Below are 56,456 nucleotides of genomic sequence, written 5' to 3'. Positions count from 1 at the left end.
CAACGCGAAAATCATTTCGGTATTGGCGCCGAACAGACCTCCCTGTCCATGCACATGCCCATGTTCGCCTTTCTCGCCCGGCTCGTGACGATGCCCCGGCTCGCCGTGCACCGCAGACGTCGGCGTTGTCGAATCTTCAAGCCGCTTCACCCCTGCACCCGAAAGCGACTTGAGGAGGGCCTGCTCCGTGACCGCCTGGCGGTCGAAATCCACGTGAACCAATCCCATCGCGCTGGCCTCTGCATCCAGCACGCCCGGCAACCCGCGCAGCAGCTCGGTTACCGTCCTGGCGCGCCGCGCATGGCCGATGCCCTCGGTCTGCCATAGCACGTGCGCGAAGCGTTCTGTGATCTGCGCACCTGCTGCCTGCACGATCTCGCGGATGCGGCCCAGAGGCAGCAACTCGGGATCATGGTGGATACACAACTGCGCCGGCGCATCGTCTTGCGCCGTTCGTACATGCACCTTGTCGATGCCTTCACGGCCCTGCAGGTCGTCGATCAGGCGTCGAACGATGGCGTCCTGCGCATCCGCGATCTGCGGCAGTACCAAGGGAATGTCGAGGCGCAATTTGCTGGTCATATTGTGTTGGTCGCATTAGGACGGCATAACTTGAGAAAGGACTCGACCCCAACGTATTAGGAAGCCCGTGTAATTTAGCTTCATAGCGTCTCCCGCGTTCAAGGGTCGAAGCGGCATCTGTTCAAGAGTTCTGCCTTGTTCGGTTGAACCACAAGCCACCCGCGATCAAGATCAATGTCAGCACCTGTAGCGCTAGGCCCTGCGCTGTCGGATAGATGCCCAATAGCGGCAGTGAAAAAAATCGAACGGAAGTTGAGTCAAGCATGCCGGCTTCCTGTAGAGCTGCGACGCCGTTGCCCACGAATACGACTGCCAGCAAAGCGAGAAAAGCGGAAGTCGCCGCAAAAAACGGCCCGATTGGCAAGCGCACGCTGTAGCGCAGGATGGCCCCGCCAATCAGCACTAAAAGAAGCGTGGCTCCTGCGACGCCCCACAACACCGCGCCGTGGCTTTCAGCTCCCGCCTGGACCCACAATGTCTCGTAGAACAGGATTACCTCAAACAACTCGCGGTACACCGCAAGGAAGGAGATACCGGCCATCGCCCATAGCGTTCGTTTGTTGAGCGCCACATCGACCTGCTCGCGGATGAAGCGATTCCAGGCCTGTGCGTTCGATCTGCTATGCAACCACCATCCCACGTACAACAGCATTGCCGCTGCCAGCAGCGCCGTGATGCCCTCGGTGAGTTCTCGATTCGCTCCCGAGATGCTTATCACATAGCGCGCCACACTCCAGGTGACAGCCGCAAGTGCCACTGCCCCAATCCAGCCCGCGTGGATATACGGCAAGGCATCGCGCCGTCCGGTCTTCACGACTAAGGCGATGATGGCCGCCAGCACAAGGATCGCTTCTAACCCCTCGCGTACCAGAATCAAGAGAGAACTCACGAACGCTGTCGACCACGACAAACCACTGCCGGAGAGCGCGTCGTCGGCGCGGTCGAGGAGTGCCTTGGTCTTTTCGACCTGGGCAGCCACGGCCTCGGGCGGCTGGCCGTCTCCGATGGCAGCGCGCAACGTCATCATTTCCCGCTCCACCTCGCCGCGCAGAGGAGCGTTCACGGTGTCAAGCGCCGATTCGACAAGCTCAAAGCCTTCGAGATAAGCGGCGATTGCAAGCCGCCGCGCATATTCTCGGTCGCCGCGCGCATACGCCTTCGCAGCCTCGTCGAGTTTGGTGCGCGAGACCGCCAGGGGCGCCGGCGCGGCTAACTGTAGTGCCTGTGGTTGATGGGTCAGGTAAGCGCGTACAGCGTCCAGCGACGAGCCGGCCTTTCCCTGTTCGCTGGGCGTCTTCGTGACCAGGGTGGACAGGGCATCGAACGCCTGCTGACTTTGCCCTTGGCGCCATGCGGCCTCACCTTGGGCGATGATCTCGGGGCTAGCTCGCAGGCCGCCCACAAAGAAGGCCAACGCCCAACGGTCGGCTTCGGAAAATTCATTGAAGGCGCGCATCGGCGTGCCACCCACGCCAAGCGTGATCGTGTTGTACAGACCATAGAGACTCCGCTGACGCATGCGCGCCTCGTCGTGGAAGTTGCTGGGCGGAGGGAGCATGTCCTTGGCCAATGGCCCATCTCCGCGGCCCTGCGCGCCGTGGCATGTGGTGCACTGCTGGGCAAACAGCCTCGCGCCCCGCGTCAAGTCGGGTGCTTGTCGTGGCGCCACGCTGAGCTGCCAAGCCTGGATCACCCCGGCGCGCAGTCGCGCGGCTAGGGCAGCGACCTCGCTGCCTGGTGCCTTAGCCCCGATGCGCTCAATCAGCTCGCGAGCTTGCCGCAGCAGCGCAGGCTGTTCGGTCACAGCGGGCAACTGATCAAGTAGCGTCGCGATCTGTGTTGCGAACTCCTGTTGCTCCGCATATTCCTCGGCGTTGAGAACCTTGCCGTCCTGCACGAACTCGGGGTAGTCCACGCCAACGTAGTCAAGCATGTGGACGACGGTTTGTGCCTTCTCATCATCGGCCGGGGCGGCTGCGGCGAGACCATGCAGGCTCATCGCAATCAGCAGGGCGATGAACCACCGTGGTAGGGGGTTTGAAAAGCAAGAACGCATGGGTACCTCGTCTTTCCGGGCGCCTGGTGCCCGTCCTTGTTAAAAGGTCGCGTCTAGAATACCATACCCCCCTATGCTAACTAAAGTCTCGACACCATGAGTCACACCGTCAAGGAAAAGCCGAAGCTTCTCGCCCGAGCCCGTCGCATAAAGGGACAGCTTGAGGGCATCGAGCGCGCCCTGGAAGCAGAACTGGGATGCGCCGACGTCCTGCACCAGATCGTGGCGGCTCGGGGTGCGTTGACCGGCTTGATGCGCGAAGTGATCGAGGGGCACATCCACTCGCACATCGCTAACCCCCAAGACCCCGGCGACGGCACGCGCGAGCAAGGCGCGGCCGAGTTGATCGCGATTCTTCGCAGCTACATGAAGTGAATTCCAGTCGTGCCTGTCGCGCGCAAACCCTCTTAGGACTCTACGATGAATACATCTCCGCATAATGTGCCGCATGGGCACGATAGGCTCACCAAGCAGAGCCACGAGGATCACGATCACGATCATGAGCACGAGGCTCACGATCACGAGCATCCCTTCGACTGGAAAGAGGCACTGCGTATCTGCCTTGTCGCGGTCGCTGCCGCTGCGGTCTGGTTCAAGTGGTGGGAACCCTATCCGGCGATCAGCGTGATCGGCGTCATCGGTCTGGCGATTGGCGGCTGGCCGATCCTCAAGGAAGCACTAGAGAACGCGCTAGCCCGTCGCATGACGATGGAGCTTTCGATGACTATCGCCATCGTCGCCGCAGCCGCGATCGGTGAGTTCTTCACTGCACTGGTGATCACGCTGTTCGTGCTGATTGCGGAGGTGCTGGAAGGCTTGACGGTCGGCCGTGGGCGCAAGGCGATCAGGGACCTGCTGGAGTTCTTGCCGCGCGAGGTGTCGGTGCGCAGGACGGGCGCCATCAAGACTGTCGCGGCCGAGGAACTGTCGGTGGGCGACGTGATTTTGGTTTCTCCCGGCGGCCGCCTTCCCGTCGATGGCGTCGTCGTCTCCGGCCACTCGTTCACCGACGAATCGCGCATTACCGGCGAATCGATGCCGGTTGAGAAGACCGAAGGCTCGCGCGTCTATGCCGGCGCGATCAACCAGTCGGGGGCACTGGAGATTCGCGCCGAACGCATCGGCCGAGATACGAGCTACGGCCGCATCATCGAGGCCGTGGAGCGCGCCGAGCGCTCGCGGGCGCCCGTGCAGCGGATGGCGGACCGGCTCGCCGGCTATCTGGTGTATTTCGCGCTGGGCGCTGCCGTGCTGACCTGGCTCATCACGCGCGACATGCGCGCGACCATCTCGGTGATCATTGTTGCCGGCGCGTGCGGCATCGCTGCCGGAACGCCGTTGGCGATCCTGGGCGGCATCGGCCGTTCAGCGCGACTGGGGGCCATCATCAAAGGCGGCGTCCATCTCGAAACACTGGGCAAGGTCGATACCGTTGTGCTCGACAAGACCGGCACGCTGACATACGGCCGGCCTGAGATCCAGTCCGTTTCGCCCGTGGAGGGCGTGTCGGCCGAGGAGCTACTCGATGCTGCGGCTACCGCCGAGATCCGCTCGGAGCATCCGCTTGGCAAGGCCATCCTGAGCCGCGTGAAAGCCGAAGGGCGTGAAGTTCGGGAGCCGGAGCACTTCGGCTATACGCCAGGTCGGGGCATCTCGGCGCGGCTGGGCGATGCCACGATCCTCGTCGGCAACCGCGCCTGGATGGCCGACAACGGTATCCACATGCCGCCGACTCGTGATCTCGGGGCGTGCACCGAGGTCGTGGTCGCGAGGGACGGACAACTTCTTGGCACCATCGACATCGCCGACACGATCAGGCCCGAGGCGAAGCGGGCCATCTCTGCGCTGGAGGCCATGGGCGTGCGGACGGTTCTGCTGACAGGCGACAACCATCAGGTCGCAACCGCCGTGGCCACCGAACTCGGCTTGAAGAACGTCGAAGCCGAATTGCTGCCCGAGGACAAGCTAGCCCGACTGGCCGACATGGTGAAAAAAGGGTGGACGGTGGCAATGGTCGGCGACGGCGTGAACGATGCGCCTGCGCTCGCTGAGGCGAGCGTTGGCGTTGCGATGGGGTCAGGCACCGATGTGGCACAGGAGAGTTCCGACATCGTGCTGCTGGGCAATGACCTGGCGTGCTTTGTGGACACGATGAAGGTGGCGCGCCGCACGCGCTCCATCATCTGGCAGAACTTTGTGGGCACGATCGGCATCGATCTGTTGGGCATTGCGCTGGCCGCGTTCGGATTGCTGGGCCCCCTGTTGGCCGCCTTCATTCACGTAGCCTCGGAGCTGACGTTCATCCTGAACTCGGCACGTCTGTTGCCGCAGGCACGGCGCAAGTCGCTCCCCTCGGCGGGCGGTGTTTCAGCGGAAGGGCCTGCCGACGTTGCCGCTGCTGGCCGCCACTGAGGCAATACGATGACAACTGCCTCCGCATCGGTCACCTGGGTTGGCGTCAGGGTGGCCTTGGGACGGGTGCGGTGTGCTCAGCACCGGGCTGGTGTCATTGCATTGGCTTCTGCGAGGCAGCAGTTCTAGCGCTGCCTCGTCGTAGTCCCCGATCTCCCGCCATGAACGCCTCCAGCATTGCGGGAGCGTAATCAGCTTGAACTCGATCAGCGTGAAAGCTGGATCTCCAGCACGAAGAAGCACGACACCACGACCAGCCACGCAAGGAGCAAATAAAAGGGGGGCAAAGCCCCCCTGGCAAAGTCAGATCACGTTCGGCGAAAGACATAACGCTATGCGCGTGGCCAGCCTTGATGCAGATCGTCCACGATCAGAGGATGGTGGTGCCGATTGGAGCCTGAATGTTCGCGCAGATGCGGATGATCCGGCGGTAGATCCGGGTGGTCGTGGGCGATATCGGACGGATCGCCCGCAGGCCATAGTCTTAGCGCAAGCACTACGCCGGCAAAGCCAATCAATGACATGACGATGAAGGTTGACTGTAGCCCGAAGGTAGCGCCGAAGCGCCCCGCCAACGGGTAGCAGATCAGCCAGCAGGCATGTGACAGCGCAAACTGCGCAGCAAATAGTGCAGGCCGATCCTCGGCATGGGCGGAACGGCGCAAAAGCCGACCGGAAGGCGTTTGCGCCACGCTGTAGCCGAAACCGATCACCAGCCAAAGCGGCAACAGCAGCACATAAGACGGAATCAGCGCTCCGACGGCCGTACCGATAACCAGCACCGCCGCTCCCGTGACCATGACAGGCCGATCCGCCAATTTGTTGAGCAGACCAGGCAGTGCAAATGCGGCGATCATCGAACCGCCCCCGAACGCTGCCAGCGCCCAAGCCACTTCCGCTTCACCAAGGCCGAAGCGCGCCTTCACGATGACCACCGTATTCACGATCACCATAGCGCCCGCTGCTGACACGGCGAGGTTGACTGCCAGTAGTCCCCGCAGCCGCGGCGTTGCAAGATAGAGGCGAGTGCCCCGCGTGGTGCGCTCCCAGATGCCGCGACGTGGGCCAGGTGTGGACGCGGGCAACACCACACTGACCACCAGCGCGGCCGAGACAAGAAAGCCAAACACCGTCCCGGCAAACAGGTTATGAAAACTGATGACGGTCAGCAGCGCAGCCGCCAGCATCGGGGAAACCAGGCTTTCAAGGTCGTATGCCAGCCGCGAGAGCGACAGCGCCTTCGTGTACTCCTCTTCGTCAGGCAGGATGTCTGGGATCGTCGCCTGAAAGGTCGGTGTGAATCCAGCGGAGGCTGCCTGCAACACGAAGATCAGCAGATAGATTTGCCAGACCTCGGTGACGAAAGGCAGACAGAGAGCCACGGCGGCTCGAACCAGGTCGAGGGCGACCAGCAGCGATCTACGCGGCAGGCGGTCAGCGAACGCCTGAGCGATCGGTGCGATGCCGACGTAAGCAAGCATCTTGATAGCCAGCGCCGTACCTAGCACGGCTCCGGCGTCCGCGCCCGCCAGGTCATAGGCGAGCAGGCCCAGCGCCACAGTCATGAGGCCGGTGCCGACGAGCGCGATCACCTGCGCGGCGAACAGGTGGCGATAGGTGCGGTTCTTAAGGACAGCGAGCATCAGTCGGCCTCAAAGGAGTTTGGCGAGTGCCTTCATTTCAGGCAGGGCGGAAGCTGCATCATGGTCAAGGCAATGATCGATGTGGTCGTGGATCAGCGCACGCTTTGCTGCCGTCACCGCGCTTTCTACCGCCGAGAGCTGGCGGGCAACATCGAGGCAAGGTTCCTCCGCCTCGATCATGCCGATGACATGCCGAAGGTGGCCTTCGGCACGCTTGAGCCGCTTCACCAGGTCGGGATGGCTGGTGTGTTTGTGTGATTCCATCATGTGAGAATTATATCCCCCCTGGGGGGATGCGTCTAACGACAACCGTGCCCTGTCACAGACGGAGCCAAGCGACAGCGCAGCAAAAAAAGCGCGCCGCCCTTGACGGGACGACGCACCAAGGTCAGCGCAGCGCGACTACCTCACCGCCGGCGCCGTCGTCGACTGCAATTGGTCGATCACACCTGGTTCTACGAACGCGCACAGTGGCTCGTCCTGCTGACCTGTCTCAGTCATGCTTGCGAAAGATATGGATTGTTCGGAGGCACCTCGGTGAACAACAGTGTGGGTTCTTTCAATAGATACCCGTGAAGGCGGCGAGACTTCCGTGGCCCAATAACTTCGCACGTCCAAATGTTCAGCCCGCTGGCCTGCTTCTTGTGCAGTCCCAGCTTCTCAAAACGCTTCTGCACCCATTGCCAATCTGACTGGTTTTCCTGCTTGGCCAGCGCACTCACCTGCGGGTGCTCCTGCGCATACCGCTGGAACACTCCGGGGCTGACCAGGTACGCGGTATCGCTCACGGTATGCACGAGCGCCTTTGCGTCGTTGATGATGAGCCGGCGGGAGGCGATGCCTTGTTGCAGCCATGCCATGAAATGCTCGGCGGACGGCTGCTCCGCCGAAGGCGTTGGCGTAGGTACAGGTGACGAACGCAGCGCAGCCGCCAAGGTTGGCGCGGGCGCTTCGAGGCATGCGGAAGGTTTCTCGCCCAAGGCGGCTTCCACATCCTGCCGCGGGGCCGGCGACTCGCCCATCCCCACCATCGTCAGCATGTCTTCCATCACATCGGGCACGAGCTGGGGCGAAGCAACCGGCGCTGTGCTAGCAGCTTCTTCCCGTGGCAGTGCCTCTTGGCTTGCCGGGGCGGCCTTCGCGTCAGCCGTGGCAAGGTGGGGCGGCGCATCGGCCTCCTTGTCCGCGGGGGCCGTGTCAGTCGCCACCGTCCCGGCGAACGGCGCCGGCCGCTCGCCAGGCTCCCAAATCAGCGCAGGCGCCAGTCGCAACAGGGTGAACGAGTGGGACCAGCCGGTCGCACTGATCACGGTCGCGCGCCAGATCGCCTTGCCATCGGACGTCGGCTGCAACATGCCGTGGTCCTGGAGCACGTTGAACACCGCGGTGTTGTTCGCGGGGATGCCATCGACCCCCTGGGACAGCAGGTGCGCGCGCAGCTTGTCCGATACCGTCTTGCTCACCAGCCACAGCGCGTCCTCGGTGAGCCAGCCATCGGAGGCTTCGGGCTGGTTCAGTTTCAGCTCTTCCTTGAGCAGGTAGCGCAGCCCGTTGACCAGCTTGCGTTGTAGCGAGTGCTTGGGCGCGGCCATGGCGCGCGCGGGGTCGCCGCCCAGCTCCTGGGCGACGGAGGCGCGGTCGGCCTGCACGACCAACTCGCCCAGCACCCCGGCGTGCTCGTACTGTCCGGCCAGGACGTAGAGCAGCGGCGCCCACAGGGACGGATAGCCGCTGAGCCAGTCCAGCAGATCGCGATCGAGCAATTGCCGGTAGAGCAAGCCTGTCGCGGCGCTATGGAGCCGGTACTCGCGGTCGTCGCGGTAGCGGAAGCGGTACGGTTGGCGCAGCGGGCCGTGCCACGGGTGCCAGGTGCTGCCATCGGCCAGTTCGACGTGCAGATCGACCGCCACCTTGCCGATGTCATGGAGCAATGCGGCATAGGCGACGGCCGCAGTCCATGCTTCGGCCTGCGCCGCCTGGTCTTCGGGACTGGCGCCGATGGGCAGCAGATGGGACTGCCGCAGCTTCAGGCTGTAGGCGACGATTTCGAGGCCATGGTCGAGCATGCCGCCCGGGTAGGCGTGGTGGTGCGCTTCGGAGGCCGGGAAAGCCTGGACCAGCTCGGCGTAGCGCTCCAGTGGAGTGCGGTACAGGCTGGCGAACTGCCTGCGCGAGAGCGACGTGCGCTGCCAGATGTGTTCCAGCAGCTTCTGCCGGCGCGGGGTGGCCAGCAGCGATGCGGCCGACTCCGGCCGCATCAACCCTTTCGGGAGGTCGGTGGCGGGGGCTGGCGACGGCGCGGCAGCGACCGGGGGCCGTTTTCGCTGGAACAGGGAGAGCATGTCGGTGTCCTGATGGCGGGCCGGGCGGGAGGCCTTTTGGCCTTTTCGGGGTAGGGCCTTTCCCCTTGCACCCCATTCCCTTGCCGTTTCGACCCTTTGGCCTTTAACCGTTTCGGTATAGCGGGGCTTGGGCTGCGGCTCCAGCGTCAATGGGGAACCCGCATTAATGGATTGGACGGCGACCCGGCACTGGCCGCGGCCTATGCTCCCAAGACGCTACCCCGCCAGGTAGGCTTTCACTCAGGCGACAAAGTTGACAAAAGCGACAAGGGCGACTAGAGTGAATCCTGTCTCAAACCTACCTGGGAGCTGACCATGCCCACTGCGATCGAATTCATTGCCGACCGGCTGCCGCGCGTCACGGTGGACGATGTGCGACGCTTCGCCGATACCGTCGAAATCCGGGATGCCCCGGCTTTCGCGGCCGAGTTGCAGGCGTTCATCCACGAGCGCGTCGAGGCGGTGACGCTGCCTGCCAACCTGGAAGGTGAAACGGTGGCGCAGGCCTTGCAGCGCAAGGCGGCCGCGCTGCGCGCCGACACGCGCTGGGCACCGGCTGAAACCGACGTCCAGAGAGGCCGCGCCGTGCTGCTGGAAGCCTTCAACCAGCCGGACAACCTGCCGCCTGCCGAGTTCGCCAAGCTGGCGGACAAGTCGCGCCAGCAAATCTACAAGGACATCCTCGCCCGTCGGCTGCTGGCGCTGAACGTGGGGCCGCGCGGCCAGAAGCTGCCCGACTGGCAGCTCGACCCGGTGAAGCAGCAGTTGACCCAAACCGTGCTCCAGGAGGTCGAGGGCATCGACCACTGGACGATCTACCGCGCGCTGTCTGAACCGCTCGAAGGCTTGGGCGGTCGCTCGCCGGTGGATGCGGTGACGCATGGCACGATCGATGACGTGGCCGAGGCCGTGTTCAACGTGCTGGGCGTGCAGGTGCATTGAAGCGAGATCGCCATGAGCCACGAGCTGCCTTCGTTCCTGATCGATGCCGGTGAACTGCTCCAGCATGTGAGCCGCGTCGTCTATCGGGGCAGCCCGCTGTACTATGGCCGCAGCAGCACGAATCGCTACGATGACCCGGCAGGGGCCTATGGCGTGCTCTACCTGGGGCGCGACCTGCCCACGGCGCTGATGGAGTCGGTGTTTCACAAGCACCAGTGGCTTTAAGACACGAAGCGCTCCATTGCCATGAAGGAAATCCAGGCCCGGATGGTGCGCGCAGTAGGCGTGCTGGACGACGTGCTTCTGGCCGATCTCACGGCGCCGGGCGTCATGGCGGGCTACTTCGGCCTGAACCTGGAGCAGTTGGCCAGCCGCGACTACACGCACACGCAGCAGGTGTCCGCCCAGGTGCATGCGATGCGCGGAAACGACGGCCAGCCCCTGTTTGACGGGGTGCTCTACCCGTCGCGCAACAACTACCCCGCCAAGAGCATCGCCTTGTTCGAGCGTGCGGGAGCCAAGGTCAGCGTTGTCGAGGACATCGACCTGGTTGACCATGTGGACTGGCCGCAGTTCGTTGCCACCTACCGCATCGGCGTGGAACCCGATCCCGGCCCGGTGGAGCCGGAGGACGAAGCGTCCTGAAGCAGCAAGAAAGCGCATTGAAGCCTCAAACCGAATGAATTGGAGCAAACTGGAATAGGCATTCCTCAACAGCAGGAGACGACCATGAACACGACGACCCGCACCAGCACCGCAGAACGCCTCGGCCGCGCCTTTGGCCGTGGATGGCGTGCCTATGCGCGCGGCGAACGGCGGGCGTCGAACTGGTTGGTATCCAAGGGTGTGCCGCGAGCAGGCGCTGTCGCGCTCGTGTGGGTGGTCAAGCTGGTCGCGCTCGGGGCGTTGCTGTACAGCACCTTCTGGCTGGCTCTGCTGCTGGTATGCGTCATGGTTGTTGCCTGGATGGCCCGTAACGCTGACCTGGGCGAGGAGTTGCCCGAGCCAGAATGGCGAAATGGACAGGCCGGGTTCGGCCTGTACACCTACGACGGTTTTCGCATTGATCCTCATGTCGAGGACGATTAGCAGTGATCACTTCTTCGACACTGCATTGATCGCGATACTTCCTCCCTTCCCACCGGCAGCCTTGGCATCTCCGGTGGCACCAGCGAGGCCTTGCAGCACGTTACCGGCGCGAACGCCCGCCCAAGCCAAAGCCATGATCCAGAAGGTAGGTAGCACGATGAACATCGTCCCCGTGATGAACATCAGTAGCATGTCGCCGAAGGCGTTGTTCAGCCCCACCAGCGGGTCGAAGTTGGTGTGCGGCCGGTTCCAGCCGAAGCCCCAGCCATAAAGCGCGTCCAGAATCGTCGAATCGATCCAGCGTGCGAGCTGGAACCAGAAATCCGTAAAAAACAATGCGAATTGCACGACGCTGACGGTGACGACCGTCTTCAGGTCGTAGGTGCCCACGACCAGCACCAGCGGGATGCAGATGACCAGTGCCATCTTCAGCAAGGCGAGCACCATGGGCAGGGATTGGCGCACGACATCCATGGCGGGAAACGCGGCAATCGCGCCGACTGCCATCCCGACGTCGCCCGTGGCGCGCGTCACGATGTTCGGCAGGGTCTTGTCGATCTGGCCGCCGTAGTCCGTATAGACGCTGCCCTGGTTCAGTTTCTGCTGCCGGGGTGACGCGATGGCGCGGATCACCGAATCGTCCACCTCGGCACGGCTCAGGAACCCAGCCCAGCCCGCCAGGCGGTTGAGCAGGCTCGGGTCCACCTGACCCAGCAGGCGTGCCCGCAGGCCGTTGCTGCCCTCTGACCACCACTGCCTGCAGGTCGGGTAGCCGCCACCATTGGCAACCTGCGCGAGGCCTGCATCGCGGGTGTCGTCGTAGGGCCATGCCTCGCGCGCCGTGCTGGAGCGGTAGCTGTCGTAGTAGCCACCCGTGTCCGTGAAAAAGCGCGAGCCGATCCAGGTCACGTCGTGCATCTGCTGCTCATCGAGATCCGGGCGCTGCATGAACAATTTGGCCCGCGCAGGCCCATAGCAATCCCGCGAGAAGTCCGCGACCTCCTGAGCGAGTACCGGGTCGTCAATGCGGGTCGCGTCGATCTCCATCCTCATCTGCCGCAGGTCCGTACCGCACGGGATCGCAGCCACCGAGGCGCTCGTGACCGCGCGCGAGAGCGCGTGCATGAAGGCCCACCAGACCGGCACCTTCGCCGACTGGTTGTTGATGGTGCTGAAGGACTGCGACCAGCCGGTATCCGTGGGCTGCGGTACGCTGACCTGGCATTGCGCCGAGCGCGAGCTGTCGTACTGGATGGTGTTGAGGTCCACGTCGATGAACGGGATGCCGGCGAACATTACCACCACGATGGCGACGAACACCCGGTTCTCGATGCGGGCGGCACTCAGCACGCCTTTGTTGCCCTCGTCGGCACCTTCCGCGCGGGCCTTCAGCCACTCCTGCACGATGATGGCGACGAAAGGCAGCGCGAATACCCCGCTGGACACCAGCACCGCCCAGATGCCGTTGTTGACGATCCAGGACACGAGGGTCAGGTAGTACTCCAGGTAGTCGGTCGTAAAAAGCGTCATGGCACCAATCTCCCCTCAGCCCTGCATCAGCAGGCTGATTTCCAGCGCCACGATGGCGACGCCGCCGGCGATCTCGCTGCGCACCAGACGGCGCCGTGCCTGGGCGTCGTCGCCCTCGCGCGCCAGGAGCCGGCGGCGCATCCACATCCATCCGCAGGCCGTCGCGCCGTACAAGCACAGCCGCCATACCAGGAAGTAGCCCGACGCGGCCGCCAGCCACTGCTCCCAGCCGGCCACGCTGCCGACGAGATAGATGCCGACGATGTTGGCGCCCACGGCAGCGGCAACGAGTACCGCCGTCCACAGCAGCGTCTTCGCCGCGCGCCGGCTGAACAGCCAGCGCGGCCGCAGCCAACTGGAACTCACCGGGGTCATGGGTTGCCTCCCGGATTGCCCCTCTGGAGCCGGTCGAGGCGGTCGGGAACCGGATCGCCCTCGTAGATGCCGCGCGAGCCCGCCGCACGCGTGCCGTGGCGCTGGATGATGGCCATCGGCGAGTTGTTCGCCAACTCGCGCCGCAACTCCAGTTCGGTCTTGAGGTTGCGGATCTCCTGGTCGAGCGTGTCGCTCTCGTGGTTCACCGCATCGACCGCCAACTGGTTCGCCGCCACGTTGGGTTCCTTCTTCCCGGTCAACAGGGTCCGCTGGAGCAGCAATGCCTTCTCCAAGACGGACGACAGTGCGACCTCCGACGCCAGGCGGCGTGCCAGCAGGTCCTGATCCGGTTCGTCGCGCAGCGCCTCGATGACGCCGCGCGTGATGGGCAGCGACGCGCTGCCGGCCGCGCGCAGGTTCTCGAACGTGGTGTTGCGCGTCCCCGAGATCAGCTCCTGAAGGGCTTCCAGCTTCGTCTCGTATTCCTCCTGGATCAGCGGCGTCAGCCCGACCCCGGGCACCGTCTCGGTCTTTGTGCAGGAATCGCAGGTGCGCTGCTCCTGTTCCCCGAGCACCCGCGTCGCCCATTCAACCGCTTGCTGGGGCGACGTCCAGGTCTGGCAGGACAGGCTTGCGCAACTGGCTGGCGCGATGGACGACGTGTCCGTCACGCCGCGGCCGTTGACAAGGTTGTAGCCGGCGCGGGTCACGTCACCGACCACCCGGATCGCACGCTGGCCCGCGCCGCCGGCATTGCTGCCGCCCACCCAGGGCACGCCGTCGTTGCCGCGCCGCGTCTCGGCCTGTTCGATCGCCGACACGGCGTCAGTGCTCGACACCGCGTCGCGCAGCGCCATGCCCTCAGCCATCTGGCTCCAGCCCAACTGGCCACCTGCCATGTCGGCCATCTTCTCGGCCATGGCGCGGCACGCCAGCTTGGAGCGGTCGAAGTCCAGCCGTGCCTGCAGCACGCCATTGGTGAGCAGGTTGTAGAGGCCGGGATCGGCCCGCTGGATGATCAGTGCGGGAAGCGACGCCACGGCGCTTGTGGCGCTCTGGATCACGTTGCTCATGATCTGCTGAAAGCCGTTGGTGATGCCGTTGAGCTGGTTGCGCAACGTCGTCTGGATGCTCATGTCGCCGCAGATCAGGTTGCTGTTCCAGCCAACGCCGACACCGATCGAGCGCATGCCGGCCGCACGCCCCATCGACACCGCGCTGCCGCCGCCGATCGAATACATCACCTCGTCGCCGAGGATGGGGCCGCTGGTCTGGAATCCAGCCTGCGCCCATGCGAGGCCGCAGCCCAAGGTGAGCGCCCCGGCCAGCGCTGTCGGACGCAGCAGACGACGAGCTTGGGCGGGGAGGTTCATCAGTTCTGGACGTTTCATTGCCGTACCCTCAATAGAAATCGACGCTGCCGAGGAACACCTGGCCGCGGCGTTCGCAGCACGCATAGGGCCGCCACAACGCCCAGGCGTAGTCGCCTTGTTGGGCCTGTGTCAGGAAGCCGCTGCGTGGGAAGACCGTGCAGGAGGAAGACAGGACGGGCGTGAGTTCCTGCCACTTGCCTGTCGAGGCATCGCCTTCCATCAGCGCGCCGGCCGGCCAGTAGCCGGGCCGCGAGTTGGCGAGCAGCGGCTGATAGACGTGGATCTGCCCGCGGCGCGTGACGACATCACCCGCACGCTGGGCGACGACTGCACCGGCCTTGTGGTCGTCGGTCTGGTGCAGGAAGCCGCCACGCGGATACACATTGCCCCAGAGGTTCATCGTGGTACGTGCGCCGACCTCGCGCAGCCCCGGAATCAGCGCTTCCGGGTAGGCCATCTCGGGCACGTTGTAGCGCCAGGCCAGCGTGTCCAAGGTGCTGAGCAAGTACGGCATGAACGCCGTACCCGCGCCCTCGCAGAAGTAGCCCGACGATGAGACAAACTGGTTGAACACCTCGACACCAGGGTGGCCGATCACGTCGGCGTTCTTGAACTTGGCGAGGTTGTTTTCGTGGTCCTCGTTCGTCGTCCCGTCGCCGCCCGCCTGGGCAGACGGGTTGGGCGTGCTCATCGCCCGGACTTCGACCCAGGGGTTTTCGCCGGTGTTCGAGTACGACGACACCACCGCATCGGGGATGTAGTGGCGCACCTTGATGGATGTGCGCACCGTGCAGCCGGTCCAGGTGCAGTAGAGCCAGTAGCAGATGCCGACGACGCGGTATTCGAGGCAGTCGGGCGACGCCACCGAGCCGACGATGGTGGCGGTGTTGAGGGCGTAGCTGCCGGTGGCACTGAGCAGCAGCACGGACGCCACGCCAGCGCGCAGGCGGCGCATCAGGTCGAATGCTCGGATCATGGCTGAGGCCTCCGGTGCTGTTCGATGCGCGCGACGGCGCGGGCCACGTCCGGCTCGCCATAGACCACGTAGCGCTGGTCCACCACGACGGCCGGGAGGCTGGTGATGCCCAGGCTCCAAGCGTCTGTGACGCCCTGGTACGCGGAAGCGAGGCGGCGCTGGAGGTCGGTGCCGCCGCTGGACAGCCGGCGCTTGACGATGGCCGTCGCCTGCTCGGGGTCGTTGGGCAGCTCCGCTGAAAGCTCCGCTTCAATCCGGTGGGGCTCGTCCAGCTCGATCAGCCGCTCGCCACCCATGGTCTTGAACGGGTGGCGGCTGTCGGTGACGACCACCACGTCTGCGGCGAAGGCGGCCGGGCTGAAAACGGCCAGCGCGGCCGGCAGCGCAACGGCCAGGCCGAGAGTTCGCCAGCCTGACGCGAACCTGGAAAGAGATGCTGGCATGTCGCGCGCCCTTGAAGTTGATCAGAGCAGTAGTCAAACGCGAAGCCGATGCGGCCCCAACAAACAATGCGCATCGCGCACCGCCCGCATACCTGCTTGTCTCGCGCCCATGAAAAAGCGGAGGCCGAAGCCTCCGCGTGGATCAAGGAGCCGATGCCGTTGCTACAGCAGGCCGGATTCCGCGAACGAGTACGGCGTGCCTTGGCCGACGATGAGGTGATCCAGCACCCTCACGTCGATCAGCGACAACGCAGCCCTCAGCGTTTGGGTCAACGCGCGGTCCGCGCTTGACGGCTCCGTGCAGCCCGAAGGGTGTTGGTGCGAAAGAATGACCGCGGCGGCGTTCAGTTCCAAGGCGCGCTGCAGGATCGGGCGCGCATGCACCGTGGTCGAATGGACCGTGCCCTTGAACATCGGTTCGTAGGCCAGCACTTCGTGCATGCTGTTGAGGAACACGATGGCGAAGACTTCGTTGGGCTCGGCTGCCAGCTTCAGGTTCAAGTAGTCCTTGACGGCGGCGGGCCGTTCGAGGGATGGCCCCTTCTTGAAGACACGCTGCTCCAGCAGCGCGATGGCTTGCCGGATGATCCAGTCATCGGATTGGGACGCTGGTGCAAAACGTGGCTCCACGCAGGAGTCATTGGCGACGAGAGACATGGGCAAACCTCCAGAATGTGAACGGAGGGCGCCCCCCCTGGGAGGGCAAGCCCTCCTGGGGATGGAAATAGCGGAACAAGGTGCATCCACCACCGCGCAGCGGTGATTGTCCGCAGCCAGGATGCGAAGCGAACGGGTCGCGGTCAGCGTGGCAAGCCGCGCCGTAGCCTCCAAGACCGAGGGCTACCTGGGCATGTCGCCGACAGCGTCGGCAGGCATTTCGGATGTGGGGGTGGCGGGCGAGGCCGCCACGTCACTGGTCGGGTCCTCGGCTGCCAGCATGTCCATGGCCGAGAGCAAGGCATCGCCCTCGATCGGCCCCTGCAGCAGGATGGCCTGACCCGTCTGGCGATCGAGCAGCCGCAGCGACGGCGTGGCGTTCACGCCGCTCTTGGTGGCTTCCGCGGCCTGGGCGCGGATGAGCGCATCGGCCCGCTCGCTCGCCAGGCACTGCTCGACGGCCGGCGTCGATTCGGGGTAGCGCAGGCCATCGGGCAGGCCCTGGCCATCGCTGCGCGTGTGGGCATAGACCCACTCGACGGCTTGCCAGAACGCGGCATGTCCGCCCGCTTCGGCGGCGCACTCGACCAGGCGCGCCTCGGCCGACGCGGCGGGCTCGTGCGCGGCCAGCGGCTGGTGGTGCCATTGCAGTGCCACGTCGGTGTTGTTGCCGACCCAGCGCTTGAGCTGCGGGAAGTACTCCCGGCAGAACGGACATTCCAGGTCGGCATAAAGCGTCAGCGTGAAGCGGCCTTCGGCGTTGCCCATCTGCCAGGGCGGCCCGGCGACCTGGGCCGTGCTGACCGGCGTGGACGGCTGCGGCGAGGATTCGTCGGGCGACCGGGACACGCCCCAGATCAGCAGCAGCGCGACCAGTGCAGCGGCCAAGGCCCAAGGCCAGCGGGGCCGCACGTGGCGGCGACGGAACGCTTGGACCTGCATCGGGATGGAAGGACGTTTCTGCTCCATGGCACTCTCCGGCTTACGACAGTTCCAAGGCCGGCGACTCGATGCCGCGCGCTTGGTCGATCCTCTCGGCGACCCGGAAGGCGGCTTCGAGTTCGGTGCAGCCGTACTGCTGCATGAGCTGGTATCGCTCGGCCTTCTCTTCGGGTTCGGTCTGCGCGAGCGCGAGGTACAGGCTCGGCGGCACGGCGCGGAACAGCACTTCCATGCTCTTGGAGAGGATGACGCCCTCGGTGAATTTCCCCGCTTCTTTGCGTGCCGACAGCATCAGCGCCTTCTGCGCGGGCGAAAGTTCGCGGAACCGCGCGATCTTCTCGACCTCATCGGGGGGCATGCTGAGACAGATCCACCACTCGATCATGTTGAGCATGGGCTCTGCAGCGCGCGGCAGATCGTCGATATTTTGTGTAGCCAGCCAGTACCAGGCCCCGAGCTTGCGCCACATTTTTGTGATCTTGACCACGTAGGGCGCAAGCAATGGATTTTTGGTGATGATGTGTCCTTCGTCTGTGACGTTGACGATAGGCCGGCCCAGGTACTGGTCTCGTTCGGCGATGTTGTTCACCGTGCTGATCAGGCTGATGTATGCGATGGAGAGCTGCGCGTTGTAGCCCTCCCGCGCGTAGGTCGCCAGATCGACCAGGGTGATGTCTGCCTCGGGCCACGGAGAGCCATCGCGGTCGAACATCTCGCCGTCGGTGCCTTGGCAGAACATGTCCATCGCGTCCGCCATCTCCATCAGCCGCACGCGGCGCATCTCGGGTAGCGTCGGGTCCTGGCCCCGAGCGCGCAGCGCGTTGCGCACGTCGCGCGTGAGCACCGTGCGCTTCTCGGCCACGCAGTGCTCGGCGGCGTCGAGGATGCACTGGCGGATCAGCGAGCGGTCTGCGCGCGTCATCCGGGCTTCTTCCTTGTCCTCGCCTCCGGTGATCATCAGCCGTGCCGTGATCTCCAGTTCGCCGAGCACGTCGCGCTGCTCGTCCGCCTCCATGGCCGAAGCATCCGGCGGCAGGTCCTCGTCCAGCGCATCGGCATCGAGGGTCTGCACGTCGCTCGGCGTTTCGATCAGCCGGCGCGCATCGGCGAATGGCGCGAGGCTGATGCCCGAGCCAGGAGCCAGCTTGACGCGGTTCACGGTCAGGCCCAGGCGCCGGGCGAAGTCTGCGAACAGGCCGAAGGAGTTCCCGGCCTCCACGATGAACAGCCGCGGCCGGTAGATGGCCGTGACCTGGTTCAAGAGGTTGTTGAGGGTCGCTGACTTGCCCGAGCCGGTAGGGCCGAACAGGAACAGATGGGCGTTCATCTGCCGGTCCAGGCGGTTGAGCGGGTCGAAGGTGATCGGCCCGCCACCGCGATTGAACATCGTGATGCCGGGGTGCCCCGTGCCCTGGGCACGGCCCCACACCGGCGCCAGGTTCGCCGCGTGCTGGGCAAACATCAGTTGGGTGTACCACTTGCGCCGGTCCTGGCCGGGGTTGTAGCAGCACGGCAGCCAGCGCAGGTAGCTGTTGAGCGGCGCCACCTCGTCGTCCTCGCGCACCGGCTGCAAGCCGGCGTTGAGCATCACGTTCGCCAGGTCCAGGCCGCGCCGGTCTAGCTCGGCTTCGTCACGCCCCCGCAAGTAGAACGCCAGCGTCCCGCGGTAGAGCTTGTGCGCGCTGCCGATCAGCGAGCGAGCTTCCTGCACGTCCTTGAGCGTCTGTTCCGACGCCAGCGTCTCGCCCACGGCCTTCTTCGCCAGGTGGTTGAGATCCGCTTCCAGCACATCCTGCGGCGTGGCGACCATGGTAAGACACATCAAGGTGTCTTCTGGCATCTGGTCGAACAGCGTGTTGATGGCATCGCCTTTGCGGGTCTCACCGGTCAGGTGTCCGGTGCCAGGCGGCATGCGCAAACGGTCGGTGATCAGAACCCGGTGCGGCATGCCGTCGAAGTACCAGGTGCCGTGCGCCACGTCGGAGCGCGGCTGGCCGAAGAACAGGCGTTGGCTGAAATCCCGCCCGCTCGCCAGCTCGATTTCGCCGTCCTCGGCCTCGTCGGGGTAGCGCGCCAGCGCGTAGAAGCGCTCCCGGTCCTCTGCACTCGGCCCGAGCATCGCGGGGCGCGGATTGAACCAGCGCAGCAGCCAGTCGTGGACGTCGGCTGCGACCATGCGCCGTGCCTGGATGCCGGCGTTCGCCAGGCCGCCGCACAGGCGGTCGCAAACGATGTTCAGCATCTGCTCGGGCGTCTGGCCGCGGCGGCTTGCCTGCCCGGTGGCACGGCGATAGATCACCATGCGCACCCGCCGCGTCTGGCCGCGCCAGCGCAGCCGCGTGACCACCGTGTCCTCGAACAGGCCGCCCGGCTTGGCGACCGCGCGCAGGTGGTGGCCGAAGAAGCGCAGGTAGAACTCGGTGAACGCGGTATCGCGGGCGCGCGGCTGCACGTAGTCGCGCAGGGTCTGCATGTACTGGTCGAAGCTGGGCTCGTCCTGGGCGTAGAGCTGGAGCACCCAGGGGTTTTCGTCCAGCTCATCGAATGAGTCCTGGAGCGCGTTCTCCAAGGCGTCGCGGGCATGCGCGAGCCAGCCGGGTTCCCGGCCCTCGGTGCCCAGCGGCACCAGCTCGTAGAAGGCAGCGACCGACTGCCCATCCTCCAGCAGCATGGACTTCGACTGCGGCAGGAACTCCACCCAAGGCAGCAGTTCCGCGAACGACGGTGCGACGTCGTACAGCGCCTGCTCGTCGGCTACCGTCGCCGGCCTGCGGCCCTGGACCGCTGCACCGGGTTCGGGGACGCCGGCCTGGCGCAAGGCCTCGACGTGGCGCTGCCAGCCGTCCGGCTTCTCTTCGTCGCCGGTGCCGGATGCGGCCAGCTTCGGCCAGGGAAGTTTCCAGCGCATCAATAGTCCTCCAGCCGTTCACCGGGCATGGCGTACTGCACGCGCTGGTACAGCGGGAAGACCGTCGTGTAGCCCGGAACCGGCACGGGGTCCGTGCCCGCCAGGTGCGGGTACACGTACATGACGAGATCGGGATTGGGCAGGCGCTGGAACTGGCGATAGACCTCGCTCTGCGCCGTGCGCGTGTAGCGCATCTGCTCGGCGGGCGCGGCCTGCACATTGGCGTCGGTCAGCGGCCGGCGCAGGCTCTGGCGCGCGTCGAGCAACTGCCGGCGGGCGACCTGGCCGGTGCCACTGCCGCCGCCACCCGTTTCCTGCTGCCAGACGTCCATCATGGTGCGGTCGCTATGGGTCAGCAGCTCTTCCTTGCTGGTGGCGCAGCCGCCGAGCACGACGACGGCGAGGGCCAGCGCGAGGCCCTTAATCGAGTTCGAGCGCATGGCTTTCTCCTGCACGGTGATCGACGCGCCTGCCTTCGGGGTCGTGATCGATGGCGAGCGGCTTTTCGAGGTGGACGGCGACCTTGGCGCCAGGCTGCACATACACGGCGGCGAAGGCCTGGCCATAGAGCTTGTTGACCCAGGCCGACATGTCCCGCACGCCGCCCGCGAGGATCTGGCCGACTGCTTCCTGGCCGCTGATGCCCACGGTGCCGATGGCGCCGTCCGGGCCGACGTAGGACATGCGGCCGCTGTCGCTTTCGATGAGCGAGGCCACGCCGGCGCCGGCCGCGGTGATCAGGGCCTGGGAGCCGAGGTACTGCTGGGCGTTGCTGCGCCGCTCGCCGCTGACGCAGGGGATGCCGTGCGGGTCGCTGATCCAGCCCAGGCCGTCGCGCTGCTGGTTGTTCTGCTGATTGCCTTCGCGGTCTTCGGGGATCGTGCGGATCGTGCCGTCGTGGAAGACGAAGGTGATGCTCCGCACCTGACCGCGCACGCATGAAAGCGTCCAGTCGCCCGAGGCGGTTCCGCTGAACACGGCACCGGCCACGTCGGGAATGTCGATGCCATTGGCCGTGAGGTTGTCCGGCCCGACCAGCACCTTGAAGGGGTACGGATCGTTCACCGTCCCGTCGATCGGCACGCGGCCGATCAGCGCCGTCATCGCGACCGACCCCATCAGTGTCGAGTTGGTCGGCACGGTATAGACCGGCTTGGCGCTCTTGACGCCTGCCGTACGTGCGCCGGCGTTCGCCACGGTTTCCGCGGTGGTTTCCAGCGTGCTTTGCGCCGGGCCGAAGCTCGTCGGGAAGCTCATGCCGCTGCCCGCGCCACGACCGTTGTTGCGGCCCTCGGCCTTCTTCGCATCATCCGGTTCGACCCAGCGCATGCCGCCTTCCATGCCGGCCTCGTCGCCATCGCGCAGCCCCAGGCCCACGGGCAGATCGGCATGGCCGCCGCCGCGCCCGCCGATGCTGTCCAGACGCCGCTGCAGGTCGGCGAGCAGCCCTTCGGTCTGCTGGCGCGCACTGGCCGCCTGTTCCTGGTCGCGGCGCAGGTTCGAGCGCTCGGATTCGAGGGCCGAATTGATGCGCTGATCGATGGAGTTCTCGCGCTGGCGCAGCCGCTGGTTTTCCTCGCGCTGCGACTTGTTGTCGGTCAGCGCGGTCTGAAGCTCGGTGCGCAACTGCTTCACTTGGGCGACGAGCGTTGCCACGGTATCGCGGGGGGTATCGCCTTCGATGCCCAACGCCTTCATTTCCTCCGGCGTGAGCTTGGAGCCGGCATCCGCGGCGGGCGGTGCCGACGTGCTTCCGCCGGAGAACAGCCGGATGGCAACGAACAGCACCAGCAAGGCGACCGGGATCATCAGCCACTTGAGCAAGCCGTTACTGCGCATGGCGGGTCTCCTTGCCGTCGCCGGCTTCAGCTTCCGGCTGTGGCAGGTGCGCAGCCGGGTCGAAGCGGTGGATCGCCGGCAGCACTGACTGCGCCAGGCCGCGCCCGCGCGTCACCAGGTACAGGACGGTCGTGTCCTCGGGCGTCCCGCGGGGGCCGAGCGCTTCGTGCTGGAAGGTGGCGGTGAGGAAATCGCCTTGCAGAACGCGCGGGTCGAGCGTGACCCAGCCGCTGCTGCTGTTGATCAGACGCACGGCGGTGACCCACTGGTCTTCCAGACGCCACGACGCGAGCGCGACCGCGCGCACCGGCAGCGTCGGGATCAGCGTGCCGAGGTCGAGGTCGCGGCGCAGGTTCACCCGCATGACGCCGGGCAGCGGCTCCACGGTGCGCAGGGGCGCGTAGAGGTTCTGCGCAGCGAAGCGCGTCAGGACGACCGGAATCGGCGTCTCGCGCCGCGCAGCCCGAGCGACTGCCTGGCCCTGGGCGCGCGCCGGGGCCTCATCGGCACCGCCTGCCTGATCGCCATAGCGCGTCAGGGTGCTGCTGCCCTCGACGATGCGCACCGGCTCCAGCTCGGCTTCGCCGTCCTTGGGCGGCTCGGCCGCGATGTCGAGCAGGATCAGCGCGCCCGTGTCGGCGTCCTGCAATTGCAGCCGTGTGGGCTCGATCGGCTCGCTGGCCCGCAGGTACACCGCGCCACCCGCGCTCTGCACGCGCAGGCGTTCGCCCACGCCCGCAGGCACGCCCACGCGGACGTTCCGGTCGATGAACACGATGCGCTCCTGGCCGACCTTCAGCGGCACCGCCAGCGGCATGCGCTCCCAGCGCAGAATCTCCACAGCATGGGAGACGGGTGCCGCGGCCGCGGCCAGCAGCCCCAGCAGCACGAGTACAGGATGCTTCATGGGGTGTTTCCTCCTTGGGGCGCTTGCGGAGACAGGCCGCCAGGCGCCGGGCGCGTCGGCTCCGGGGCGCTGATGCGCTGGGGCGCACCGTCGTAGCAGTCCAGCGCCAGGCCGAACGGGTTGCGGGCGGGATCGACGTCCACCCGCGTGACCTTCACCGGGTAGCGCACGAGCGCGCGCTTGACCTGCTCGGCGCCGTAGTACTCGTCGGCGGTGATGTCGAGCGTCACCACCCAGTCGCGGTCAGAGACCACGCGCACGCGCGCCGTGGGGTCGTCGCCGTAGCCGCGGCCGGGGATTTCATAAATCCCGCGCACGCGCTGGCGCAGTTCGCCCGTGCTGCGGCGGTAGTCGTAGTCCGCGCGCAGGAAGGCCTGGCAGGACGGGGTGAGATACGGCGAGAGCGTATGGAGGTTGCGCGGGTAGTCCTCTTCGCCGTTCGTCGGCCAGCGATTGAGGGTCTGGAACACGTAGAACGTGAACGCATAGACCGATTCGGGCGGCACTTCCCACCACTTGCGGGTACTGCCGGAGCGCAGGTCGGGCGGGACGTGGATGGTCAGGTCGCGCGGCGCGCTCCACCATCCACCGCCCATGACTAGGGCGACGATGACAAGCGCGCCAGCACCCAGGCGAAGCGTCTTGATGTGCGCCTGCAGGTGGGTGATCTCGTTCTTGAAGCGGCTCATCGTGTCCCCCTTGAGGCAGACCTTCGGGTGGTCCAGAAGCCGGAGCGCGAGATCAGCACGTGGCCGCTCACCCAGCCCGCCATCAGCGGATGGCGCGTGGCGATGCGCCATTGCAGTTGCCGGTACAGCCAGGTGTCGGGACGCCCGCGCTTGAGCCGGCGCAGGATGCCGCCGCCGATGAAGACGCCCAGGGCCACACCCAGGACGACGAACGTCGGCGCGATGGCGATCGTGCGGAACGCCCAGGACAGCGGCGCGCCGACCAGCAGGCCGGCGGCGCCGGACAGGCCGCAGCAGATCCACAGCTCGTCGGCGGTCAGGCCGCGCACAACAACGGGATGGCGGTTGAGCCGGTGCGGAAGGAACGTGACCGTCCCGTCCGCACGGACGTGCTGCTGCTCGGACATACCGGCCTCGCCTTACAGGATGCCGGTGGCTTCGGTGAGCAACCAGATGCCGATCACGAGCAGCACGGCACCGATCGCGACGGTGAGGCCGAACTGGCCCCAGGTCTTGCGGCCGGTGTGGATTTCCGCGTAGGTCCCGTAGGCGTGGTAGCAGACGCCGATAAACATCGACGCCACGACCAGGAGCGCCACGAGCATGATGATGTCGTAGCCGTAGTTCCTGATCGTTTCCATGATGCCGTTGCCGGTGCCGCGGGTCGGGTTCTCCAACTGCGGCAAGCCTTGCGCAAACGACAGCGCGGGCAGCGCGGCGGCGCCCAGTGCCACAGCGGCGCGCTGGGCAAGACGGGAATGGAGGATGCGGTTTTGCATGGTCGTGCCTTTCAGGTCAGGAGAGGAGGAAGAAGCTCAGGACGAGGTACATCGCGACGAAGCGGATGCAGACTCCGAGGAACTGGCGTTGGTTGAGGCGGCTCTCGGACCACCCCACGTAGGCCGTTCGGATGGCCCAGACGCCCCACACGAGCAGGACCGCGAACACGACGCCGACCAGGACGGTCGCCATCGCCGAAGGTGCGATGCCGCTGTTGGCTTGAAATGCCGAGACCTGGGCGCCGTTCATTGCTTGGCTTCCGTAGTCGTCGGCGATGGCGAGGCGGCCCGCTCGGTGCGGTAGTCGCCGGCCAGTTCGGAGGGGTCGCGCGGCTGGGCACGCGACGGTGTGAGATGGGCCTGGATGCCGGCGCGCACGCGCGCCAGGTCAGCCAGCAGCCGCGGGTAATCGAAGTGGTAGCGCTCGCCCGGCTGGATGGGGGCACGCGCGGCGCTGTCGGCTACGGTGCGCTCCAGCGCATCGAGCTGGCGCAGCGCGGCGACCAGCTCCTGGCGCTGTGCGGGGGACTCGGCCAACGCCATCGGGGACTGACCCAGCAGCAGGGCCGTCACGAGAAAAATGGGCACGCCGCGATGCGCGGCGCGCTGCCAGACCGGAGCCAACATCGCGCCATTCCTGTGTGATCAGCAATGGCTTGATCGTGGAGATCAGGGCGACTTCATGCTGCAAACAATAGGAACTGCGCGGTAACCGGGTTATCGAGAGCTTCGAAACTCGCCAACTGAATAGTGGCCTGCAACAAGTGTTCGTTAGTAGAATTGAGCAGACTTGGCAAACTAAGGCTATGAAAGACCAACCGAGAAGGTTTGCAGATGACTGATGCCGAAAACGAAATCCTCACACTTGAAGAGGTGGCGGTTTACCTCAAAGCAGGAAAAAGGACGGTCTATCGCCTGGCTCAAAAGGGAGAGATTCCCGCGTTCAAGCTGGGGGGAACCTGGCGCTTCTGTCGTTCTGATCTTGAGCGCTGGATTGCCGAAAGCACCAACAAGCAGAAGCCGGGGGCTTGAGTGAGTTTTTGCCACACTTGCCACCACATCAAGTCCGGGACAGGACAAGGGGAGAATCACCGTTGACGACGCAGCAACCTTTGACGCCGTATCAAAGCCAGTACGTCGCGTGGCTGCTCACCCGTCGCGCGGCGGGCGACACCGTTGAATCGCTGGCCTCGACACTGGTCGATTCGCAGGTCGATCTCAACCCGCATCAGGTTGACGCCGCCCTTTTTGCCTGCCGCAACCCGCTTTCGCGTGGCGTCATACTGGCCGACGAAGTGGGTCTTGGCAAAACCATCGAGGCAGGCTTGGTGATTTCACAGCGCTGGGCGGAGAGACGGCGCAAGGTGCTCATCATCGTCCCGGCCAACCTGCGCAAGCAGTGGCATCAGGAACTGCAGGACAAGTTCAGTCTGCAGGGGCTAATCCTCGAAGCCAAGAGTTACAACGCGGCCCGCAAACAGGGGCAGCAGGCCCCCTTTCTGTCGGAATCCGGCCCGATCATCTGCTCCTATCAGTTCGCCAAGGCCAAGGCCAAAGATATCAAGGAAATCGAGTGGGACTTGGTCGTCTTGGACGAGGCCCATCGCCTGCGCAACGTCTACAAGACCAGCAACGTCATCGCCAAGACGCTCAAGGACGCAATGGCGCACGTCCATTCCAAGGTGCTGCTCACGGCCACACCCTTGCAGAACTCGCTGGTGGAACTCTATGGTCTCGTCAGCATTATCGATGATCGTGTATTCGGCGACCTTGACAGCTTCCGCGCGCAATTCACCTCCAGCGGGCGCGATCAAGCCTTCGGAGCATTGCGCGAACGGCTGGCCACCGTCTGCAAACGCACCCTGCGCAAGCAGGTGCAGCCTTACGTCTCCTACACGGCGCGCAAGGCCATCGTGCAGGAATTCACCCCGTCAAACGAGGAGCAGGAACTGTCCCGCCTCGTCGCCGACTACCTGCGCCGCCCCAACCTGCAAGCGCTGCCGCAAAGCCAGCGGCAACTGATCTCCCTCGTCTTGTGGAAGCTGCTCGCGTCCAGCACGCACGCCATTGCGGGCGCGCTGGAAACGATGGCCAAGCGCCTGCAAGGCGTGCTCGATGCATCGCCGGTGGTCGATCTGACGGACGAGCTGGACGAGGACTACGAGTCGCTCGATGAGGTTGCTGACGAAAGCGGCGCAGAGGATTTCGCCGACGGCGAGGACGACCCGGCAGCGGATGCGGCCGGGCCTAGCCAAGAGGAGCGCACCGCCATCTCCAACGAGATCGACGAGCTGCGCCACTTCAAAACGCTGGCCACCAGTATCCGCGACAACGCCAAAGGCAAGGCGCTACTCACGGCCTTGGACAAAGCATTCGCCGAACTGAATCGGCTGGGCGCGGCCAAGAAGGCCATCATCTTCACCGAATCCAGGCGCACGCAGGATTACCTACTGAGCCTGCTGGCGGACACGTCCTACGGCGACGGCATCGTCCTCTTCAACGGCACCAACAGCGACGCCCGCGCGCAGGCCATCTACAAGGACTGGCTCAAACGCCACGAAGGCACTGACCACATCACCGGCTCCAAGACCGCCGACACGCGCGCCGCACTGGTCGAGCACTTCAAGGAACGCGGCACGGTGATGATTGCCACCGAAGCGGGCGCGGAAGGCATCAACCTGCAGTTCTGCTCACTGGTCATCAACTACGACCTGCCGTGGAACCCGCAGCGCATTGAGCAGCGCATTGGGCGCTGCCACCGCTATGGGCAGAAGCACGACGTGGTAGTGGTCAACTTCGTGGATCGCAGCAACGAGGCCGACGCCCGCGTGTACGAACTGCTGGAGCAGAAATTCCAACTGTTCGACGGCGTGTTCGGGGCCAGCGATGAAGTGCTGGGCACGATTGGCTCCGGCGTGGACTTTGAACGCCGCATCGCTGACATCTATCAGAACTGCCGCAACCCGAGCGAAATCAAGGCCAGCTTCGAACAGCTCCAACTCGACCTCTCCGGCGAGATCAGCGAAGCGATGGTCAAGACCCGACAGATTTTGCTGGAGAACTTCGATGAGGAAGTGCAGGACAAACTCCGCGTCCGCGCCGAGGACAGCCGCAGCGCCCGCAGCCGCTTCGAGCGGATGCTGATGGACTTGAGTCGGGCAGAGTTGGGCGATTGCGCCAGCTTCGATGACGACGGCTTTCACCTGTGGCGCGCGCCGGATGGCATCGAAGGCAGCAGCATTGAAGGCATCGAACTGGGGCGCTACGAACTGCCACGCCGCTCCGGTGACGCGCACCTGTACCGCATCAATCATCCGCTGGCGCTGTGGATCGCGCAGCAGGCCAAGACCCGCACGCTCGATGGGGCCAAGCTGGTGTTCGATTATGAAGGCTATGGCAGCAAGGTCAGCACCCTGGAGCCGTATCGCGGCAAGGCTGGTTGGCTCACGCTCAAGCTGCTTGTCGTCGAAGCCCTGGGCAATCAGGAGCAGCATCTCTTGGTTGCAGCCACCACTACTGACGGCGTGTCGCTGGACGAAGAAGACCCGGAGAAGCTGCTGCGCCTGCCCGCGACCACGCAGGCAGCGAGCCTGTTCAATAACGCAGGCGACGCCACGCTGGTAGCCAACGTGGCAACCCGCAAGACGGAGCTGCTGCGCGACATCAACCAACGCAACCTTGGCTACTTCGAGCAGGAAGTGCAGAAGTTGGACGCCTGGGCCGATGACCTGAAACTCGGCCTTGAGCAAGAAATCAAGGAGATCGACCGCGAGATCAAGGAAGTTCGCCGCACGGCAGCCACCTCGCCCACGCTGGAAGAAAAACTGTCATGGCAGAAGAAGCAGCGCGAACTGGAAGGCAAGCGCAGCAAGCTGCGGCGGGAACTGTTCAATCGGCAGGATGAGGTCGAAGCGCAGCGCAACGACTTGATCAGTCAGTTGGAGGTGCAGCTCCATCAACGGGTGGAAGAGCGCACGCTGTTCACTATCGAGTGGGGGCTGACATGATTACAAAAAGAGATATTTCTCGGGGTGCAATTTGGCGGCAGTGGGATCTGCATGTCCATACACCAGCATCGTTTCATTGGTCGGGAGATAGGTTCGATGTCGATCTCTCTTCTGCAAAGAGCAAGAAGCTGGTCGATGAAATGATCGAAGCCATGAACAAGGCAGAACCGGCTGTGTTCGCGATCATGGATTACTGGACCTTTGACGGCTGGCTTGCACTACGAAAGCGCCTCAAGGACGAGGACGCCCCCGTCCTGAAAAAAACCGTCCTTCCAGGGATCGAACTTCGGCTTGCCGCGCCAATGAAGGGGCGACTGAATGCACACGTACTGTTCTCGAACGAGGTCGATGAACAGGTGCTCAGGGATTTCATATCTGCCTTGCGCATTGAGTTAGTGGACAGGCCACTTTCCGAGCCTGCGTTGAGAGAGCTTGCCAGGAAGGTCGGCGAGGACAAGTTGAAGCATCACGGCTTCAAAAAGGCCGATGTAGATGCTTCCGACGAGAAGGCTCTGCTTGCTGGGGCGGTGATTGCGGAGATCAACGCTGACTCATACAGGGAAGCGATTCGGAAGGTCCCGAACGAGCACGCGATTGGCCTTATGCCGTTTGATACGAATGACGGACTGGCCGAGGTTGGGTGGCAAGAGCACTACGCCTATGCCATGAACCTCTTTCAAACTTCTCCGATCTTCGAGACACGAGACACCGACCTGCGTGGCGCATTTGTTGGCGAGCAGACAGCCGGCAACGCCAAGTGGTTCAAGAATTTTCAAGCAGGTCTGAATAATATTCCGCGCTTGGCAGTCTCAGGAAGCGACGCCCACTGCTTCGTTGGAACACCTGGCGACAACAACAAGCGGGGCTATGGCGACTTCCCCTCCGGGAAAAGGACGTGGATCAAAGCCGACCCGACGTTCCACGGCCTCAAGCAAGCCATTCTTGAGCCAGCGAAACGCTCCTTCATTGGTGACAAGCCGCCCAAGGTTCAAGAAGTCGAGTCCAACAAGACCTTCTACATCGAGTCGATCGAGATCACCAAAACAGGGGACAAGGCTGGCGTTGGGCGGTGGCTGCATGGCTGTGACATCCTGCTGAACCCCGATCTTGTCGCCGTTATTGGGAACAAGGGAAGTGGCAAGAGTGCATTGGCGGATGTCATCGCGACGCTCGGCAACTCCAAGCAGTCCAAGCACTTCAGCTTCTTGAAGAGGGATCGCTTTTGGGGCAAGACCGGCGAGCCCGCTCGCCACTTCACCGGAACGCTAACCTGGCGAGACGAAAGCACCGAGTCCAGGCCGTTGAATGAGTCACCTTCAGAGGAGAAGGCCGAGCTTGTTCGCTACATCCCGCAGGGCTATTTCGAAGAGCTTTGCAATGAGCACGTATCGGGTAAGTCGAACGCATTTGAGAAAGAGCTGAGGTCAGTGATCTTCTCCCATGCGAGCGAAGAAATGAGGCTTGGCGCACTCGACTTCGATCAGTTGACCGAGCAGCAGGAGCAATCGCTCAGGAACCGATTGGGTGAATACCGCAAGGAACTGACATCGACCAACGCAACCATCGTTCGCATCGAGGAGCAGCTTCAACCCATTGAACTGAAAAAACTCACTGATCTGCTCCTGCTGAAGAGCAAGCAGATCGAGGAACACGACAAGCTGAAGCCTGCGGAGGTTGCGGTGCCGACCGAAGCTATGAGCCCCGAGCAGAAACAAGCGGCTGAAGGCTTGGCGGCAGCAAGTCAACAGGTGGACGCTGCCAGAAAGCGCAGCCAAGAGATCGCTGGCGAGACCACTGAACTGGCCAAACGTCAAAAGGCCATAGGAAATATTCGTGAGCAGTTGAGATTGCTGCAACGTGCTTTCGATCAAGCCGAAAAAACCGTCTCCGACGATCTCAATCTTCTTGGCTTCGCTTGGTCCGATCTTGCCGCCATCGACATCAAGACCGCCGTTCTGGAAGAAAAATCGACCGAGTTGGCGACGAAGCAAGGCGAGATAAAGATCGAGGCTGAAAAACTGGCGGAAGTCCTCAATTCCGCCACTGCAACCCAGCAAGGTTTCACCGCAAAGTTGAACGCGCCGCAACAGCAATATGAGGCCTACCAGCGCCAGCTTGCGGAATGGAACACGAAGCGCGACGAACTCATCGGCTCAATCACCGACCCTGAGACCAAGGTCGGCTTGGAAACCAGAATCGAGCAGATCGAGGAGCTTCCGCAGCAGCTCAAGGTTTTGGAAGCGAGGCGTTTGCAGTTGTCCGGGGAAATCTTCGATACCCTCGATGCACAGCGGCGTGCACGTGCGGAACTGTTCAAGCCGGTGCAAGACCTGATTCAGAAAAATGTCCTGATACGCGAGGACTACAGGCTGCAGTTCCAGGCAACGCTGGCGGCATCCGCCGACGCCATCGCCGACCAGTTGTTTGCTCTGATCAAGCAGACCGCAGGTGACTTTCGCGGGCAGGACGAAGCACCGGCGACCATCAGAAGATTGTTCGATGGCCATGACCTGAACAGCAAGGATGGGGCGCTAGCCTTCATTGCCTCCTTGCAGGAGAAGGTTTTGGCAGCGGCGAAGGCCTCCGGCTCGGATGCCGGGATATTCAGTTTGCTGAAGAAGGGGCAGCCGGCCGCGGCCGTCTATGACCTCATCTTTGGCTTGAACTTCCTTGAGCCTCGCTACTCGCTCCTCTTCCAGGACACGCAGATCGAGCAACTGTCCCCTGGTCAACGTGGCGCGCTCTTGCTGATCTTCTACTTGCTGGTGGACAAGGGAAAAACCCCCATCATTCTTGATCAGCCGGAAGAGAATCTTGACAACGAGACGGTGTTCCGTCTGCTCGTTCCCGTTCTCTCCGAAGCCAAAAAGCAGCGGCAGATCATCATGGTCACGCACAACCCCAATTTGGCGGTTGTGTGCGACGCCGAACAAATCATCCACGCAAGATTCGACCGCGCATCGGACTCCACTATCCGCTACGAATCGGGAGCCATCGAGAACACGGGGCTGAACGAAGCTGTCGTGACCATCTTGGAGGGGACGAAACCCGCATTCGAGAACCGCTACGGGAAGTACCACTGACATGGCGGCCCTTGAACCACAGCACATGACCGTCCTGAAGAAGATTCTGGCGGAGCGCTTCGTGCCGTTCCTTCCGCCCCTCCTGGGTGCGGCGAAGCCGGAGGATCAGGCTGCCAAGCAGCTCTCGCGTGCCTTCAGCGCCTTCGCCCTGAACAAGCTGCTCAACATCACGCCAAAGGACGCCGCCGCTTCCGTGGTGGACGATTTCAACGACAAGGGGCTGGATGCGATCCACTACCACGCCCCCACGGAAACGCTCTACCTCCTGCAAACCAAGCTGAAGGAATCCGAGCAGTTCAAGCAGGATGAAGCACAATCGTTCTGCACCGGCATCCGGCTGCTGCTGAAGCAGGATTTCACCGGGTTCAATGGGAACGTCCACAACCGCAAGGCCGAGATCGAAGGCGCGCTCGATGCGTGCAGTCGCATCAAACTGGTCGTGCCCTACACTGGGGACGGTGTGTCGCAGTCGGCCATCGATGCGCTGCAAGTGCTGCTGGACGACGATGATCTCGACGAAGAGCGGCTCGACAAGCAGGTGGACTACTACGCGGCAGTCGACATCACCCGCGACCTGCTGGCGGAGCAAGCCTATCCGCCGGTTCATACCGACATCGCCTTGCAGAAGCACGCGAAGGTCGAGAACCCGCGCACGACGTACTACGGCATCGCCCGTTTGACCGACCTGGTCGCGCTGCACAAGGACAAGGGCAAGGCGCTGTACGAGCGCAACATCCGCTACTTCCTCGGCAGCAGCCGATCCGACGTCAACAAGGCCATCAAGACGACCCTGCGCGACGATCCCGGCAGCTTCTTCTACCTCAACAACGGCGTGACGGCGGTCTGCGACGAGATTGAGTTGAAGGGAAAGAACCCCAGCAGTGGGTTCCGGAAGTTCAAGGTTCGTGGCCTGTCGATCATCAACGGCGCGCAGACGGTCGCGTCCGCCGCCGAGTTCGTGGCCCAGCATCCAGGCAGCAACATCGACGATGCCAAGGTGATGCTCACCTTGATCAAGGCCCCGGCGGACGGCCCGTTCGGTAAGCGCGTCACCAAGGCGCGCAACCACCAGAACCCAGTGCAGACAGCGAACTTCGCTTCGCTGGACGAAAACCAGGAGCGGTTGCGGCAAGAAATCGCGCATCTCGGCTTCGCCTACCACTACCGTCCGGAAGCCTCGGCCACCGGCCTCCAGGCTGTTTCGCTCGACGAGGCGCTGCGCGCGCTCGCCTCGCGCCAGGACGATCCGCGCTACGCGGTCTGGCTCAAAAGCGAACCGGCGCGGCTGGCCAATCCGGAATCCGCCGAATACCAGGCGCTGTTCCCGGCCACCCTGACCGGCGTGGCCCTGCTCAACGCCGTGCTGTGCCACCGGGCCATCCGCACGCTGGTGGTCGACTACGAGCAGAAGGCGGCGGCGCGCAGCCAAGAAAAGCTGATCTACCGCCACGCCACTCATGTCATCACGGCTGTGATGATGAAGCGCCTGCGCCAACGCATCGGCGCGGCGACGGTCATGGACGCCGCAGCAATTCCCGGCTTGATCAGCCAGCCGCTCGACGAGTTGCGGCAGCAGACCTTCGACCTCGGGCGGCAACGCCTGCTCGGCGAGGGGCCACTGGCCTACTTCCGCAATCAGGGCAGCGTCGCCTCGTTCATGGCCGACCTGATGGAAACGCATTTCGCGCTGACCGCCGATCCAACGCTACCCACTCTGCGCAATATCGATACTGCGGCGGATGCCTATCCGCGCAAGCGCCTGCTCGACTACTTGTCGGGCAAGGCCCCCCAACTATGAGAGCGATGCCATGAGCAAGCAAAAACTAGAACTGACATGGATCGGCAAGGAAAAGCGCCCCAAGCTGGAGCCGCGCATTCTGCTCGAAGACCCGGACAAGTCGTACCACGCCCAGCATCGCGTTACAGAGAACGATATCTTCGATAACAGGCTGATCTTCGGAGATAACCTGCTGGCGCTGAAGGCTCTCGAGCAAGATTTCTCGGGGAAGGTGAAGTGCGTGTTCATTGACCCGCCTTACAACACAGGCAGCGCGTTCAAGCAGTACGACGATGGATTAGAACACTCCATTTGGCTGGGGCTGATGCGCGACCGGCTGGAGATCATTCGGCGATTGCTAGCAGATGATGGTTCGCTGTGGATCACTATTGACGACAACGAAGCGCAATACCTGAAGGTGCTGTGCGATGAGGTGTTTGGACGAGCTTGTTTCGTCACGACGTTTATCTGGAAAAAGGTAGATAGCCCGAACGATAACAAAGTACCAATCACGCCAGATCACGAGTATTTGTTGTGTTTTACGAAAACTCCTGGATCTCGCCCATTCAGACAGAAATACGATGATTCGATATTGGCGGCGTACCGTAAGCCAGATGCCGAATCTGACAGACCGTATCGCGACCGTCTCTTGAAAAAGAACGGCAAGAATAGCCTTCGCTCTGACCGTCCGTCGATGTTCTTTCCATTAACCGCTCCTGACGGAACGGAAGTACTGCCGATTCACGATGATGGCAGGGAGGCACGATGGGCAATGGGGAAAACCTCTGTTGAGGATTTGATTGAAAAAAACGAGTTGATTTGGAAAAAGCGCGAAACCGGCTGGATTCCGTATACCCGAGAGTTTGCACCGGATAGTCCATCGCGGCCTTATCCAACGATATGGAATGACCTCGACACAACACGGCAAACCAAGGCGCATCAAAAGACATTGTTTGGAGAAGATGTTTTTGATACTCCAAAGCCAGAAGACATGCTGAAGCGCATTTTTGATATGTCTACTAACCCCGGGGATCTTGTCCTCGATTCCTTTGCTGGCTCTGGAACCACTGGCGCGGTCGCGCACAAGATGGGCCTTCGCTGGATCATGGTGGAACTGGGAGAGCACTGTCACACGCACATCATTCCGCGCCTGCAGAAAGTCATCGCCGGTGAAGACAAAGGCGGCGTCACGGAAAGCGTGAACTGGCAAGGCGGAGGCGGCTTCCGCTACTACAGCCTCGCGCCCAGCCTGATCGTCAACGACCGCTGGGGCAACCCGGTCATCAATCCTGAATACAACGCCGCGCAACTAGCCGAAGCGCTGGCGAAAGTGGAAGGTTTTACCTACGCACCCTCCGAGGTGCAGTGGTGGCAGCACGGCCACTCCAGCGAGCGCGACTTCATCTACGTTACCACGCAGAACTTGTCTGCCGACCAGTTGCAGGCACTCTCCGACGAAGTGGGTTCCGACCGGAGCCTGCTGGTCTGCTGCTCTGCCTTCCGAGGCGTGACAGCGGCGAAGGCGGCAGAACGCTGGCCGAACCTGACCTTGAAGAAGATTCCGAAGATGGTGCTGGCCCGCTGCGAATGGGGCCACGACGACTACAGCCTCAACGTGGCGAACCTGCCGATGGCCAAGCCCGATCCCGTTGATGCCTCGGCAGCCGCCGGAGCGAACAAGAAAACCAAGAGCAGGAAAGTGCCCGCTGCGCATTTGAATCAGGGCGGTCTGTTTGGGGAGAACGAGTAATGAACAGCCGTGTCCTGCACGCCGTCACCGGTCGTCTGTCGCTGCGCCCGCCGCAGGAGGAATCTCTCAAACGCTTGGTTCGCGCGCTCGAAACCTCGCCTGACCTCTTGGGCCATGAGCGGGATATCGCCGCCGTTCTTTCCACGCTGAAGGCCGAGTTCCCCACGCTGGAGGACTTTGAGCGCGAGTTTCCCTCGCTGTGCTTCGCGCTGGCCACGGGCGTCGGCAAGACGCGGTTGATGGGCGCGTTCATCGCCTATTTGCATCTGGCGCATGGCATCAACAACTTCTTCGTGCTCGCGCCCAACCTGACCATCTACAACAAGCTGATCACGGACTTCACACGCAACACGCCGAAGTACGTGTTCAAGGGCATTGCCGAGTTTGCGCAGCAGCCACCGCTGATCATCACCGGTGACAACTACGACCAGACTGGCGCAGCGGTGGACGACCAACCGCAGGGTTTCGCCCACGACGTGCGCGTCAACATCTTCAACATCTCCAAGATCAACTCCGAAGTGCGCGGCGGCAAGGAGCCGCGCATCAAGCGGATGAAGGAAGTGCTGGGCGACAGCTACTTCAACCACTTGGCGAACCTGCCCGATCTGGTGCTGTTGATGGACGAATCGCACCGCTACCGCGCCAGCGCGGGCGTGCGTGCCATCAACGAGCTGAAGCCGCTGTTCGGCCTGGAAGTAACGGCGACGCCGTTCGTCGAAAGCAGCAAGGGGCCGGTGCCGTTCAAGAACGTGGTGATGGACTACCCGCTGGCGCGGGCGATGGAGGATGGTTTCGTCAAGGAGCCTGCGGTTGTCACCCAACGCAACTTCAAGGCCAGCGACCACACGCCGGAAGAAGTGGAGAAGACCAAGCTGGAAGACGGCGTGCGCTTGCACGAAACCACGAAGGTCGAGCTGCTCACTTATGCCCGCGAGAACGGTGTCAAGCCGGTGAAGCCCTTCATGCTCGTCATCGCACGCGACACCACGCACGCTGCGAGTCTTTTGGCACTTCTGGAATCGGAAGCCTTCTACGAAGGGCGTTACGCGGGCAAGGTGATCCAGGTCGATTCCAGCCGCACCGGCGCGGAAGAGGAAGAGATGATTTCGCGCCTGCTGGCTGTGGAGAGTGTGGACGAGCCGACCGAGATCGTGATTCACGTCAACATGCTCAAGGAGGGCTGGGACGTGACCAACCTCTACACCATCGTGCCGCTGCGCGCCGCCAACGCGCGCACGCTGATCGAGCAGAGCATCGGGCGCGGCCTGCGCCTGCCTTATGGCAAGCGCACCGGCGTGGCGGCGGTGGATCGCCTGAACATCGTTGCCCACGACAAGTTTCAGGAGATCATCGACGAGGCCAACCGTGGCGATTCGCCGATTCGCCTGAAGCAGATCATCCTCGACGTGCCCAGTGCCGACGACAAGAAGGTAAGCGTGCAGGTCGGCTCCGGTGCTGCAGCGCGGCTTGGACTGGCGGATGCCGCGCCCGCAGTTGATCCAGCCTCGGCGGCTGCCTACTCTGACTCGGATGGTGGCGAGGCAAAACCCGCGCCGACGCCGGTGTTCACCACCGAGGCCGAGAAGCAAGCGGCGCGCGTGGTGATCGAAGTCATCGGCAAGCTGGAGACGCAGCGTGATCTAGTGCCGACCAGTGGCGCACTGCTCACGCCCGAGGTGCAGAAGGTCATTCAAGCGGAGGTGGCAGAACGCCTGAAGCCGATGCAGGGCAACCTGCTGGCAGGCGCGGACGATGCGGCACCGGTGATTGATCTGACCAAAGTGGTAGCCAAGACCACCGAGATCGTGGTGCGACAGACTATCGACATCCCGCGCATTGCCGTTGTACCCAAGGGTGAGGTCACGACCGGCTTTCGCCCGTTCTTGCTGGACGTGAGCCAGCTTCGCCTGCAACCGGGCGAGCGCGAGATCGTCGGCCAGATGCTGCGCACCAACGAACAATTTGCGCTGGCGGCGGAAATCGGCCTGAAAGAACAGCGCCCGGAGGACTACATCGTCCACGCGCTGGTGGACTTCGACGACATCGACTACTTCACCCACGCCGACCTGCTCTATGACCTGGCGGGCCAGATGGTGCGGCACCTGCAGAGCTACCTCTCGGAATCCGAGGCGGTCAACGTGCTGAATGGGCAGCGCAAGACCATCGCAAAGGAAATCCACTCGCAGATGATGGCGCACTTCTTCGAGGAAGCGACCGAGTTCGAGGTGCAGGTCAGTCGCGGCTTCACGGAACTGAAAGCCTGCAACTACACCGCTACGGCGGGACAAGCCCCGCGCCATTTCCGCGAAACGGTGGAGGACGTGGGCCGCATCAAGCAGATGCTGTTCGGCGGGTTCACCAAGTGCCTTTACCCATTGCAAAAGTTCGACTCGGACACCGAGCGCCGCTTCGCCGTCATCCTCGAACGCGACGCGAACAAGTGGTTCAAGCCCGCGAAGGGACAGTTCCAGATCTACTACAAGCTCGGCACCGAGCAGCCGGAGTACGTGCCGGATTTCGTGGTGGAAATGGATGCGTTCATCCTGCTGGCCGAGACCAAGAAGCGCGACGATCTGAAATCGGATGAAGTCGTCGCCAAGGCTGCGGCGGCATTGCGCTGGTGCAAATACGCTTCAGATCACGCCAGAAACGTCGGTGGCAAGCCGTGGAAATACATCCTGGTGCCACACGATGAAATCGCAGAGTCGAAGCGGCTGGCCGATTTCCTGCGGTTCGAAGTGAAGGACTGATTTGAAGGAGCGTTGATATGAGCCGTGCCCAGCTGCGTTTTCAGGTTGATTCCCGACTCGCCACATTGCTGAGTCAGGAATACCCGTCATCAGAGCGGGCGTTGAAGGAGCTCGTCGATAACGCGTGGGATGCCGACGCCGAGCACGTATCTGTCACTCTCCCGAAGCCACTGAGCGGTGGCTCCATCGTCATTGAGGACGATGGAAGCGGTATGACCGAAGAGGAGCTGCGGCGGCATTATTTGGCCATTGCATCCGATCGCCGCTCACGGCGCGGAGAACGTACCGCCGGGAAGAGCCGCCCGGTCAAGGGCAGAAAAGGCATCGGCAAGTTTTCTGGCCTCATGGCGGCGGCCACCATGATGCTCGAAACGCGTGCGCGCGGCCGCCTGTGCCGGATTTCGCTGCGCTTGGATGACCTTGCGCGCGTTGAAGATATCGAGCAGTTGGATATCAGCTTGCACAGCGAACCGTGCGCGCCCGAACTCCACGGGACAACCATTACGCTCAACGACTTGCACCAGGGTTTGGCTTACCCGGATGCCAACCGCCTACGCCAGATCCTGTTACAGGATTACGGTCGGCAGGATGACTTCGCGATCACGGTTGACGACAAGCGTCTGGATGTTGACGACGTATCAGGGCGTTATGCAGAGCAGGATCAGTCCTTGCCAAATGTGGGCAAGGTGAAACTGCGGTTCTCTATCAGCGATGGCAAGTCAGGATTGCGTCAGCCTGGCATTACCTTGCGCGTGGATGGCAAGGCCGTGGGGCGGCCAGGATTCTTTGGCTTGGATCAACGGGATGACTTCCCGCGCAAGTTACTTCGCAAGCTCTACGGCGAAGTCGAGGCGGACGGACTGCGCGATCACATCACTGCTGGTTGGGATGCTGCCGTTGAGAATAGTGAACTTTTGAAGGAGGTTGAGGCATACGTCCAGCCCATTCTCCGGGAGGCTTATGAGCAGCAGTACCGGCAAGAGATCCAGCTTGCACAGGCTCGACTGCAAAAAGCGATCCTTACTCGACTCTCAGCGCTGCCGGAACACAAAAGGGTTTTTGCAGATCGGGCGATCAAGAAAATCCTCGACAAGTATTACGGCGAACCGGAGAGCAAGGTCGAGCCGGTGGTGAATGTGTTGCTGGAGGCAATGGAACGATCCGATTACCGTATTCTTCTTGAGCACATTGCGGAAGCAACTTCGAGCGACGTTGCAGTGGTGGCCGAGCGGCTGGATGAGTTTGGCTTGGCAGAGATGGCATTCCTGGTTCAGCAAGCCGCAGCGCGCCAAGTTTTTCTTGATCAACTGGAACTGCTTGTTCGTGACGCAACAACTACCGAGGCCGTCTTGCACAAAGCCCTGGAACGTAACTTGTGGGTGTTTGGTCCGGAGTATTCCCTGTTCAGCTCAAACAGCACATTGCGGCGACAAGTGGAAGATGTTCTTGGGAAGGTCTATACGGGAGACAAGGCCGACAAACGTCCTGACCTGCTTCTCAACGAGAATCTGAGCGGCAAGTACTTATTGATCGAATTCAAACGGCCAAGCCACGCGCTGAATCACGGTGATTACGTACAGGCAATCGGCTATAGGCATGAACTGACAAAGTACGTTGGCTCTGCTGTTCAGGTTTTGTTGGTCGGTGGAGGCAGGTCTGCCGACTTTCCTACTGGAAATCGTGAGCCGGATGTTGAGGAGCGAATCTTTGGACAGATCATCTCCACAGCACGGCGACAGATTGAGTGGCTGCTCCGGACGGAGAGCTCTTGATCTCTTTCGGTTCTAAATATGCACCGAACGTCGATATTCGGTGCTGTGTGTGGTTATAAGTACTTCTTGAAGCTACCCGCAGTCAGGCTCACGGCCAGTCCCAGCAAGGCGGCGCTGGGCAGCAGGATCAGCAGTGGATGCACCGAGATCGGCAAGGCCAGGTACGTGATCCACGGCAGCACGGCCAGCGGCATCAGGCTCGCCTTCGCGCGGTGGTAGATGAAGCCGGATTCCCGGCCCGCGCCGAACCGGCGCACGTCCCGCCGCACAAGACCGTCGATCAGGCCGACGAACGCCGCGGTGAAGATCAGCGGCAGCGTGAGCACCAGAACCAGCAGGCGCACCAGGAACGTGAGGGTGGTGAAGGCCGCGGCAATCAGGTAGTTCTCGGCCCAGACATAGACCTGACTGATGTAGTAGCGGAAATTGAGCGTCTGCCCCTGGCTGGGCGTGCGCGCACGCTCGGCAGTCTGGCTCATACGCTCCAGCAGCCCCGAGCGCACGAAAACCCATTCGTAGCCGGTATCCACCAGTTCGTGCGCCGTGCGGCCCGGCTCCTGTACGACGACGCTGCGCGTGAAGTGGCTGGACAGATGCCCCAGCTCGTACTGCAACATCTGCTGGGAATGGCGCCAGCCCTGATCCTTCCAGAACAGGTGCATGCCGACGCACTCCATCACGATCGAGAACAGCAGCGAGCCGATCAGCACCCCGAGCAGCCGAAATGGCAGCGTTATCGTGCCGATAATCAAACCCCGACGGCGGTTCTGCTCTCGCTGGGTGGTGCTGGCCGCGTCGCTCATGGCGCTGCCTCGTCGCTATCCGTATCGCCTGCGCCAAAGGCGGCCGGTTCGGCTAGCGCGGCGTCATCCAGCAGATCATCAGGCAAGGCTGCGTCCTGCAATGCCGGGGCGCTGGTGAACTCCCACCACTGCGTCGCTTCGCTGTAGCTCTGGCGCATGTACCCGGCCAGTTGCTGCAAGTCTGCCGGCATCACCTCGTCCGGGTCCGGGGCCGGCAGCGGCATGCGCACTTTCCAAAGCTGGCCGCCCTGCAGCAGCGCGAAGCACTGGCCCTTGGGCAGGCCGACGACGTGCGACGGCTCGATCATCGGCACGCTGGACATGCTGATGCGGTCCTGGGTGTTCGACGTGAAATCCGTCGCCCCGCGAATGTCGGAGCTGTCGGTCGCGCCGCTGACGATGGTGGTGGTATAGACCTCGACCTTCGGCAGTTGCCGAGTCAGCAGTTCAGCGGTCGCGGTTTCGCGCACACGCAGCATGAACAGGTTGTTGAAGTTGCCGATCACCTGACCGGCCTTGGCGCGGTTGCCGATGCGGGCCTCGATGTCCGAGAGGGTCTGCGTGTACGCGGTGACCTGGAGGCCTGCGCCACCCCCCTTGTTGATCAATGGAATGAACTCGTCGCCCATCAACTCGTTGAATTCGTCGGCGTGGACATTGATGGGCACGCGCGCACCGGCCGATGCGCCCGGCAGGCCGTCGTCGATCCCGTGCTTGTAGATATGCCCGGCGACCGACACGAGATCGCTGAACATCGAGTTGCCGACCGCTGCGGCGACCTCGGCGTCGGAGAGTGCATCCAGGCCCACATAGACGATGGCCCTCTTACGGATGATCTGCATCCAATCGAAGATCGGGCGCGGGTCGGCCAGGTCGGAGTAGTTCGGGGCCAGGAGCTGCGCGATCTTGCCGCTGGTGAGCTTCTCCAGCAGCGGCAAGAGGCTGGCGACGATCTTGTCGAAATAGGTCTTGTCGTATCGGACAGCAGAGCGCAGACCATCCAGCACCGGGTCATAGTTGCGTGCCTGCGAGAGGTACTGCTCCAGCGCCACCACGCGCTTCTCGCGCCCGATCATGTTGCGCGGAATGTTCTTCTCGTTGAGCTTGGCCTCGATCTGGACGATCACCTCCCAGGCCTTGGGCTCGGTCTTGGCGAAGTAATGCTGGGCGTACTCGATGAACAGCGCGTCGATGTTGATGACGTGCCGCTGGATCAGCATGTAGTCCGGTCGCTGTCCCAGTTCCACCAGGGCGCGCGCGATGATGTTGACGAAGCGCCAGGCGAACTCGCGGAACGCCGCGCTGTTGCCTTCGCCGGAAAGCTGCCCCGCGACGCGGGTGGCCACCTCGCTGATGCGGCCGAAGCGCCCCACGGCGTTGTAGCGCGCGGAAATGTCCGGCCAGCCCAAATGAAAGACGTAGAACTCGCCTTCGCGGCCCGCGCGCTTGGCCTCGACGTACATCCTCTTCAGGAGATCGGCATCGCCCTTGGGGTCAATGACGATCACCACCTCGTGCTCGCCCGCGGCGTTCACGCGCCGGATGTCCTGGGTCACGAACAGTTCGGCCAGCCGGGTCTTGCCGACGCGCGTGGTGCCCAGCACCAGCGAGTGACCGACGCGCTCGCCGAGCGGCAAGCTGACGTCCACCTCGTCGGGCTCGATGCCGTGCAGACGGGGCAAGCCGCCCACGGGCGGAAGCGGCTGCACCGGGTTGAAAGGCACGTCCCAGCCGGTAAGCGCGGACAGCCCAGACAGCGGGAACGGCGCGAACTCCAATCGTTCTTCCAGCCGTCGAGCCAGCCGGTAGGCCGGCGTCGGCTCGACGTAGCGGCGGAACTCCGGCCGGTACGTCTGCATCAGCCTATGGGTGTGCTTCTGCTCCCACAGGAAACCGCGCCCCACGAACAGCCGCTGCTGGCTGACCGGCACGTCCTTGCTGGTCATCACGTAGCGCGGCAGGCGGCGGATGTTGCGCCGGTAGCGCAGGATGACGCGGGCATCGCGGTAGCGGATCGCGCCGTAGGCGCCGAACGCCAGCGCGCTGCCGACGCCCATGGACGGGCTCAGCGCGAGCGACCATGGGGCCACCAGGGACAGAAACGCGGCGCCCGCGCATGCGGCAACGGTGTATAGCTCCACCGCTGGGCGAAGCAGTACCTCGACCGGCTGTTTCCCCGACATGGCTTCATTGCTCGATGCCGGTGGCCGTGATCAGCGCCGGGTAGTGCCGCAAGCCGAGGCGCTCGGCCAGGTCGTCGCCGGACGCGGGCGCGAGGGGTACACCGGGCACCAGTGCGCGCAGCCGCGCCAGGCCCTGCATGGTCTCGACGTTGACCACCAGGCCGACCGCGCCACGCTCGCGCAGCGCGGTCGCCTGGCGGCGAAGCCAGGCATGGGACGCCTCGTCGTCGCCGACGACCACGAAAGGACGCAGGCCCGGGGCCTCGATGACCCGCCGCGCGACGGTGCCGGGCGTGAGCTTGGCGCTGCGCACCGGCAGCATCGCGGCCTCGTCCGCCGGCGTGGCGGGAACCTGGGGTGTCGGGATCGGCGGCCGGGCCGGCGCGTTGGCACGCGGCTGGAGGTTCAGGGCTTCGTAGTACGGCAGCGCCGACGCGCCGCCGCGGTCTTCGACCACGATCAGCGGCTCGCCGGCAAGCGAGGCCAGCGGCAAGCCTGCCAGCAGTACGAGCAGGCCCCGCAAGGCCAGATGGGATGTCGTCATGGGGATGTCTCCTGGCGTGCGGCGAGAACCGCGGCGGTTGCGCGCGCGCCCTGTACGCGGGCAAGGTGGCGCGACACGCTGCGGCGATAGCGGGCGGCGGGCTCACCGCCCGCAGGACGGTGATAGCGGCCGATCGCGAGCAACCAGTCCTCGCCGGGGGTGTGCTGCTCGCGCAGGATCTCGGCGGCGATGGCGAGGTTGCGGTACGGGTCCAGCAGGTCGCACGCGGTGGCGTAGCGCTGCTGGTGGTAGCCGAGGTTGATCTGGCCCAGACCCGCGTCGATGCGCGTGTGCGGCGTGGAGCGCATCGCCCGCTGCAAGCCCGCGCAGGCGTCGGCGCGGGTCGCATAGCGGCGCGACTGGCCGGCGACGTTGAGCGACCACGGCCACGGGACGATGCGCCCATTGCGGCGGATGCCGCTCTCCTGCAAGGCCACGGCGTAGAGCACCGTCGAGGGGATGCCTGCGCGCTGCGCGGCGAGCTGGTAGGCCGGCGGCGGAACCTCCTGGGCCTGGGCCTGGGCGACGCAGGCGCACAGGCCGGCGGCGAGCGTCAGTGCGCGCAAGAACTGCGAAACAGAGGTGGCGACTACGGCTGGCGCTGCCATTGGCCGTTCACCTCGCGCACGACTGCGGGCAAGTCGCCGGGCAGGCCCAGCGACAGCCAGCGACCGCCGTCGTGGTTGAGCGTGATGGTGCCGCGGCGCACGCGCGCCGGATCGACGTTCGCGCGCTTGGCCCAGTCGCGGATGCGCCCGTCGTCCTGGCGGCTGCCGACCATGTACAGATCGAATTCGGTGCCCGCCGATTGCAGGCGCTGCACGAGCTGGCCGCAGGCATCGCAGCCGTCCTTGACGAACACCGCTGTGCGGCCGGAGCCGCGCGTGGCTCCGGCGACCGGCTTGTCGTCCGGCAGGTTCACTCGCTGCATGCCGGGGTTCAGGCGCTGCCAGGCCTCGTCGTAGGCGCGCTGATAGGCAAGCAGCTTCTCCACGCGGCGCGCTTCGACCTGCACCTGCAGCTCTGCGTAGCGGCGCCGTTCCTCGTCGGTGCGGGCCTCGATGCCCAGGGCCGACAGCGGGTCCAGGTTGGGCGAGTAGATGCCCAGCGGCCCGTCCATCAGTTCGCGGTAGCGCGCCCACTCCTGCGGTTGCAGGCCCCAGTCGCTCGCCACCCGGTCATCCAGAACGCGAGCGACCAGCGGGCGCTCCTGGCTTTGCGCATTGCGGGCGGGGGCTGTGGCGGGCTGCTGCGCCCAGGCGGGCCACTGGGTGGACGCCAGCAAGAGCGCGGAAAGGATGATCGATGGCTTCATGCGATCTGCTCCGGTCAGGGGATCGCCACGCGGCGGGTCTGGTCGCCGGCCTGGAACACGGCGGTGTTGCCCTCGACGGCCTGCAAGCGCCACGGGCCGACCGCATCGCCGGGTAGCAGCACCTGAAGCTGGTCGGGCGTGAAGTCGCCATTGCTTGGCGCGACGGACACGCTGCGCTCGCCGGCACGCAGTTCGGCCCCGACGATGCGGAACGGGAGCGGCGGTGGTTCGGGCTTGGCGGTGGGCTTGTTCCTGGTGCGCGGCTGGGCGGGTGTAGCGGCGCGCGCAGCGGTCTGCCGCGCCTTGACCTGCTCGACTTCGGCGCGCAGCGCCTGAAGGTCGTCGGCAGCGGCATAGGCGCTCAGCGTTTTCTCGACCTGGGCTGCACGAGCTTCCAGGAATTGGCGGATGTCTTTGAGATCCGCCGCCGTTGCGACGGCCGGACGCTGCTGGATGGCCTCGATGGTCTCGGCCAGGCCTGTTGCCTGCGCTTCGAGGCGTTGCAGGCGGGAATCGAGGCGCTCCTGGTCGGCCTGGTCGTTCATCGCCTGGTAACCCAGGGCAACGAGGACACTGAGGCCGATCAGCCAGAGCCACATCAGGCTCTGCACCACCACGGCGGCCGTTGAACGATGGGCGGGCTGCGGGCTGTTCATGGCTGGCCTCCCGATGCCGCGGGCGCCAGCGGAAAGGTCTGCGCCGCCTCGGTGGCGGGCAGCGCGTGGGCGTTGTCGGCGGCCATGCTGTCGCCGGGCCGCTCGAAGCAGATTTGCCGTGCGCGGTCATCCGAATGCAGTTCCCAGGCCGGGCCAGCCAGCGTGAGCAGCGCATCGCGCAGGGTCATGGGGCCGAGGTGCAAGTGCGCTGCCGGCAGTGGCAGTGCGTACAGCTCGACCACGGCATGCGCGGTTTCGCAGAGTCGGTAACCGCTGCGCCTGAGCACATGCCGCAGCCCGTCGCCGACCGTGGCGCGGGCGTCTTCCGGCATGGCGACATCGATGGTCTGCAAAAGCAGGTCGCGCTGCGCCGCCGTGGGTGCGAGTTCCACGAGGGTATAGCGGCCGTAGCGCACGACGGGGATGTACTCCGGCGCCTCGGGTTCGGGCGCGGCCGAGACTTCCTCGATGGTGTGGGGCGCGACCGGCGCGGTCGTCGTCGCGCAGCCACCGGCCAGCACCGACCAAAGCAGGCCGAGAAAACCCGCCAGCAGGCGGCGTTCGGGATGGTGAAACCAGGGTGGAGAGGGGCACATGGCGCGTCGTCCTGAAACATCGAGCCCTCACCATCGCCGCTCGGGCCACGAGCGGCAGCAAACAATGCGAACCAGGCAGCGCCCGATTTACCGAAAGCCTCCCTCCAAAGAAAAAGGCCCCCGAAGGGGCCAGTGAAGATGCAGCCACGTCCACGGAGACCGTGGGCGTGGCTGCAAGGTGGGAACAATGGAAAGCCGGCGGCGCGAGGCCGGCGTTGGCGTGGGGATCAGGCGGCGACCAGTTGCCGGGCCAGCGCGACTTCGACGGAATCACCGTCTTGGTTGAGCACATCCAGGCCCGATTCGGGCACGTCGCCGGAGGTGGACTGCGAGACCATGATCTTCTTGGCCATCAGCTCCAGGCAGGTCATCTGCGAGGAACCGGCGTAGCCGAGGTAGATCACGCGCACCGGCTGTTTCTGTCCGATGCGCCAGGAGCGGCGTGCCGCCTGCTGGAGCGAGTACACGTTGTAGCCCGACTGCATGAAAACGATCGTCGGGAAGTCCAACAGGTCCAAGCCCGTCTTGACCAGCTCGGGGTTGGTGATGAGCACGTCGATGCCACGGTCCAGTTGCTCGGCGATCCAGTCTTCGCGGCGGCTGGCGTCCACGCTTGCGCGCAGCACTGCCACCCGAAAACCTTCTTGCTCCAGCAATACCTTCAAGCGCGACGTGGTGTCGCGCGTGCCGGTATAGACCGTGTAGGCCAGAACCTTGCGGCCCTGCGCCTTCTCCTCTTTGCAGATGTCGATCAGCTCGCGCTCTTTCGGCGTCACCTCGAACTCGTTGAACTGAGCCTGGACGAACGCCAAGGTGTTGCGCGTGCGCGGATGCACCACGGTTTCCGACCGGAAGCAGCAGTCCGGCCAGGCCAGCAGCACGTTGAGCACCACACCCAGCAGCGTCGTATCGCGTCGCGCCAGAGCCTGTTTCAGCTCCGCGGTCAGCCGACCCGCCAGGTCGCGGTAGGCCGCGGCTTGCGCCGTGTCCATTGCGACTTCACGGAACTCCTCGTCATACGGCGGCAGGACGTTGCCGCCGATGTCCTTGAGTTTGAGGAAGATCGTGAACGGCAGGATGCACCGCAAGACCCCCTTCGGCCCGAAGCCGGGAGCCTTGACCGTGCGCACCGATACCTTGGTGCCCCTGGCCGTCTTGTGCGCCGTGCCGGTGCTTTCGGAGTAGATGTCCTTGAGGACCCCGTGGTCCCTCATGAACGCCATGGCCGCCGAGGTCATGCTGCCGCTCGTGGTCGGGCGGTAGCCGTCTTCGATCATCCGCCCAGGCAGGGCTCGGAACAGCAGGTAGAACAGGTCGTCCCCGTAGCCGCCCATCAGCGTGCCTGTCAGCAGCAAGGTCTTGCGAGCCTTCGCCGCCAGCACGCCCATGGTCTGGCCCTGGGCACTGCCACCGTTCTTGTACTCGTGAGCCTCGTCCGCTATGCACAGGTCGAACGTGCCTTGCGGCAGGTAGCGCTTGATGAACTCGGACGGCTGGTAGCCGCCCTCGCCAAAGCCGAACTCCATGTTGGCCATCGCACGCTCCATGCGCGTGGCCTGACGGTCGGAAAACACCAGCTCGCCGTTGCCGTCCATGAGGTTGATGAACTCATGGATGTTGTCGCCCAGCATCGACGCCAGGAACCCGTCGCCGAACTTCTGCATCAGCTTCTGCGCGGTGACTTCCCCGATAGTCGGGATGCGCTTCAAGGCTTTCAGCACGGCTGAGGACTGGTCGCTGCCAGACAGGCTGCGTGGGCGGATCAGCGTCCACAGGGGCGCGGCGCAATGGCTGCACTTCCTGCGGTATTCCTCGGCTTGGAGTGCGACCGGGTTGACCGGCTCGCCGTCGAGGTCGGTGATGACCGTGCCGCAGTCCGGGCAAGCCGCCACGTTGCCGTGACGGGTGCGTCGCTGGGTGAAGACGGGCTTCCAGTGGAACCCCATCCGCATCCTGACCCGGCCCAAGACAAAGAACTCCTGGCCCGTGGGCTGGACGTTCAACTGCTCGCGCAGCTTGATGAGCTTGACGAGCGTATCCGGCCCGTTGAGCACCCACACCTTGGCACCCGCCACTGTTTCCTGGATCTCGCGCCGCCACTTGTAAACAAGGTGCGGCGGGGAAAGAACCAGGGTGCGGCGGTAGCCTTCGGCGTTGAGCACGGCGGCCGTGGCGATGCCGACGGTCGTCTTACCGCAGCCCATTTCGCCATTGACGATCGCGGCGCGTTCGCCACGATCGATCAGCAGCTCCGCGGCGGCGTGGACGACTTCGGCCTGGGCCTGGAAGAGCTTGCGCTTGAGGCTGGCGACGATGAGTTGTCGGTGCGCCTGCGGCTGGCCGTTATAGACCGGCGGGTTGGCGCTGTTGAGGGCGTCGAGCAGTTCGTCACCGAACTCGCCGACGAAATCCTGAAGGCTCAGGGTCAGAGGGGAAGATTCCGCATCGAGCAGTTCGCCCTGTACGGGCGCGGCTTCAGCGGCAGTGGTTTCGAGATCGAGGGACATGGTGATGCTCCAATGAAAAATGGGGCATGCACCACCCCCAGCGGGGCAATGGCATGCCCCGCAGTGGGAAGGAAATCGGCGCTTGGCCGAGGTGGTCGAAGTTGCCGGCCGTGGCGGCCTGCTGGTGAATCGTGCTCAGTCTTCGGACGGCAGCACGATGACGGTGGCGCTGCGCTGCGCATCGGTGACGATGCGGATGGCCAGCCCCGGATGGATCACGTAGCGGGATTCCAGCGATGCACCTGATTGCAGTGCAGTGCTGTTGGCCTGCCATTGCTGGAGGTTGACGTCGCCCCAGTCGCCACGGGTGTGGCGCCTGAAGTACGGGATCGGGTCGAGGCGACCCGTGCGGACCAGGCGGTCGATGCCTCTGCTGAAGATGAGCGCACCGATTGGAAACGCCAGCCTGTGGCAGTAGGTTTCAACGCGATGTGATGCCATGGGCTCCTCCTTGATGAGTCATTGAGCCACGACACCCCTGGCGGAGTGAAGTGGCTCCGTCAGGTGGATGAAGACGACGATGGTGCTGTCAGATCATGTCCCGTTCTTCGGGAAGCTGGATCACCGTGGTCTGGTGGTCCTCGCTGGTTTTGACGATCAACACCAGTTCGGGCGTGATCCTGAAGTGGGAGATCATCGGATCGTCCCCACGGATTGCGACATCTTTGGCTTGACGGGTGGCCTCATCGGTCTCGCCCCAGTCACCGCGCACATGGCGCTGGACAAGAGCCAAGGGGTCGATCAGGCCTTTGCGGGCCAGCCAATGCACCTTCTCGCTCAACTGCAACGTACCTGGTGCGAACAACGGTTGCTTCTGCGGCGCGGGCCGCTTGAACAGGCTTGAGAACATGGGTGTTTCTCCTTCGAGGTGGTACAGCAGGACGGCAGCGCGTCCGGTGGATTAACGGATGGTCAGGACCTCGCCCCGTGTAGCGGAGCCGGGCGTCATGTCCCACGCGCGGATGACGGGCACGAACTTGTCGGTGAGGATGCGGGTCTCGGCGATGGAGCCGTCTTCGCGTTCGGTGAATTCGCGTTGAAGCGTCTTGTCCTTGTGGGTGTCACCTTTGACGACGAGCACGCGCCCGGTCTTGGAGCGCACAACCCCCGAGATCGCGCCCGCGGCCAGGGCCAGGGCGAGATGCCAGTGGGACAAGGCACGCGCTGGCGGACGCAGCGACTGCTGCGCGGCCCCCAGGTGCGTGTCCTGCGACGGCCAGAGGCCTTGCAGCCGGCCGACTTCATCGGCGAACTGCTCCGGCTCCATCGTCACGCGGAAGAAGTGCTCTGGCTCGGCCGGACTGGCGGGGACGATGTACGGCAGGAACGGCCATTCGCTCGGCAGCTCCTCGGCTTCGACTTCACCAAGCCCGACCTGCAGCAGCAGATTGCGCACGGCCTTGAGCCCATCGGGTGCCAGCTCGCGCTGACGCACCCTGCGGCCGAAGATCACCACTTGCTTGAACTGCGTCTCCACCGCTCGGTAGATCCGCAGATCGGTGTAGTGGCGCGTCAGCCAGCCGACCAGCTCGGCGTCGAGCACGTAGCCGGGGACGATGAAGACCAGCACGCCGCCATACTGCAATAGCGAGAGGCTGCGCTGATAGAAGAGCTTCTCGAAGCGGGCACGGCCCTGGCCCTGATAGCCGATGTTGCCGTTGACGTCCTTGGACAGGTCGCCATACGGTGGGTTGAGCCAGAGCAGCCCGAACGATTGCTTGGAGATCATCGTGTCCATCAGGTCCGCGTGCAGGCAGTGATCGACCAGGCCGCGGGCATGGCGTGCCCGTTCCGCGTCGAACTCGACGGCGAACGCCTTGGCCTGCTCGCGCCCGAGGGCATGAGCGGCTTCGGCGATCGCCACGCCTTCGCCGGCGCAGGGATCGAGGATGCACATCGGCCCATCGCTGGGCATCAGTGCGTTGAGGGCTCTTTCGAGCGTGGGTTCGTCGGTCGGGTAATACCCGTTCTTGGCGAAATTGCGGGCGAGCCGCGGGAACATGAGGGCCATGGAAGTCTCCTGGTTGGCGGGGATGAAGTGCGAGAGCACGCCTTGGCGTGCTCTCGCGGGTGGGTCAAGCCGCTACCGCTTCCGGCGTCCAAATCTTGGCCGGATAGGGATAGGCGGTGAGCACGTCACTGCGGATCAGAGAGCCCAGCGCCAGGGTCAGCGCCGGCACATCGATGGCGAGCCGATGGCCTTCCAGCGGCCCGAGGGCGAACGGAAGGCGGGCCAGCATCTCGCGGGTCTGTAGCAGTTCCAGCACGGGTTCGCGCCAGTGGTCGAGTAGCGGAAGTGGGCAGGTGTCCCGTACCAGCATCCACAGGCGGTCAAGCCGGTGGGCGCTGCCCTTGGGCAGCAATGCCAGTGCGCTGGCGTTGGCCTTGTCGGGCTTGACGCAGCGGCGGTCGAACAGCCACACGTTGGACAGCGAACCGAACAGCGTTCGCCGGTAGGCGCGGGTCATGCGCTTTTCCAGGCGATCGACGTTGCTGACGAACACCGGGACGCTGCCGCCCTGGTCGGTGATGACGTGGAACTGGTCCAGGCCCTGTTCGTCGCGCCCGAGGGTCAGACGAGCGAGGAACTGCTGGACGGCGGTGTCGCGCGCCCAGATCGACAGAAAGATCAGATTGCCCTGGTCATCGCCGACGCAAGCGTCGGCCATCACGTCGGAGCATTCGTCGATGCGATACAGCGTGGTGGAAGAAGTGTTTGCGGGCATGGTGGTGTCCTCGGATGAACGGGAACAGCACCGCCCGCTGGGGCAAGTACTGCCCCAGGGGGTGGAAGAAAGCCGCTCAGTCCGGCTCGAACTGCCGGGTGTGCGGGTTGAAGTGCAGCGCCTCATCTACCGAAGTGATTGGCGTGAAGCCCTCCAGGTAGATGTTGTTGAGGTACTGGTCGCGGTAGGTCAGTGCCTGCCGTGCCTGTTCCTCGGTGAGACCGTTGCTGATGAAGTACTCCAGCATTTCCTCGTCGGACGAAACTTCGTCGTTGGACAAACTCCCTTCAACGAGCTTCAACAGCGAGGGCGGAAGCGCAGCCAGGATCGAGTCCATGTCGGTTCCTCCTGGCTCAGGCCATCAGCGCTGCGGTGGGTGCCGCAGGTGCCGTGGGTGTGCGCCGCCGCGCGTGGTAGGCGCGAACGCCTGCACGCCAGTCGGCGGACTGCTCCGGTGCGAGATCCAGATAGGACAGCGGGCACGAGTAGTAGTACGGGTGCATGGACTCGTCCAGCGGCTTGTAGCCCCACTGGCCGCCGCTGCGTTCGAGCAGATCGCAACGGATGTAGCGCAGGGATTGGCCCGGCGCCAGATGACGATGCACGCCTTCGACCTTGGCCGTCACTTCCGTGACGGACCAGAGGACGTTGCCGCGCAGCGCGTGGGCGATGACCTTGACGCTGGCGCGCTCGGTCTCTTGCGGTGCGATCAGTTCCGCGATCAGTTCAGACCGCGATTGGGGGGAGAAATACCAGCCCATGAGAGGCCTCCTGAAAAATGGAGCCGGAGGCCTCCCCGTGGGGGAGAACCCCCAGCGGGTGATGGAATACCGCGTGTGCGGCGAAGGAACCTATGCTTTGCCCTCAGTCCCAGTCGTCATCGTCGCGATCACAACCGGCCGGGCAGTAGCCGAACTCGATCCCATGCGAGCAGTGACCATGCTCCGCATTCCAGTCCTGGGTTTCCTGCCGTTCGGCAGGCGTTGCGTAGTCCCATTCCCGGGCTGCGATCTCCAGCGCTTGAGTGCGCTGGTCCTGCGGCAATCGACTGGCTTGCGTGTCGATCTCAGAACTGAAAAGCGTGACCCAGTGATCCCAGGACAGGCCGCAACCACGCTGGGCGTGCTCGGCGGCCGTCTTGCAGACCGCGCGCCACGCGGGTTCGTCCAGCGTGGAATGAGGTGCATCGCAAGCGATGGTGGACATGATGAAAACCTCCAGAAGAAAGCCGGAGCCTCCCCCGCATGGGGAAGTAACCCCGGCGGGTGGATGAAGAACACCGCGGATGCGGCGTCTGCGATCACGCAGGTTGCAGTTCGGCCTGGCGGCTCCACTCCTGCGTCTTGAAGTCCAGCGCGTAACCCAGTTCACCCAGGCGGGCGATCTGCGCGCGCAAGGTGCGGCGGTCGATGGTCGAATCCAGTTTCACGGACTCGCCCAGCGGCCAGAGCAGGCCGAACAGTCCGGCGTCGCCGTCTTCGGTGCCGCCGGGGGCAGCAGCCGCAGCGGGCGTCGGTGCATCCACGCCGAAGGGCGTGGTATCGACGAGAGGGTCCGCAGACACCTGCTCGGGGGCGGGCTTGGCGGGCCTGGACACCTTGGCGGGCTTGGCCGGCGTTGCCGCAGGCTGCGTCCCTTGCTCTTCATCGAGGGGATCGACATCCTGGGTGGCGAAACTGCGTGCTTCGTCACGGCTCAGTTTGTCGATGCCGTTGAGCGTCATTCCGTCGAGGCTGGCGCGGATTTCGAACCGCATGCCGCCACCGACCGGATAGGACCTCGGAAAGATGTAGCGGATGATGAACTCCCCGTCGTACTTGCCTTCGGGATATTGCTCCAGCTCGGGGTCCTTGACCTCGAACACACCGAGGTGCGTGGCGAGGCGACCCACCGTGAACGGGCCGTTTTTGCCGCGGATGGTGCGCAGCGTGAGCTGGCCCGGAACGACGATGGGCGATACCGATCTCTCGGGCGCCGATGTGGTTGCCATGATGGTTCTCCTGATGATGAATGACGGGCCGCCGACGGCACCCGGTGGATGAGAGGGAATGGGCCTCGCCCGAGATGGGCGAGGTCCGCTTGGCATCACGCCTTGAGTTGGCGCATACCTTCGGCCAGGAGCCACAGCGCCCGGTTCAGGCGCAGGTTCTGGTCGATGCCTTGCACCGGACGGGTGCGTTGATGGCGGCCGTTGGCCGAGCGTCCACTCAGCCCCCCTTTGACGAGGTTCTCCTGGACGCGGTTGAAGACGGCCCACAGGTCGCCCTTGCGGTCGTCCCACCGTCGCGGGGTCAGAAGCTGGCTTTCCGTGACAGGCGTGGACTTGGCCGGGTCGTCATACTTGAGTGCGAGGGCGGAATGCGCAAATATTTCCGCTTCGCCTTCATCGAGGGTGATGGTGCGCATCGCGTCGCGCGAGTTCTGCACGCGCTCGAAGCCTTCGAGGACTTCGTAAGCACCTTCGATCACCTGGCTTGCCACGTCGCCCTTGTGGGGCACGCGGATGTCGGCGGTGGTGTCACCGCAGACCAGGCCGTTGTGGCAGACGAACCGGAACATGCCTGCCAGCATCTGGTAGCTGCTCGTGCCGTCGTGGCTGTTGAGCAGGATGATCTCGTTCGCCTCGTCGCCGTTGATCTGGCTGGCATGGCGAAGTCGGATGAGGTGCTTGGTGTATTCGCGCCGGTCTTCGTTGCGCACGCGGGTCTGGCACACCATGAAGGGCTCGAACCCCTCCTGGCGCAGCTTGGTCAGCACGGTCGCGGTCGGTATGTAGGCATACCGTTCGGACCGGCTCCCATGCGGAGCGTCGGCAAAGATCGATGGAGCAACGGAACGGATGCGGTCATCCGAGAGTGGGCGATCGGAACGCAGGATCGGGGACTGCGGGGCAAAACGGGATGCCAGAGACATGGTTGTTCTCCTTGGAGAAATGCGACAACCGCGCGGCCCTGAAACCACGCGGAACTCGGGGGATGAAGAACGCAGACGCGCTGGGCGCCAAGGGGCGCAGCGGTTGCGGGGATGAGAACGGCAAGGCCCCGTGAGGGGCCATGCCGGTTCAGAACGAAGCAGCCAATGCCGGCTCCTCCTCGACTTCGCCTGCGGGCTCGCGCTCGGCGGGCTCGACAGGCTGGTCGGCAGCGGTGTCGGCGGCAACCTCGGCTTCGGGCGCGGGTGTGTCCTCGGCTTGCGGCGCCTCGGCTTGCGCCTGGCTCGTCGGATAGACCTGGGTGCCGTCGATCTTGATGAGACCGATGTGGACCAGCGTCGATTCCAGGCTCGCTCCCGGTTCCCCGGCGCGCTCGCCCTTGGTGCGGATGTACGGATCGATCTTCATGTCGTTCAGACGGAAGGCGATTAGCACCTTGCGGTCCCCTTCGATGGCCTGCACGCACCGGCGAACCAGGTGCTCGGCTTCAGGGGTGGCGACGATGGTGTCGAAGTACCGATATTCCGGTTCACCGACAGGCCCGGCCAGTGCCGCGACGCAGCACGACAGGAACGGATCGCCATCCTTGGGGGAGACGTCCTTCGGACGGCTGAGGTAGCCGATGCCGCGGGTGATCAGCTCGTGCTGCTTGATCGAAGCCAGTTCGGCCCGGTCAAGCGGCTCGGCCTTCAGCAGTCGTGCTTTCAGAGACGCGGCGGCCTGGCCCTTGTGCTCACCCTTGTCGCGGATGTACGCATCGCCCCAGAGGTCGCCGAGGCGGAAGCGCACCAGGGGCCGCTGCTTGGGATCGTCAACGCCGATGTAGCGCTCGACCAGTTTCTTGGCCTCGGCACCCGAGACCTTGACGTCGAAGTAGCGGTAGCTGGGGTCCTTGGCGGAACCGACCAGTGCGGCGATGGTGCATGCCAGGAAGGGCTGCGCACGGCGGCCGCCCCGGACGGGAACCTCGCGGGCACGCTGGATGTACCCGATGCCCGAGGTGTGGAGGTCGAAATACGATTTCTCGTTGGACGTGGTGCTCATGGTGGATCTCCATTGGGATGAAGCGGAGACACACCGGCCCCACGCATGCGGGGAAAGGTGCGTAACCCCGCGGTGGGTTGATAAGGCGAAAGCATCCGCCACCAGGACTGGTGGCCGCTCGCGGATGGATGCGGTGCGAGCTGGCTCGGTCACGCAGTGGGAACTGCGCGGCAACCTCGAAGACCGATGGTTGCCTGGCATGTCGCTGACAACGTCAGCAGGCATGGGGGCAGCATGTCCGGGCCTCGCGCGCGCGACAGCAAACAATGCGCATTCGGTCGCTCCCGTCTTTCCAGCACGCCGTGGAAAGAAAAAGCCCCTCGAAAGGGGCTGGTCGGGTCAGGCTTCGTACACGAAGTAGTGCTCGCGCGGACGCGGGAAGAAGACGTGCTTCCACGTGTCGCCGCTGGTGTTGCCGCCGTCGAACACGACCATTTCGTAGTCGTCAATGTCGGTGTCCATCAGGTCGGCGCTGGCGATATGGCGCATGTGCAGCGTGCCGTGCGTGCGCTGGAATACCAGAATCTGGCCGATGGCGTCGTCCTGGCCCATGGCGTTGACGCAGGCTCCAAGCTGGTGCTCGAAGTCGGGTGCGCGTGAGATGAGGTCGGGGAACATGAGGTTGCTCCTATGAAAATGGACCAGCCCGGCTCCTTGGGAGACGGGCTGGCATGGGGGACAAAGAGGAAGATTGGCGCGTCGTGCGGCTGCTAGGACTCAGCCAGCGGCAGGCCCAGCAGCGCAGGTGCGTCGGCGTCGAGGATCAGGATGCGCACATCGGCCTGGCCAGCCAGGTCAAGGATGTTCGCCAGGTCGTCCGGCATGCCCTTGTTCCGATGCTCCTGTCGAAGCTGCTCCGCGGTGATGCCTTCGGCGTGCTCCAGGTTCTGGTCCGTCCAGGGCGTGGAAATCAGCTTGACGCCGATCGCCGGGCTGTACGGCACCCGGAAGGCGATGAACAGCATGGCCTCCGGCGTGGCGAGGTCCGCCAGGTTGGCGAGGTAGTGCCAGGTATCGACCGTGATGTGCTCACGGCTGATCTCCCAGCATCGGCTGTAATAGCCGGTCTCGAAACTCAGGCGCTGCATCACTTCCCGCGCGGCCTCGGCCGAATAGGCGTCACCGACGTGGACTGGGCGGCCGTCGAAGTCCTCGCCATGGATGGCATAGACCACGGCACCGATCACACCTTCGCCGCTGACGCCTTCACCGGCATCGCATTCGGCCAGTACCTCGGCGCTCACGGCTTCGCGGCCATTGCTGACCACGGCGAAATCGCTGGCGACGATGCAGGACGATTGGACCGGCCAGAGTTCCGTAGACACTCAGTCGCCGCTCTGCGCGTAGCGCCTCTCAAACTCTACCGGTGACAGTCCGCCAGCGGAACCATGTCGGCGGATGGGGTTGTAGAACATCTCGATGTAGTCGAACACGTCCGATGCAGCAGTGGCCCGTGTCGGATAGATCCTTCGCTTGGTCCGCTCCTTCTTCAATACGCTGAAGAAGCTCTCGGCCACTGCGTTGGCA

General features: G+C 64.0%; 53 protein-coding genes and 1 pseudogene (1 of these 54 running past the window's edge). 12 read left to right on the top strand and 42 right to left on the bottom strand.

Annotation, left to right across the window (positions count from 1 at the left end; translation table 11 throughout):
- Window positions 1-582 carry the 5' portion of a heavy metal translocating P-type ATPase gene (locus tag ABB33_RS01020; protein WP_056930820.1) on the bottom strand. The gene continues 1,914 nt to the left of window position 1, outside the view, so the window shows 582 of its 2,496 coding nt (coding positions 1-582); its start codon is at window positions 580-582; the stop codon falls past the left edge of the window.
- Window positions 583-703: 121 nt separating this feature from the next.
- Window positions 704-2,581 carry a cytochrome c/FTR1 family iron permease gene (locus tag ABB33_RS01015; protein WP_211260852.1) on the bottom strand — a complete coding sequence of 626 codons (1,878 nt, stop codon included), beginning with the start codon at window positions 2,579-2,581 and terminating at the stop codon, window positions 704-706.
- Between the two features lie 153 nt (window positions 2,582-2,734).
- Here ABB33_RS01015 and ABB33_RS01010 point away from each other — a divergent pair, with 153 nt between their 5' ends.
- Together ABB33_RS01010 and ABB33_RS01005 are read left to right on the top strand one after the other, a co-directional pair.
- Complete coding sequence (locus ABB33_RS01010; RefSeq protein ID WP_056930818.1) at window positions 2,735-3,013, top strand: metal/formaldehyde-sensitive transcriptional repressor; 279 nt, start codon at window positions 2,735-2,737, stop codon at window positions 3,011-3,013.
- A 45-nt stretch (window positions 3,014-3,058) separates the two neighbouring features.
- Window positions 3,059-5,050: a heavy metal translocating P-type ATPase gene (locus ABB33_RS01005; RefSeq protein ID WP_056930817.1), complete on the top strand. Its 1,992-nt coding sequence runs from the start codon at window positions 3,059-3,061 to the stop codon at window positions 5,048-5,050.
- A gap of 332 nt (window positions 5,051-5,382) precedes the next feature.
- On the opposite strand, the gene ABB33_RS01000 is transcribed toward ABB33_RS01005, so the two are convergent.
- From ABB33_RS01000 to mobH, 3 genes are all read right to left on the bottom strand, one after another.
- Complete coding sequence (locus tag ABB33_RS01000) at window positions 5,383-6,693, bottom strand: MFS transporter (protein ID WP_056930816.1); 1,311 nt, start codon at window positions 6,691-6,693, stop codon at window positions 5,383-5,385.
- Window positions 6,694-6,702: 9 nt separating this feature from the next.
- On the bottom strand, window positions 6,703-6,960 hold the full coding sequence (locus ABB33_RS18010; protein ID WP_082594919.1) for a metal-sensing transcriptional repressor: 258 nt from the start codon (window positions 6,958-6,960) through the stop codon (window positions 6,703-6,705).
- A 230-nt stretch (window positions 6,961-7,190) separates the two neighbouring features.
- A complete protein-coding gene (gene mobH / locus ABB33_RS00990; RefSeq protein ID WP_056930815.1) occupies window positions 7,191-9,035 on the bottom strand; it encodes a MobH family relaxase in 1,845 nt (614 codons plus the stop codon).
- Window positions 9,036-9,350: 315 nt separating this feature from the next.
- Between mobH and ABB33_RS00985 the strand changes: the two genes are divergently transcribed.
- The 3 genes and pseudogenes from ABB33_RS00985 to ABB33_RS00975 all read left to right on the top strand — a co-directional run bounded on the left by ABB33_RS00985 (window position 9,351) and on the right by ABB33_RS00975 (window position 11,066).
- Window positions 9,351-9,977: a hypothetical protein gene (locus ABB33_RS00985; RefSeq protein WP_056930814.1), complete on the top strand. Its 627-nt coding sequence runs from the start codon at window positions 9,351-9,353 to the stop codon at window positions 9,975-9,977.
- A 12-nt stretch (window positions 9,978-9,989) separates the two neighbouring features.
- Window positions 9,990-10,622: pseudogene (locus ABB33_RS00980) on the top strand (RES family NAD+ phosphorylase).
- Window positions 10,623-10,706: 84 nt separating this feature from the next.
- A complete protein-coding gene (locus ABB33_RS00975; RefSeq protein ID WP_056930813.1) occupies window positions 10,707-11,066 on the top strand; it encodes a DUF3742 family protein in 360 nt (119 codons plus the stop codon).
- 6 nt (window positions 11,067-11,072) lie between these two features.
- Here ABB33_RS00975 and ABB33_RS00970 read toward each other — a convergent pair whose 3' ends face one another.
- The 16 genes from ABB33_RS00970 to ABB33_RS00895 all read right to left on the bottom strand — a co-directional run bounded on the left by ABB33_RS00970 (window position 11,073) and on the right by ABB33_RS00895 (window position 25,111).
- Window positions 11,073-12,596 carry a conjugal transfer protein TraG N-terminal domain-containing protein gene (locus tag ABB33_RS00970; RefSeq protein ID WP_056930812.1) on the bottom strand — a complete coding sequence of 508 codons (1,524 nt, stop codon included), beginning with the start codon at window positions 12,594-12,596 and terminating at the stop codon, window positions 11,073-11,075.
- 15 nt (window positions 12,597-12,611) lie between these two features.
- Entirely contained in the window at window positions 12,612-12,971 is a 360-nt protein-coding gene (locus tag ABB33_RS00965; RefSeq protein WP_056930811.1) for a hypothetical protein, read from the bottom strand.
- Window positions 12,968-14,362: an integrating conjugative element protein gene (locus tag ABB33_RS00960; protein ID WP_056930810.1), complete on the bottom strand. Its 1,395-nt coding sequence runs from the start codon at window positions 14,360-14,362 to the stop codon at window positions 12,968-12,970. The genes ABB33_RS00965 and ABB33_RS00960 overlap by 4 nt, the downstream gene beginning before the upstream one ends.
- A gap of 10 nt (window positions 14,363-14,372) precedes the next feature.
- Window positions 14,373-15,320 (bottom strand): TIGR03756 family integrating conjugative element protein, encoded by a 948-nt coding sequence (locus ABB33_RS00955; RefSeq protein WP_056930809.1) that lies wholly within the window; start codon window positions 15,318-15,320, stop codon window positions 14,373-14,375.
- Complete coding sequence (locus tag ABB33_RS00950; RefSeq protein WP_056930808.1) at window positions 15,317-15,763, bottom strand: TIGR03757 family integrating conjugative element protein; 447 nt, start codon at window positions 15,761-15,763, stop codon at window positions 15,317-15,319. Before ABB33_RS00950 ends, ABB33_RS00955 begins: the two co-directional genes overlap by 4 nt.
- A gap of 162 nt (window positions 15,764-15,925) precedes the next feature.
- The gene (locus ABB33_RS00945) at window positions 15,926-16,420 is read right to left on the bottom strand and encodes a JAB domain-containing protein (protein WP_056930807.1); all 495 of its coding nucleotides are present in this window, start codon (window positions 16,418-16,420) and stop codon (window positions 15,926-15,928) included.
- Window positions 16,421-16,603: 183 nt separating this feature from the next.
- Entirely contained in the window at window positions 16,604-17,308 is a 705-nt protein-coding gene (locus tag ABB33_RS00940) for a DsbA family protein (protein WP_425513306.1), read from the bottom strand.
- 94 nt (window positions 17,309-17,402) lie between these two features.
- Window positions 17,403-20,270, bottom strand: a complete 2,868-nt coding sequence (locus ABB33_RS00935) for a conjugative transfer ATPase (protein ID WP_056930805.1) — start codon at window positions 20,268-20,270, stop codon at window positions 17,403-17,405.
- A complete protein-coding gene (locus tag ABB33_RS00930; RefSeq protein ID WP_033999104.1) occupies window positions 20,270-20,710 on the bottom strand; it encodes a TIGR03751 family conjugal transfer lipoprotein in 441 nt (146 codons plus the stop codon). Before ABB33_RS00930 ends, ABB33_RS00935 begins: the two co-directional genes overlap by 1 nt.
- Window positions 20,691-22,109: a TIGR03752 family integrating conjugative element protein gene (locus ABB33_RS00925; RefSeq protein ID WP_033999105.1), complete on the bottom strand. Its 1,419-nt coding sequence runs from the start codon at window positions 22,107-22,109 to the stop codon at window positions 20,691-20,693. Before ABB33_RS00925 ends, ABB33_RS00930 begins: the two co-directional genes overlap by 20 nt.
- Window positions 22,099-23,016, bottom strand: a complete 918-nt coding sequence (locus tag ABB33_RS00920) for a TIGR03749 family integrating conjugative element protein (RefSeq protein ID WP_033999106.1) — start codon at window positions 23,014-23,016, stop codon at window positions 22,099-22,101. The genes ABB33_RS00925 and ABB33_RS00920 overlap by 11 nt, the downstream gene beginning before the upstream one ends.
- Window positions 23,013-23,705 carry a PFL_4703 family integrating conjugative element protein gene (locus tag ABB33_RS00915; RefSeq protein ID WP_003821110.1) on the bottom strand — a complete coding sequence of 231 codons (693 nt, stop codon included), beginning with the start codon at window positions 23,703-23,705 and terminating at the stop codon, window positions 23,013-23,015. The genes ABB33_RS00920 and ABB33_RS00915 overlap by 4 nt, the downstream gene beginning before the upstream one ends.
- On the bottom strand, window positions 23,702-24,112 hold the full coding sequence (locus ABB33_RS00910) for a TIGR03750 family conjugal transfer protein (RefSeq protein ID WP_023095488.1): 411 nt from the start codon (window positions 24,110-24,112) through the stop codon (window positions 23,702-23,704). The genes ABB33_RS00915 and ABB33_RS00910 overlap by 4 nt, the downstream gene beginning before the upstream one ends.
- 12 nt (window positions 24,113-24,124) lie before the next feature.
- Entirely contained in the window at window positions 24,125-24,484 is a 360-nt protein-coding gene (locus ABB33_RS00905) for a TIGR03745 family integrating conjugative element membrane protein (protein WP_023095489.1), read from the bottom strand.
- A 16-nt stretch (window positions 24,485-24,500) separates the two neighbouring features.
- The gene (locus ABB33_RS00900; protein ID WP_003050225.1) at window positions 24,501-24,734 is read right to left on the bottom strand and encodes a TIGR03758 family integrating conjugative element protein; all 234 of its coding nucleotides are present in this window, start codon (window positions 24,732-24,734) and stop codon (window positions 24,501-24,503) included.
- Window positions 24,731-25,111: an integrative conjugative element protein, RAQPRD family gene (locus tag ABB33_RS00895; RefSeq protein ID WP_033999109.1), complete on the bottom strand. Its 381-nt coding sequence runs from the start codon at window positions 25,109-25,111 to the stop codon at window positions 24,731-24,733. Before ABB33_RS00895 ends, ABB33_RS00900 begins: the two co-directional genes overlap by 4 nt.
- A gap of 207 nt (window positions 25,112-25,318) precedes the next feature.
- Here ABB33_RS00895 and ABB33_RS18000 point away from each other — a divergent pair, with 207 nt between their 5' ends.
- The 7 genes from ABB33_RS18000 (at window position 25,319) to ABB33_RS00865 (ending at window position 39,623) form a co-directional block, all read left to right on the top strand.
- On the top strand, window positions 25,319-25,516 hold the full coding sequence (locus tag ABB33_RS18000; RefSeq protein ID WP_023095491.1) for a helix-turn-helix domain-containing protein: 198 nt from the start codon (window positions 25,319-25,321) through the stop codon (window positions 25,514-25,516).
- A gap of 62 nt (window positions 25,517-25,578) precedes the next feature.
- Window positions 25,579-28,491: an SNF2-related protein gene (locus ABB33_RS00890; protein WP_033999112.1), complete on the top strand. Its 2,913-nt coding sequence runs from the start codon at window positions 25,579-25,581 to the stop codon at window positions 28,489-28,491.
- Window positions 28,488-31,574 carry a TrlF family AAA-like ATPase gene (locus ABB33_RS00885; protein ID WP_033999115.1) on the top strand — a complete coding sequence of 1,029 codons (3,087 nt, stop codon included), beginning with the start codon at window positions 28,488-28,490 and terminating at the stop codon, window positions 31,572-31,574. The genes ABB33_RS00890 and ABB33_RS00885 overlap by 4 nt, the downstream gene beginning before the upstream one ends.
- Before the next feature lie 25 nt (window positions 31,575-31,599).
- Complete coding sequence (locus tag ABB33_RS00880; protein ID WP_225546711.1) at window positions 31,600-33,372, top strand: AIPR family protein; 1,773 nt, start codon at window positions 31,600-31,602, stop codon at window positions 33,370-33,372.
- A gap of 10 nt (window positions 33,373-33,382) precedes the next feature.
- The gene (locus ABB33_RS00875; protein WP_023095495.1) at window positions 33,383-35,101 is read left to right on the top strand and encodes a site-specific DNA-methyltransferase; all 1,719 of its coding nucleotides are present in this window, start codon (window positions 33,383-33,385) and stop codon (window positions 35,099-35,101) included.
- Window positions 35,101-37,851 carry a DEAD/DEAH box helicase family protein gene (locus tag ABB33_RS00870; RefSeq protein ID WP_056930803.1) on the top strand — a complete coding sequence of 917 codons (2,751 nt, stop codon included), beginning with the start codon at window positions 35,101-35,103 and terminating at the stop codon, window positions 37,849-37,851. The genes ABB33_RS00875 and ABB33_RS00870 overlap by 1 nt, the downstream gene beginning before the upstream one ends.
- 17 nt (window positions 37,852-37,868) lie before the next feature.
- Complete coding sequence (locus ABB33_RS00865; protein WP_023095497.1) at window positions 37,869-39,623, top strand: ATP-binding protein; 1,755 nt, start codon at window positions 37,869-37,871, stop codon at window positions 39,621-39,623.
- Window positions 39,624-39,676: 53 nt separating this feature from the next.
- On the opposite strand, the gene ABB33_RS00860 is transcribed toward ABB33_RS00865, so the two are convergent.
- From ABB33_RS00860 to ABB33_RS00760, 21 genes are all read right to left on the bottom strand, one after another.
- Window positions 39,677-40,426 carry a TIGR03747 family integrating conjugative element membrane protein gene (locus ABB33_RS00860; protein WP_023095498.1) on the bottom strand — a complete coding sequence of 250 codons (750 nt, stop codon included), beginning with the start codon at window positions 40,424-40,426 and terminating at the stop codon, window positions 39,677-39,679.
- Entirely contained in the window at window positions 40,423-42,609 is a 2,187-nt protein-coding gene (traD, locus tag ABB33_RS00855) for a type IV conjugative transfer system coupling protein TraD (RefSeq protein WP_023095499.1), read from the bottom strand. The genes ABB33_RS00860 and traD overlap by 4 nt, the downstream gene beginning before the upstream one ends.
- Before the next feature lie 4 nt (window positions 42,610-42,613).
- The gene (locus ABB33_RS00850) at window positions 42,614-43,153 is read right to left on the bottom strand and encodes an integrating conjugative element protein (protein ID WP_023095500.1); all 540 of its coding nucleotides are present in this window, start codon (window positions 43,151-43,153) and stop codon (window positions 42,614-42,616) included.
- Entirely contained in the window at window positions 43,150-43,761 is a 612-nt protein-coding gene (locus tag ABB33_RS00845) for a transglycosylase SLT domain-containing protein (protein ID WP_033999119.1), read from the bottom strand. The genes ABB33_RS00850 and ABB33_RS00845 overlap by 4 nt, the downstream gene beginning before the upstream one ends.
- Entirely contained in the window at window positions 43,743-44,468 is a 726-nt protein-coding gene (locus tag ABB33_RS00840; protein WP_033999121.1) for a TIGR03759 family integrating conjugative element protein, read from the bottom strand. Before ABB33_RS00840 ends, ABB33_RS00845 begins: the two co-directional genes overlap by 19 nt.
- Before the next feature lie 14 nt (window positions 44,469-44,482).
- Window positions 44,483-45,124, bottom strand: a complete 642-nt coding sequence (locus ABB33_RS00835; RefSeq protein ID WP_023095503.1) for a hypothetical protein — start codon at window positions 45,122-45,124, stop codon at window positions 44,483-44,485.
- A complete protein-coding gene (gene pilL2 / locus ABB33_RS00830; RefSeq protein WP_023095504.1) occupies window positions 45,121-45,720 on the bottom strand; it encodes a PFGI-1 class ICE element type IV pilus protein PilL2 in 600 nt (199 codons plus the stop codon). The genes ABB33_RS00835 and pilL2 overlap by 4 nt, the downstream gene beginning before the upstream one ends.
- A gap of 227 nt (window positions 45,721-45,947) precedes the next feature.
- On the bottom strand, window positions 45,948-48,227 hold the full coding sequence (locus ABB33_RS00825; RefSeq protein WP_056930802.1) for a helicase-related protein: 2,280 nt from the start codon (window positions 48,225-48,227) through the stop codon (window positions 45,948-45,950).
- Between the two features lie 135 nt (window positions 48,228-48,362).
- Window positions 48,363-48,668 carry a hypothetical protein gene (locus ABB33_RS00820; protein ID WP_023095506.1) on the bottom strand — a complete coding sequence of 102 codons (306 nt, stop codon included), beginning with the start codon at window positions 48,666-48,668 and terminating at the stop codon, window positions 48,363-48,365.
- An 88-nt stretch (window positions 48,669-48,756) separates the two neighbouring features.
- Window positions 48,757-49,077 (bottom strand): hypothetical protein, encoded by a 321-nt coding sequence (locus tag ABB33_RS00815; protein ID WP_023095507.1) that lies wholly within the window; start codon window positions 49,075-49,077, stop codon window positions 48,757-48,759.
- Between the two features lie 51 nt (window positions 49,078-49,128).
- Window positions 49,129-50,262 (bottom strand): DUF6094 domain-containing protein, encoded by a 1,134-nt coding sequence (locus ABB33_RS00810; protein ID WP_258163993.1) that lies wholly within the window; start codon window positions 50,260-50,262, stop codon window positions 49,129-49,131.
- 40 nt (window positions 50,263-50,302) lie between these two features.
- Window positions 50,303-50,953 (bottom strand): hypothetical protein, encoded by a 651-nt coding sequence (locus tag ABB33_RS00805; RefSeq protein WP_023095509.1) that lies wholly within the window; start codon window positions 50,951-50,953, stop codon window positions 50,303-50,305.
- A gap of 76 nt (window positions 50,954-51,029) precedes the next feature.
- Window positions 51,030-51,290, bottom strand: a complete 261-nt coding sequence (locus ABB33_RS00800; RefSeq protein ID WP_023095510.1) for a hypothetical protein — start codon at window positions 51,288-51,290, stop codon at window positions 51,030-51,032.
- A gap of 16 nt (window positions 51,291-51,306) precedes the next feature.
- Window positions 51,307-51,714, bottom strand: coding sequence for a hypothetical protein (locus ABB33_RS00795; protein ID WP_023095511.1), 408 nt, complete (start codon window positions 51,712-51,714; stop codon window positions 51,307-51,309).
- 103 nt (window positions 51,715-51,817) lie between these two features.
- A complete protein-coding gene (locus tag ABB33_RS00790; protein ID WP_023095512.1) occupies window positions 51,818-52,159 on the bottom strand; it encodes a hypothetical protein in 342 nt (113 codons plus the stop codon).
- Window positions 52,160-52,253: 94 nt separating this feature from the next.
- Entirely contained in the window at window positions 52,254-52,943 is a 690-nt protein-coding gene (locus ABB33_RS00785; RefSeq protein WP_023095513.1) for a DUF3275 family protein, read from the bottom strand.
- Between the two features lie 95 nt (window positions 52,944-53,038).
- The gene (locus ABB33_RS00780) at window positions 53,039-53,866 is read right to left on the bottom strand and encodes a DUF932 domain-containing protein (RefSeq protein WP_023095514.1); all 828 of its coding nucleotides are present in this window, start codon (window positions 53,864-53,866) and stop codon (window positions 53,039-53,041) included.
- A 148-nt stretch (window positions 53,867-54,014) separates the two neighbouring features.
- Window positions 54,015-54,929, bottom strand: coding sequence for a DUF3577 domain-containing protein (locus ABB33_RS00775; protein ID WP_023095515.1), 915 nt, complete (start codon window positions 54,927-54,929; stop codon window positions 54,015-54,017).
- 339 nt (window positions 54,930-55,268) lie between these two features.
- Window positions 55,269-55,547 (bottom strand): hypothetical protein, encoded by a 279-nt coding sequence (locus ABB33_RS00770; RefSeq protein WP_023095516.1) that lies wholly within the window; start codon window positions 55,545-55,547, stop codon window positions 55,269-55,271.
- Between the two features lie 92 nt (window positions 55,548-55,639).
- Window positions 55,640-56,254: a DUF5983 family protein gene (locus ABB33_RS00765; RefSeq protein WP_425513305.1), complete on the bottom strand. Its 615-nt coding sequence runs from the start codon at window positions 56,252-56,254 to the stop codon at window positions 55,640-55,642.
- The coding region (locus ABB33_RS00760) for an IS3 family transposase (protein ID WP_152984906.1) at window positions 56,255-56,456 on the bottom strand (202 nt) is incomplete at its 5' end. It abuts the gene before it with no gap.

Origin of the sequence: Stenotrophomonas acidaminiphila (assembly GCF_001431595.1) — a bacterium.
Taxonomy (GTDB): domain Bacteria; phylum Pseudomonadota; class Gammaproteobacteria; order Xanthomonadales; family Xanthomonadaceae; genus Stenotrophomonas; species Stenotrophomonas acidaminiphila.
This window is presented reverse-complemented; position numbering and strand designations above follow the sequence as displayed.

Excerpts from the sequence above, each read along its gene's own strand:
- ABB33_RS01015 (WP_211260852.1), bottom strand. The coding sequence starts at position 2,581 with ATGAGCCTGCATGGTCTCGCCGCAGCCGCCCCGGCCGATGATGAGAAG.
- ABB33_RS01010 (WP_056930818.1), top strand. The coding sequence starts at position 2,735 with ATGAGTCACACCGTCAAGGAAAAGCCGAAGCTTCTCGCCCGAGCCCGT.
- ABB33_RS01005 (WP_056930817.1), top strand. The coding sequence starts at position 3,059 with ATGAATACATCTCCGCATAATGTGCCGCATGGGCACGATAGGCTCACC.
- ABB33_RS01000 (WP_056930816.1), bottom strand. The coding sequence starts at position 6,693 with ATGCTCGCTGTCCTTAAGAACCGCACCTATCGCCACCTGTTCGCCGCG.
- ABB33_RS18010 (WP_082594919.1), bottom strand. The coding sequence starts at position 6,960 with ATGATGGAATCACACAAACACACCAGCCATCCCGACCTGGTGAAGCGG.
- mobH (WP_056930815.1), bottom strand. The coding sequence starts at position 9,035 with ATGCTCTCCCTGTTCCAGCGAAAACGGCCCCCGGTCGCTGCCGCGCCG.
- ABB33_RS00985 (WP_056930814.1), top strand. The coding sequence starts at position 9,351 with ATGCCCACTGCGATCGAATTCATTGCCGACCGGCTGCCGCGCGTCACG.
- ABB33_RS00975 (WP_056930813.1), top strand. The coding sequence starts at position 10,707 with ATGAACACGACGACCCGCACCAGCACCGCAGAACGCCTCGGCCGCGCC.
- ABB33_RS00970 (WP_056930812.1), bottom strand. The coding sequence starts at position 12,596 with ATGACGCTTTTTACGACCGACTACCTGGAGTACTACCTGACCCTCGTG.
- ABB33_RS00965 (WP_056930811.1), bottom strand. The coding sequence starts at position 12,971 with ATGACCCCGGTGAGTTCCAGTTGGCTGCGGCCGCGCTGGCTGTTCAGC.
- ABB33_RS00960 (WP_056930810.1), bottom strand. The coding sequence starts at position 14,362 with ATGAAACGTCCAGAACTGATGAACCTCCCCGCCCAAGCTCGTCGTCTG.
- ABB33_RS00955 (WP_056930809.1), bottom strand. The coding sequence starts at position 15,320 with ATGATCCGAGCATTCGACCTGATGCGCCGCCTGCGCGCTGGCGTGGCG.
- ABB33_RS00950 (WP_056930808.1), bottom strand. The coding sequence starts at position 15,763 with ATGCCAGCATCTCTTTCCAGGTTCGCGTCAGGCTGGCGAACTCTCGGC.
- ABB33_RS00945 (WP_056930807.1), bottom strand. The coding sequence starts at position 16,420 with ATGTCTCTCGTCGCCAATGACTCCTGCGTGGAGCCACGTTTTGCACCA.
- ABB33_RS00935 (WP_056930805.1), bottom strand. The coding sequence starts at position 20,270 with ATGCGCTGGAAACTTCCCTGGCCGAAGCTGGCCGCATCCGGCACCGGC.
- ABB33_RS00930 (WP_033999104.1), bottom strand. The coding sequence starts at position 20,710 with ATGCGCTCGAACTCGATTAAGGGCCTCGCGCTGGCCCTCGCCGTCGTC.
- ABB33_RS00925 (WP_033999105.1), bottom strand. The coding sequence starts at position 22,109 with ATGCGCAGTAACGGCTTGCTCAAGTGGCTGATGATCCCGGTCGCCTTG.
- ABB33_RS00920 (WP_033999106.1), bottom strand. The coding sequence starts at position 23,016 with ATGAAGCATCCTGTACTCGTGCTGCTGGGGCTGCTGGCCGCGGCCGCG.
- ABB33_RS00915 (WP_003821110.1), bottom strand. The coding sequence starts at position 23,705 with ATGAGCCGCTTCAAGAACGAGATCACCCACCTGCAGGCGCACATCAAG.
- ABB33_RS00910 (WP_023095488.1), bottom strand. The coding sequence starts at position 24,112 with ATGTCCGAGCAGCAGCACGTCCGTGCGGACGGGACGGTCACGTTCCTT.
- ABB33_RS00905 (WP_023095489.1), bottom strand. The coding sequence starts at position 24,484 with ATGCAAAACCGCATCCTCCATTCCCGTCTTGCCCAGCGCGCCGCTGTG.
- ABB33_RS00900 (WP_003050225.1), bottom strand. The coding sequence starts at position 24,734 with ATGAACGGCGCCCAGGTCTCGGCATTTCAAGCCAACAGCGGCATCGCA.
- ABB33_RS00895 (WP_033999109.1), bottom strand. The coding sequence starts at position 25,111 with ATGTTGGCTCCGGTCTGGCAGCGCGCCGCGCATCGCGGCGTGCCCATT.
- ABB33_RS18000 (WP_023095491.1), top strand. The coding sequence starts at position 25,319 with ATGACTGATGCCGAAAACGAAATCCTCACACTTGAAGAGGTGGCGGTT.
- ABB33_RS00885 (WP_033999115.1), top strand. The coding sequence starts at position 28,488 with ATGATTACAAAAAGAGATATTTCTCGGGGTGCAATTTGGCGGCAGTGG.
- ABB33_RS00880 (WP_225546711.1), top strand. The coding sequence starts at position 31,600 with ATGACCGTCCTGAAGAAGATTCTGGCGGAGCGCTTCGTGCCGTTCCTT.
- ABB33_RS00875 (WP_023095495.1), top strand. The coding sequence starts at position 33,383 with ATGAGCAAGCAAAAACTAGAACTGACATGGATCGGCAAGGAAAAGCGC.
- ABB33_RS00870 (WP_056930803.1), top strand. The coding sequence starts at position 35,101 with ATGAACAGCCGTGTCCTGCACGCCGTCACCGGTCGTCTGTCGCTGCGC.
- ABB33_RS00865 (WP_023095497.1), top strand. The coding sequence starts at position 37,869 with ATGAGCCGTGCCCAGCTGCGTTTTCAGGTTGATTCCCGACTCGCCACA.
- ABB33_RS00860 (WP_023095498.1), bottom strand. The coding sequence starts at position 40,426 with ATGAGCGACGCGGCCAGCACCACCCAGCGAGAGCAGAACCGCCGTCGG.
- traD (WP_023095499.1), bottom strand. The coding sequence starts at position 42,609 with ATGTCGGGGAAACAGCCGGTCGAGGTACTGCTTCGCCCAGCGGTGGAG.
- ABB33_RS00850 (WP_023095500.1), bottom strand. The coding sequence starts at position 43,153 with ATGACGACATCCCATCTGGCCTTGCGGGGCCTGCTCGTACTGCTGGCA.
- ABB33_RS00845 (WP_033999119.1), bottom strand. The coding sequence starts at position 43,761 with ATGGCAGCGCCAGCCGTAGTCGCCACCTCTGTTTCGCAGTTCTTGCGC.
- ABB33_RS00840 (WP_033999121.1), bottom strand. The coding sequence starts at position 44,468 with ATGAAGCCATCGATCATCCTTTCCGCGCTCTTGCTGGCGTCCACCCAG.
- ABB33_RS00835 (WP_023095503.1), bottom strand. The coding sequence starts at position 45,124 with ATGAACAGCCCGCAGCCCGCCCATCGTTCAACGGCCGCCGTGGTGGTG.
- pilL2 (WP_023095504.1), bottom strand. The coding sequence starts at position 45,720 with ATGTGCCCCTCTCCACCCTGGTTTCACCATCCCGAACGCCGCCTGCTG.
- ABB33_RS00825 (WP_056930802.1), bottom strand. The coding sequence starts at position 48,227 with ATGTCCCTCGATCTCGAAACCACTGCCGCTGAAGCCGCGCCCGTACAG.
- ABB33_RS00820 (WP_023095506.1), bottom strand. The coding sequence starts at position 48,668 with ATGGCATCACATCGCGTTGAAACCTACTGCCACAGGCTGGCGTTTCCA.
- ABB33_RS00815 (WP_023095507.1), bottom strand. The coding sequence starts at position 49,077 with ATGTTCTCAAGCCTGTTCAAGCGGCCCGCGCCGCAGAAGCAACCGTTG.
- ABB33_RS00805 (WP_023095509.1), bottom strand. The coding sequence starts at position 50,953 with ATGCCCGCAAACACTTCTTCCACCACGCTGTATCGCATCGACGAATGC.
- ABB33_RS00800 (WP_023095510.1), bottom strand. The coding sequence starts at position 51,290 with ATGGACTCGATCCTGGCTGCGCTTCCGCCCTCGCTGTTGAAGCTCGTT.
- ABB33_RS00795 (WP_023095511.1), bottom strand. The coding sequence starts at position 51,714 with ATGGGCTGGTATTTCTCCCCCCAATCGCGGTCTGAACTGATCGCGGAA.
- ABB33_RS00790 (WP_023095512.1), bottom strand. The coding sequence starts at position 52,159 with ATGTCCACCATCGCTTGCGATGCACCTCATTCCACGCTGGACGAACCC.
- ABB33_RS00785 (WP_023095513.1), bottom strand. The coding sequence starts at position 52,943 with ATGGCAACCACATCGGCGCCCGAGAGATCGGTATCGCCCATCGTCGTT.
- ABB33_RS00780 (WP_023095514.1), bottom strand. The coding sequence starts at position 53,866 with ATGTCTCTGGCATCCCGTTTTGCCCCGCAGTCCCCGATCCTGCGTTCC.
- ABB33_RS00775 (WP_023095515.1), bottom strand. The coding sequence starts at position 54,929 with ATGAGCACCACGTCCAACGAGAAATCGTATTTCGACCTCCACACCTCG.
- ABB33_RS00770 (WP_023095516.1), bottom strand. The coding sequence starts at position 55,547 with ATGTTCCCCGACCTCATCTCACGCGCACCCGACTTCGAGCACCAGCTT.